Below are 53,827 nucleotides of genomic sequence, written 5' to 3'. Positions count from 1 at the left end.
CGTGTTCGCGGATCGCCTCGGGGGAGACCCCGCCCGCCTTCCAGAGCGCGAAGTCCGCGGGGTGGCGCTTCTCACTTCGCTCCTCGGGGTCGCCCTGGGCTTCGAGGTCCTCGACGCGCTGGTTCGAGAGTTTCCCGTACTTCTCGAACGTGGTGACGTCGAAGTAGACCGAGCCGTCGGCCTCGTAGGCGTGGCCCGACTCGATCAGGCGCTCGACCAGTTCGATGATCTCCGGGATGTGTTCCGAGACTCGGGGGTAGACCGTCGCGCGCTGCAGGTTCAGCCCGCGCATGTCGGCGATCGTCCGCTCGATGAAGCGACGCGCCACCTCGCGTTCGCTCTCGCCGAGGTCGTCCTCGCCGATCCGGGCGGCGATCTTCTCGTTGACGTCTGTGAAGTTCTCGACGTGGCGAACCGGGTGGCCCTCGTGTTCGAGCCAGCGACACATTACGTCGGCGTGGACCCACACCCGGGCGTGGCCGAGGTGTGCGTCGTCCGAGACGGTCAGCCCACAGACGTACACCAACACCTCGTCGCCGGTCGGTCGAAACTCCTCGCGCTCGCCCGAGAGCGTGTTCGTCACGGACAGCATTACCCGATCCATCGCCGGGCGCGCCTTTCAACCCGTCGGTCACGCCCCCTGATCCGGACGGTATCGTCATCTAATCGACCGATTGACAGTCGAATGGGAGCCTCGGAGTCGGCGAGCGGACCGGTTGCCGGCCCCCGACGTGGACGAGACGGTGGCGTTCACGGGCGGGGACCTCGATCGGGGACGGCGGCTTCCGGGAGGGACGCCGACGGGTCGTCGTCACCGTCGTGTTCGAACCGATCCGGGCTGATTCAACCTCGTATATATAAACATCTATTGCGTAGAAGCGTGCATCGTATGGAGATGAAGTCGGTGCGTCCGGAGGAGGGGCCGATCCGCGTGGTACACGTCGACGACGACGAGGCGTTCTTGCGCCTGACGGAGACGTCGCTCTCGGAGATCGATCCCGGCCTCCGGATCGAACAGACGACGGATCCGACGTCGGTGCTCGACCTGATCGCCGACGAGGACGTCGAGTGCGTCGTCAGCGATCACCAGATGCCCCGGCTCACGGGCATCGAACTGCTCAAACGCGTCCGTTCGAGCCATCCCGACCTGCCGTTCGTCCTCTTCACCGGACAGGGCAGCGAGGAGGTCGCGAGCGAGGCCATCTCGGCGGGGGTGACGGACTACGTCTCGAAGGGGGGCGGGCTCGAAGGGTTCGAACTGCTCGCGAACCGCGTCCGCGGGGCGGTCGAGCAACGGCGCGTCGAGCAGTCGCTGGCCGCGACCCGCGAGGGGTACGAGAAGCTCCTCGAAACGGCGCCCGACGCGATCCTCGTCGTCGACGCCGAGACAGGCACCCTCCTAGAGGTGAATCACGCCGCCGAGGAACTGTTCGGCCGCCCGCGCGAGGAGCTTCGAGGGCTCCACCAGACCGACCTCCACCCGTCCGACGACCGCGAGTACTACGAACGGGTCTTCGCGGAACACGCCGGATCGAGCGGGGTGATACACGACAAGCGCGAACTCAGCGTCGTCCACGCCGACGGCCACGAGATCCCCGTCGAGATCAGCGCCGCCTCCCTCGAACTGGGCGACCGACGGCTGGTACAGGGGATCTTTCGCGACCTGCGCGAGCGGTAGCGGGTCGGGATTCCGGCCGACAGTAAGCCCTATGGCCGCGCCGTCGCTAGCGGGGGTATGCAGGCGCTCGTCATCGTCGGCCACGGGTCGCATCTGAATCCCGGCTCCTCGGCCCCGACGTTCTCGCACGCCGATACGATCCGCGAGACGGGGGTCTTCGACGAGGTCCGCGAGGCCTTCTGGAAGGAGGAGCCCTCGTTCCGTGAGGTGCTCCGGACCCTCGAGAGCGACGAGGTCTACGTCGTCCCGCTGTTCATCAGCGAGGGCTACTTCACCGAGCGGGTGATCCCCCGCGAACTCAGACTGGAGGGATGGGACGCCTCGGCGTGGGACTCGCCCGACGGCGTCAGCGCGACCCACGCCACCCTCCGGGCGAGCGACGTCGAGAAGGCGGTCCACTACTGCGGGCCGGTCGGCACCCACGACGCGATGAGCGACGTGATCGTCCGTCGCGCCGAGACCGTCACCGGCGACCCCGAGGTCGGGGAGGGGTTCGGCCTCGCCGTCGTCGGCCACGGCACCGAGCGAAACGCGAACTCGGCGAAGGCGATCGAGTATCACGCCGAACGGCTCCGCGAGGCGGGACGATTCGACGAGGTGCGGGCGCTGTTCATGGACGAGGAACCCGAGGTCGACGACGTGACCGAGCACTTCGAAAGTACGAATATCGTCGTGGTTCCCCTCTTTATCGCCGACGGCTTTCACACACGGGAGGACATCCCCGAGGACATGGGGCTGACCGACGACTACCGCGAGGGGTACGAGGTTCCCACGGAAGTCGACGGCCACCGGATCTGGTACTCGGGGGCGGTCGGCACCGAGGCGCTGATGGCCGACGTCGTCCTCGAACGCGCCGCGGAGGCCGGCGCCGACGTCGGCGAATCGATCGAGCGGATTCGCGCCGGGGACGCGGGGGTGGCGGGCGACTGATGAACGCGCCACAACTCGACGCGCTGGTCGCGAGCGCCCCCGAAGGCGTCGAGTTCGACGACCTCTCCGTCTCGGGGGAGGGGCCGTACACCGTCTCGATCGCCGGTGATTCCCACGAGGTCGACGAGCCGGGGCTCCGGGAGGTCGCGGGCGAGAACCCGTGGTTCGTCTCGAACTGGTACTACTGGACCCGCGTCGTCGGTGCCGGGGGCGCGCGCTACGACTTCCTGCGGTGGGTCGAACGCGCCGACGAGCGCGACGTGAGCGAGCGCTACGAGGCGCTCTCGACGGGCGTCTCTCGCACCTGGGGCCAGTTGCTGATCACCGCCGAACTGGGCGAAGACGGCAAACGCCGATACGCGCTCCGGCACGTCGAGAACGCCGAGGAGTCGGGACTGGAGCCCTACGACGACCCGCTAGACGCCCGCGAACTCGTCAAACACGACGACCGGGGGCGGTACCGACCGCTCTCGACCGCCCCGACCCTTCCGACGGGGTGGGAGTTCCCCGATCTCAGTGGCGAGGACCTCGTTCGAGCGGTCGACTTCGTCTACCCCGCGACGGTCGCGAACTGGCACCGCGAGCGTCAGGGCGAACTGGACGTGACCCACTTTCGCGAGACGGCCGAACGCCAGTCGGGCATCTACGAGATCGTGTCCCAACTCTCCGTCGAGGAACTCGAAGCCGCCGCCGAGGCGTGCTGTGTCGACTCGCAGTGTCTCAAGCGACGCATGTGGGACGAGGACGAGGAGACCGAACTCGACGTGGATCGAGGATCGGGTGAGTTCCCCTGTCGGGAGCCGTGTTCGCTGTTCATCACCGCTGCCCGGAAGTTCGTCACGCTCGGCCGCGAGGAGACCCGGGCCTACGAGTTCGAGTTGACGCCCACTGAGAAGGAGCAGGTCGAGGGGATCGTCGACGCGGTCGCCGAGGGTCGGGTCGAAGAGGTCCGCGAGGCCGACTTAAACGAGGGGGCCAACCGGTATCGGGCGCGGTACCTCCGGGCTCGGCGGATGACCGAGGAAGGGCTGTCGGGAACGCCGACGTATCCCGAGGATCAGGAGCGATAGAGGAGCGCGGCCGCGCCGGCGATCGCCACGAGGACGATCCCGACGCCGAGGATGACCGCTGGATTGCCCGCGATCAGCGCGCCGACGACGACGAACAGGAGGGCCAGAACGACCAGCGCGCCCGCGGCGATCGCCCGCACGGGAACGGCGGGTTCGGACTCGCGGGAGGGCTGGTCCCGCGGGCGCGGCTGTGGCTTCGCGAGGCGCTCGTCGACCTCGATGGGAACCTTCTCCGGGGGCTCTTCGGGCGGGATCAACGAGACGTCGATCACCGCCGTCTCGGCACCGTAGCCGGTGACGATCTTCAGGCGACCGCTGACCGGGCGGCTCCGCTGGTCGACCGTGGCCTCGATCCGGCGGGTTCGCCCGGCCTCGACGAAGTGGTTGCCGCCGTCGAGCGAGATCGCCTCGGCGAGGCCGTCGTCGACGTTGAGGTGGACGTGGGTCGCCGAGCCGTGGTTCGTGAGTTCGATCGCGAAGCTCTCGCTGGTCTCGAACTCCCGGAGTTGGGGCTCGATCGAGTGGACCGACCGGCGGTTGATGTCGACGGGCAGCGTCCGGACCACGGTTCTCTACGCCGTCGCGTCCTCGCGCATGTCCGGCGGCAGGAGGTTCGGGATGCCGTCCTCGATCGGGTAGACCTCGCCACACTCCGTACAAGTCAGCGTTCCCGAGACGATCTCCTCGCCGTCGCGCTCCTCGACGTCGAGTTCGAGATCCGCCTTGTCGATCGGACAGCAGACGATCTCCATCAACGACTCCTTCATCGACCCTCACCTGCGGCGTACATGGCTCGACCGACGGTTGCGGGTGGGAAAAGTATGACGGGTTCGCGCCGAGCGAACTATGTCGCTGCGCGAGAACTCCCGTGTATGCCGGATGGCGTCGTCCTCGCGGGCGGTCGATCGACCCGGTTCGGCGACGAGGACAAGGCGACCGCCGACCTCGCCGGCACGCCGATGATCCGCCGGGTCGGCGACCGCCTCGAAGGCGTGACCGATCGATTGGTCGTGAACTGCCGGGCCGATCAGACCAGGGCCATCGAGTCGGCCTTCGATGGCTACCCGAACCCCGTGACGATCGCCGAGGACCCCGCCCCCGACGAGGGCCCGATGGCGGGGATCATGACCGGCCTCCGGGCCACGGCAAGCGAGTACGCCTTCGTCGCGGCCTGCGACATGCCCTTCGTCGAGCCCGCGCTCGTCTCCTACCTCCTCTCGCGCGCCGAGGGATACGAGGCCGCCGTGCCCCGGGTGGGCGACGGATGGTTCCAGACGACGCACGCAGTCTACCGGGCCGAGTCGATGGCCGCCGCCTGCGAGCGGGCGCTCGCGGCGGGCGAGCGAAAGGTGATCGCGCCGCTGGAGTACTTGGAGTACGTCGTGATCGAGGAGGAAGAGGTGCGGGAACACGCCTCGCTCGACACCTTCGAGAACCTGAACACCCGCGAGGAGTTCGAGCGGGCGGTGGCGCGGTTCAGATGACGTCCACGACCTCGCTCTCGGCCATCCGCGCGAGCACCACCCGCTCGACGTCGGCCCGCTCGTGAATCGAGCGGGCGATCTCGCGGGCGACCGCCTCGTCCTCGCGGTCGTCCACCTTGTTCAACAGCGGGATCGCGGTCGCGTCGGCGGGAACGTCCTTCAGCCCGCCCTCGGGGCTGGCGAGTACCGCCGCCACGGTATCAGTGGTGATCTCCTCGCCGAGGTCGATCCCCGCGATGGCGGCGACGCGTTCGGGCCGGTGGACGACACCCTCCGTGAGGTGCTTGCCGACGGCGTGGACGCTCGCGATCGGGAGCACCGCGTCGGCTCTCTCCGGTACCTGTGGCTCCCGGTCACCGGGTGCCTTGAACTCGCGCATGCGCGCGCCGTCGGCCTTGACGAACAGCGGGACGTCGGTCCGCTCCGCGAGGCCGTCGAGCACCTCGGGGTCGTAGCCCCGATAGCGGTCGTCGCCCTCGCGCTCGGGAACGACGCCGAGGGGCCACTCGGCATTTCGCTCGATCGCGCCCGCGGGGTCGCCGGTGACGACGACGCGAGCCACATGGGGATCGAAGATCGGGATTCTCACCGTCGCGGTGACGACCGCCCGATCGAGCGCGTTCGCGAGCGCGTACAGCGTCGTCTTCTTCCCGCCGGCCCCGACGACGCAGGTGACACCCTCCGTCGGGAGCGCCTCCGTGAGGTCCATACCCGGGGTACTCGGTTCGGTCCGATACCGGTTGTGGTCGCTCACTCCCGGGAACAGAACGCGCTCGGATCGCGGTCGAGGGCCTCGAGCGCCAGCCAGCAGTTCGTCAGCGGGTGGTAGCCCGGTTCGACTTCGGGCCCGTGGTCCGGTTCCGGACGCTCGCCCTCGCGCGTGACCCGCTCGTACCAGTTGCCGTACCGGGGGTTGATCAGATGGGTTGTGGAATACTCCCAGAGCCGGTCGTACCACCGGAGGTACGACGGGTCATGCCGGCTCAACAGCGCGCTCGCGCCGATCGCCTCGGCGTGCGCCCAGCCGTACTTCCCGTCGACGATCGGCTCTCCCGACTCTTCGACCGTGTAGTAGAGCCCCTCGTGCTCCTCGTCCCAGCCGAGGTGGATCGCGGCGTCGAACAGTTCCATCGCGCGCGTGAGGAGCCACTCCTCATCGCGGTACTCGGCGAGCAGGCAGAGCAGTTTCGCCCACTCGGCGTGATGACTCGGCTGGTAGCCCGGCGGGCGGAACTGGTGGTCCGGTTCGTCGGCGTTGTGCGAGAGGTCGTGCTCCCACGACTCGGAGTAGTGCTCCCACAGCAGGCCGCCGGTCTCACTCGCGAGCGCGCGGGCGAACCGCTCGGCGACGTCGTACGCCCGCTCGAAGAAGCGCTCCTCCCCCGTGGCCTCGCCCGCCGCGAGCAGCGCCTCGAGGGCGTGCATGTTCGCGTTCGCGCCCCGGTAGGGCGAGAGTTCCGACCAGTCCGCCGAGGCGCGATCCGCGTACAGCCGGTGTTCGGGTTCGAAGAAGCGCTCCTCGAGGACGGAAAACGCCCTGTCGAGTTCCTCTCGTCCGCCGGAAATCCCCGCCTGGTGTGCCCGCGCGCCCGCGAGCAACGCGAAGGCGTGGCCGTAGCAGTAGCGCGTTCGATCCACGGGGTCGCGCCCGTCGAGCAGCCAGTCGTAGCCTTCCTGTTCGCCGTCCCAGTGAACGGTGGAAAGGAATCGCAGGCCGTGTTCGGCGGACGGGCGACACCACTCGGGACCGTCCGCGAGCACGCCCAAGGAAAAGTTGTTGATCGCGCGGGCGGTCGCGACGAGGTGTTTCGAGCGAGGGTCGTAGACGCTCCCGTCGCGTTCGTCGATCTGGGCGGCGTAGCCACCAGTCCGAACGTCGATGCAGTCGGGATAATAGAAGTTCAGGACGTCTCGAAACGCGTGGCGGAGCCCCTCGCGCGCACGGTAGACGTTCATACCGATAGCCGACCCCCGAGGGACATAGCTGTCGGGGGTCGGAAACCGGAGATGGGAAGCCGAGCCTTCAGTCGTCCGCCGGAGCGCCATCGGCGGGTTCGATGCCGACCTCGATCTCCGCCGCGGCCGCCTTGTACTCGGGGATCTTCGCCCGTTCGTCGAGCACGTCGTTCGTGAGCCGGTTCGCCGAAGCGGCAGCGAAGTGCGGCGTCGTCCAGATCACGCCCTCCTTGGTGTCCTCGGTGACCTGCGCCTCGACGGTGATCTCGCCGCGTCGCGAACGGATCGTCACCTGCTCGCCGTCCTCGATGCCGTAGCGCTCGGCGTCGTTCGGGTGGACGTCGACGAAGTTCTCGGGGTGCTGGCGGTTCAGCGTCGGCGACCGCCGGCTCATCGTCCCCGTGTTGTAGTGCTCCTCGAGCCGGGCGGTGGTGAGCACGAGCGGGTACTCCTCGTCGGGGACCTCCGCCGGCGGGGTGTGCCGGACCCCCTCGATGTGGCCGAGTCCGCTCTCGGTGTCGAAGCGCTCCTCGTAGAGGTACTGGTCGCCCTCGTCGCCCTCCTCGTAGCAGGGCCACTGGATCCCCTCCTCGCCGAGCGCGTCGTAGGTCATGCCGTGGTAGCTCGGACACACCTGCCGAAGCTCCTCGAAGACCTCCTCCGGGTCCGAGAAGTCGAAGCCGTCGTCGAAGAGCCGGGTTCCGATCTCGGAGACGATCTCGAGGTCGTGTTTCGTGTTCTCGTGGACTTTCGCCACTGGCCGCATCCGCTGGACTCTCCTATCGGTGTTGGTGACCGTGCCGCCGCGTTCGGCCCACGTCGTCGCCGGCAGGATCACGTCGGCGTATTTGGCGGTTTCGGTCATGAAGATGTCCTGGGCGACCATGAACTCCAGTTCCTGGATCCGTTCGGCGACCCGGTTCGCGTCGGGCTCGCTCATCACGGGGTTCTCGCCCATGACGTACAGCCCCTTGACCGACTCGCCGAACTCGTGGGAGATCTCGACGTTCGTCAGCCCCGGTTCCGCTGGGATCTCGAAGCCCCAGACCTCCTCGACGCTCTCCCTGGCTTCGTCGTCGTCGACCAGCTGGTAGCCGGGCAGGACGTTCGGCATCGCGCCGACGTCGCAGGTCCCCTGGACGTTGTTCTGGCCGCGAAGGGGGTTGACGCCGGTGCCGGGCCGACCGAGGTTGCCGGTGATCAACGCGAGGTTGATCTCGTTCTGGACGTTGTCGACGCCGCAGGCGTGCTGGCTCATCCCCATCCCCGTGAAGATGGCGGCGCTGTCGGCGCTGGCGTACTTCTCGGCGGCGAGTTCGATGTCCTCGAGTGGAACGCCACACTCCTCGGCGGCGGCCTCCTTATCGAAGCCTTCGAGGGTCTCTTTCAGGTGCTCGAAGCCCTCGGTGCGCTCCTCGATGAACTCCTCGTCGATCCACCCCTCCTCGGGGTTCTCCTCGTGCTTTTCGAGGATCGTCTTGATGACGACGTTGAGGAGCGGGATGTCCGTGCCCGGCTTGACCTGGAGGTGCATGTGGCGGTCGGTCTCGTCGATCTTGAACGACCGCGTCGTCTTGTTGGCGTGCGGGTCGACCTGGATGACCGTCGCGCCCTCGAGCACCGCCTGCCGGAAGTAAACGCTGTTGGCGATCGGGTGCTGTTCGCCGGGGTTGGCCCCGTGGATCCAGAAGACGTCGGCCTCCTCGCGGAGGTCCTGCATGCTGTTGGTCATTGCGCCCGCGCCGAGGCTCGTCCGCAGCGCCCAGACGGTCGAGGCGTGACACATCCGCGTGCAGTTGTCGACGTTGTTCGTGCCGTACCGTCGGGCGAGCTTCTGGAGGAGGTAGTTCTCCTCGTTCATCGTCTTCGACGATCCGTAGAAGCCCATCGCGTCGGGGCCGTACTCCTCACGGATGCGTTCGAGCTCCTCGACGATCCGGCCGTAGGCCTCCTCCCACGTCGCCTCTCGGAACTCGCCGTCCTCCTTGATCAGCGGGTCGGTGAGCCGGTCCTCGTGGTCCACGACCTGTGTCGCCGCGCCGCCCTTGATACAGATCTTTCCCTCGTTGACCGGTGCTTCGCCCCACGGCATGAACTGTACGTCGCCGGGCTCCTCGCCCGGCTTTACCTGGATCCCACAGCCCACGCCGCAGTACGGACAGATCGTCTTGACCGGTTCTGACTCCTCAGTCGCCATCGTCCTTCCTCCCTCGGTGTTCGACCATCTGGCCGTGTAAACGCGTACCATCCACTTAACGCCTGCGCGTGTCCCGTCGGCTGATATGTACCGTGGTCCGGTTACTTCGGTGGAGACCGCGTGTCGACAACCGTCGATGGACGGTCACTGCCGACAGCGCGGGCCTCGGTCAGAGGCGAACGTTGAGGGTGTCTCCCATCGAAACCGAGGGCATGACGCTCACACGCTCGACGATCGAGGAGAAGGCGGAGGAGTACGCAGAGGAGGAACCGCTCTACCCGGTCGAACAGGAGGCGATCGAGACGTATCCGGCGGCGTTCGTCGACGGCGAGTTCGGGTTTCGCGACGCCGAGTGGGTCGTCCAGTGGCACTACAGGCGCTTTCTCGGTGCGTACCCCGACCGTGAACACCGCGAGGGCGAGGCCCGGTTCGGGGAGAACGACCGCGCGGCGGTCCGGGAGGCCGTCGTCGACGCCGCGAACGCCGACGCGCTCGACGTGCGGATCGAGCACCTGACCGAACTGCGAGGCGTCGACCTGTCCGTCGCGAGCGCGTTCCTCCAGTTCATCGATCCCGAACGGTACGTGGCCGTCGACCGCCGGACGTGGGACGCCCTCTGGGAGGCCGGCGAACTCGATGACCCGTACCCCGACTCGCTCTCGGTTGAGGAGTACCGCAGGTTTCTCGATACGTGTCGAGCGGTCGCCGACGAGCACGATGCGGACTGCTGGACGCTCTACCGCGCGCTCTGGCGGCTGGGCAGCGAGGACCGATAGCCGAACCGATCACCGATCAGAACGGGCTCTCGACAACGACCGTCTGTTCGCGGCCGGGACCGACGCCGACGGCGTAGATGGGCGTGTCGAGTTCGTCGCTGATGTACTCGAGATAGGTCCGGGCGTTCTCGGGGATGGCGTCGTAGCCCTCGCTGGCGACGTCGGCCCAGTCGGGTTCGGACCAGCCGTCGAACCCCCGGAGGACCGGTTCGCACTCGCCCCACCGTTCGGTGGTGGTCGGCATCGTCTCGATCTCCTCGCCGTCGAGTTCGTAGGCGTGGCCCACCTGCAGGTCGCCCAGGCCGGCGAGCACGTCGATGTGGTTGATCGCCAACCCGGTGAAGCCGTTCACCTGGGCGGCGTGACGCAGCATTGGCATGTCGAGCCAGCCGATCCGCCGTGGCCGGCCCGTGACGGTGCCGAACTCCCCGCCCTTCTCCCTGATCTCGTCGGCGAGTTCCTCCTCGTCGTCGTCGACCAGTTCGGTCGGAAGCGGCCCGGTGCCGACCCGCGAGAGGTACGCCTTGACGATCCCCACCACCTCGCCCCGCCCGACCGTGGTCGGGCCGACGCCGGTTCCGGTCGCGGCGTAGCCCGCGGTGGGGTTCGAGGAGGTGACGTACGGGAAGATCCCGTGGTCGATGTCGATGGAGGTGCCCTGCGCGCCCTCGAACATCACGTTTTCGTCGGCCTCGATCCGCTCGGTGAGGTACGCCCCGGCGTTGACGGTCATCTCCTCCTCGGCGAGTCGTTCGCCGTATCGGCGGTACTGCTCGTAGAGGCTGGAGATGTCGAACGCCTCGTCGGTGCTGACGCCGTCGGAACTCCCTCCCGACGAGCCTCCGCTCGCGGAGACCCCGAAGACGTCCTCGGCGAGCGCGCGCTTCTGGGGGACGACGTACTCGAGTTTCGACCTGAGCGAATCCGGATCGAGCAGGTCGCCGATCCGGATCCCCCGGCGACCGATCTTGTCCTCGTAGGTCGGGCCGATGCCCCTACCGGTGGTACCGGCGTCGAGTTCCGAGTCCTCCTTCGCCTTCTCCTCGATCCCGTCGAGGACGCGGTGGTACGGCAGGATGACGTGGGCGCGTTCGGCGACTTTCACCCGTGGATCGAGTCCGCGCTCGCGGAGCGCGTCGATCTCCGAGAAGAGCGTCTCGGGATTGACGACACAGCCGTTGCCGAGCACGCCGACCTTCCCGCGGATCGCCCCGCTGGGGACCAGCGAGAGCTTGTACTCGTCCTCGCCGAACACGACGGTGTGGCCGGCGTTGTCGCCGCCCTGATACCGCGCGACGACGTCGACGTCCTCGCCGTAGATGTCGACGACGCCGCCCTTCCCCTCGTCGCCCAACTGGGCACCCACGATCGTTACGGTCATAGCGGGGGGTTTCCGACCGATCGCCATACCGATTACGGTCCGTCCGAACCGATCGCAACTGTTAATCCATCCCACGACAACCGTTCGAACGCTCTCGGCAGTCCCGTTGTGGACAGCAACTTTTAAAAGCACGAACGACAAGTTAACAAATGCCATGATAGACCGGCTTGAGAAAGAAGTCGATATGCTGGAACGACACCTTCAGGTCCTGAAGATGGTCATCGAGAACGAACCGATCGGGATCGTGAAGATGTCGAACGAGACCGGCTACCCGCACCACAAGGTTCGCTACTCGCTTCGCGTCCTCGAGGAGGAGAACCTCATCGAGCCCTCCAGCCAGGGTGCGATCACGACCGAGCGAACCGAGGAGTTCGTCTCCGAACTCGACGGCAAACTCGACGAGACGATCGAGACGCTCGAAGGAATGAAGATCGACGGCGTCGCCGAAGTCGAAAGCTAGAGTTCTGGAACGGTGACGTGAAACGTCCCGTCGTGCATCTCGACCAGGCAGAGGTGATAGCCCGTCCGCCGCGAGATCGTCACGTAGCTCTCGCGCGAGCCGCCACCGAGGAGGCCCGAGCGCGTCGCCTCCGCGGCCGTCGAGAGCGCCCCGGGATCGAAGTAGCTCGTCGTCACGAGCATCGCGCCCGCGAGGTCGGGCGCGACCGCCTTCGTGTCGGTCGCGCCCTCGACGAGCGCGGCCACCCGATCCTCGGTCGTCGCCGTGCGCGTCTCGACACAGTCGACGACGAACAGCGCCTCGCCCATGCGGTCTCGACAGATCACGTCGAACCGTCTCGATCCCTCCTCGGCCTCGATCGTCCCGTGGAACTCGATCCGGTCGATCGCGGGTAGCGCGTCGTAGAGCGCGCCGAGCGAGCTGGCGTGACCCGTCTCGGCGAGTTCGAACGGCAACTCGCCGACGATCCACTCGGCGAACCGGTGTTCGAGGCGGTCGTCCAGAAACGCCTCGAACGGCTCCCCGTCGACCGCCGCGTTCTCGGACTCGAACTCGGTGCGCCGTTCGAGCCGGAGGTTCCCCGCGAGGCTCTCGCGATCGGCCTCGCCCGCGTGGGCGGTTTCGAGGGTTGCGGCCCCCTTCGAGACGTAGCGGACGAAGAGGTTGGTTCCCGAGAGGGCCGTCTCCGGGTCCAGCGACCGCCCCGGCGTCGGTTCCGGTTCGGTCTCGGCCGTCGACGCGCGCTCTTCGGCGGCGAGGCGCTCTTCGAGCCGTTCGACGTCCTCGCGGAGCTCCGTAACTGTGCGTTCCGCGGCCTCGCGGGCCTCCCGCTCCGATTCGAGCGCGTCGAGCGCCCGCGAGAGGACCTCCTCGCTCGGTTCGGGCGTCGTCTCGGTCGCCGCGTCCGCGGCGGCGGCTCCGCCGGTCGAGAGCGCGCTTCGTTCGGGGTCGAGCGACGGGATCCGGGTGGTCTCGCGCCACTGCCGTTCGGCGGCGATCCGGTCCTCGACCGGATCGTCGATCACCGACCCCCAGCGATCCCGGGGGTCGGTCGGCCCGGCCGCTCGGTCAGCCGTCGACGAAGCGCTCGACGCCGATGGCCGGTCGTCGGACGTCACGATTTCGGAACCCCCCTCCGAATCGGTCGGCCTGCGGTCGGCATCGGCGGACGCAGCGGATTCGAGCGGGTCAGCGGATACGGCCGAATCGGGCGGCCCGGCGTCCGGCGAGTCGTCCGCGAACTCGTCCGGTACGGTGCCGTCCTCGGCCGATGCTGATTCGGGGATTGAGGTGGGTTCCGGTTCGCCTGGCGCGCTCTCGCCGGTCTCGGCCGCGTCGATTTCGGTGGCGTCTGCGTCCGTCGTTTCGGTCGTCTCGTTCGTCTCGCTCGTCGGAGCCGTTTCGACGGGACCGGTCGCCCCTCCCGTGTCGGCCGTCGGCTCGGGGATTTCGATCTCGGTGACGTCGACGGCCTCGACCGTGTAGATCCCCACCTCGTCGGCGAGGCGCGACTCGGCCTCCTCGTCCGTGATGAGTCGGTCGGCCGAGCCGACGAATCCGACGCTCATCGAGCGACCCCGGTGGTAGACGACGAAGTAATCGCCGCTGAGGACGTTCTCCGAGAGTTCGACGTAGCCGGTGAAACCACCGGATTCGAGGGTCTCGCGCGTCTCGCTTATCGGCGTGTCGTTCGTGTAGTAGGTCGCGCGCGTCTCGCTTCCCCGTTCCCGCATCGAGAAGAGCAGGGAGAGGGCGGGATGTGGCGCGCTGCGGGCGGTCAGCGGGGCGGCCTCGAAAGAGTCGATGGATCCGTCGGCGAGGCCGATCGCGCGCCCGTTGAGCATGAACAGGGCGGCCCCCGACGCGGTGATCGCGCCCGAGAACCCCGATTCGGCGAGCGCCCGAAGGCCGGCGTAGCCGTCGGCCGCCGACCGGGGCTCCCAGCCGGCGACGTGGGTCTCCGTACGCGGTTGCATGCCCGCCGAGAGACGGCACTAACACATAATTCTTCCGACAGTCAAGATACTAGATTAAATTTTCCGCTCGGCGTCGTCGGCGAGTTCGGCCATGCGCTTGCCGATCCGGCCGGCGCTGGAGAACTCGTCGTTGCTCATGGCGTTCGCGAGCGCGTTGCCGAGGACGAACACGGCGTGTTTGTGCTCGCTCTTGGACTTGTGGACGTGCGAGGGGTCGACGTCGAGCTGGTCGTAGGGCGTAAAGAGGTCCTCGTCGACACCCTCCTGGCGCTTGAAGTACTCCATGATGGTGACCATCTGATCGTGCAGTTCCAGGAGTTCGTCTTTGTGCATTCTAGGTACCGGTATGGCGGTCGGCGTGTTAAGGATTTCCCGCGTCAGTCGGTCCCATGGGCGGTTTTCCGCGCATCCCGTCGCGGTTCCGGCCGAGTTCAGAAGACGTACTCGTCGTCGTGCCCCATCATCCCGTCGTCCTCGAGTGCGGGCTCCTCGTCCATCTGTGGTCCGCTCGTCTTGTAGGCTTTCAGTCCCGCTGAGAGCAGGTCCTCGATCGCCTCCTCGCGGGTCGCGAACTCGCCCTGGTCGACCATCTGTGCGATCTGCATTTCGAGGTGCTCCGGGACGGTGATTTCTACTTTCGGCATCGGAACAGTCGGGGCTTCGATAGAGGCGTATTTAACTCTGGCGGGACAAATCATCTCGAAACCCGAAAGGAAATCCCCGGATCGGAAAACATCGGTTTGCGATCCGAGAGGACGCCGGTAGGCATACGTGTCCCCGCCGACTCTCCCCTCGTATGACGACCGACGTCACCGACCTCTATCGGGAGTTCGGGGAGGATCGACTGCCGCCCGGCCAACGCGAGACCTCGGCGTTCCCCGTCCTCTCGAAGGGATCGGTTCCGGAGTTCGATCCCGATTCCTGGGAGTTCACCGTCACGGGTGCCGTCGAGGACGACCTCGCTCTCTCGTGGGAGGAGTTCAGGGACCTCCCGCGGACGACCCAGAAACAGGACTTTCACTGCGTGACCGGGTGGAGCAAGTTCGACTGTACGTTCACCGGCGTTTCCTTCCCCACGCTCGCAAAACGGGCGGGCGTGAGCGACGAGGTGGTCCACGTCATGTTCTCCGCTCTCGACGGCTACACGACGAACCTCCCGCTCGCGGACTGCATGCGCGAGGAGGTGTTGTTCGCGTGGGAGTTCGGCGGTGAGGCGCTCCCCGAGGAGCACGGCGGGCCGCTCCGCGTGGTGACGCCGCACAAGTACGCCTACAAGGGCGCGAAGTGGGTCGACGGGGTCGAGTTTCTGGTCGAACCCGAGCGGGGGTTCTGGGAGAAACGCGGCTACTCGAACACCGCCGATCCGTGGAACGAGGAACGATACAGTTAGACGAACGATACAATTATATAGACGACGACTCTCGGGTGGATGCCATCGCTTCGTGTCGCCGCTACGTTCCTCGGCGCGTGACGGCGAGACACACACCGGGTTTCCGGTGAAATCCGCCCGAGGGAGGGGGCGAAGCTCCGTAGGTGTGCTTCGATGGTGGCCGCTGCTCGGAAACGGACCACGGAGGATTCCGTATGTTTATATAGCATATGTACGTCACAGTCCATTGGCTGATTCGTCGAACGGAATCAAGGACGATCAGTGATCGTCTTGGCGTCCAGTCGATCCGGTAGAGCCGTCGGCATTTCCGTTGGGGCCGACCGACGTCCCTTTTCCATCGTCCTGGCCGTCAGCTTCCGACCACGCGCCGGCCGATCTCGGCGTCAGAGGCCGGTTGCTCCCGTCCCGCCGTTCGTCACCGTCGACCGCGCGAACCCCCGTTTCGCCTGAACCTCACTCCTCTCCCGACCCGTTTCACCGGAAACCCGGTGTGTGTGTCCCGGCCGAAACGCAAGCGCTATTTCACCGGAAACGTGGTGTGGGTGTATGGTCGAGACGGACGAGTTGTTCATTCGCGACGACCCCATCTTCGTCAACAAGGAGCTTCTGGAGATCAACCACCTCCCCGACGAGGGGCGGATCGTCGGGCGAGACGAGGAGATCAAGCTGCTCGCGAACGCCGTGAACCCGGCGATCTTCGGACAGAGTCCGAGCAACATCCTCATCTACGGCAAGACCGGCACCGGGAAGTCCCTGTGTGCGAAACACGTCTCCGGACGGCTCGTCGACGCCGCCAGGAGCGAGGGCGTGACCGCCGCCTTCGCCTACGTCGACTGCGCACAGGACACCACCGAGACGCAGGCGGTCCAGACGATCGCCAGTAGCTTCAACCGAGCCGACGAGACCGGGATCAACGTCCCCGACAAGGGGATCAGCACCGCGACCTACTACAAGCGCCTCTGGCGCATCCTCGACGCGAGCTACGACGTCGTCCTCATCATCCTCGACGAGATCGACAAACTCGCGGACGACGCGATCCTCATGCAACTATCCCGGGCGGGCGAGGCGGGAAAGCTCACCGACTGCAAGATCGGCGTGGTGGGGATCAGCAACAAGATCCGGTACAAGGACCGCATGGACGAGCGCGTCAAATCGAGCCTCTGCGAGCGCGAGTTCGTCTTTCCCCCCTACGACGCCTCCCAACTCGGCGAGATCATGGAGGCCCGGCGCGACGCCTTCCGCGAGGGCGTCCTCGACGGGGGCGTGATCCCGCGGGCGGCGGCGCTGGCCGCGCGCGAACACGGCGACGCCCGAAAGGCGATCGACATCCTCAGATACGCCGGCGAGATCGCCCAGTCAACCGGGGCGGAACGGGTTCGAGAGGGGTTCGTCACCGACGCCAGAAAGCGAGCCGAGACCGACCGGTTTCGCGAACTCATCCGGGGGTCGACCCCCCACTCGCGGTACGTGCTCCACGCGCTGACGATCCTCTCGCTGAACGACGCCGGTAGCGAGGGCTTTCGCACCACCGCGATCTACGACGTCTACGAGGAGATCTGCAGGCAGGAAGGGGCGGAGACCCTCTCGTTGCGCCGGGTCCGAGACCTCCTGAAGGAACACGCCTTTCTCGACATCATCGAACAGTCCCGCCACAGCGGCGGGAGCGCCGAGGGCAGTTACACGAGACACCGACTTCTGGAGGACCCGACCGTGGTTCGGGACGTCCTCGTCGACGGGGAGTGACGGTCCCGTTTTCCGATCCGCCGTTCACCGGAAATCCGGTGTATTTCACCGGAAACGAGGTGTCCCTCGGGGATAGATACGCTGAAGGGGCCGGGACCCCGAGGACGGGTAATGACCGTCCCGCACCGTGACGGCTCGGTGGTCGCGCCCCTCGAAGGCGAGGGCGCCACCCTCGTCAGCCGGGCCCGTGAGCTAGCGGACCTCTCCTATCGCTCGTTTCTCGCCGGTCGTTCGCCCCCGCGGGTATACTGGGCCGCTCCCGACGGGCTCGAGATCGTCGGCGGCGGCGCGGCCGTCCGGCTCCGTGCGGGGGGACCGGACCGGTTCGAGACCCTCCGCGAGGACGCCGGTCGGCTCTTCTCGACGCTCGATACCGCGCTCGCGTCCGGCGGCGACCTCCCCGCGCCCGCCCGTCCGCGGGCCTTCGGCGGCTTTTCCTTTCACGCCGGTCACGGCCCCACCCCGCCCTGGGCGGGCTTTCCCGCCGCCGAGTTCGTCGTCCCCCGTGTTCAGCTCACGCGAACCGACGAGACGACGTGGCTCACGGTCTCCGAGTACGGCCCCGACGCCGAAGCGGACGGGGTCGAGACCGAACTCGACCGCGTCCGATCCGAACTCGCCGCCCACCCCGCGATGCAGCCCAGCGGCCGGTCGCCGGGCATCGCCGCGACCCGGCTCACCACCCCCCGCGATGAGTGGTGCCGCCAGGTGAGCGAGGCGACCGACCGGATCGCCGCAACCGACCTGCGAAAGGTCGTCCTCGCCCAGTCGCTCGAGGTCGATCTCGAGACCGATATCGAGATCCCCGACGTGCTCGAACGCCTTCGACGGACCTATCCCGAGTGCTACCGGTTCCTGATCGAACCCACGGAGACGGCGGGCTTTTTCGGCGCGCCGCCCGAACGGCTGGTCTCGCTCTCGGGGCGGCGCGTCGAGACCGAGGCGCTCGCGGGGTCGGCCGCGCGCGGCGGGACGCCCGAGGAGGACCACGCGCTGATGACCTCGCTGCTCGAAAGCGAGAAGATCCAGCACGAACAGGGCGTGGTCGTCGACACCATCCGCGAGCAACTCGAACCGCTCGGCGAGGTGCGCGTCGCGGACCAGACCGTCAAGCGCCTCGCGACGATCCAACACCTCCGAACCCCCATCAGAGCGGATCTCGCGGCCGACGACCACGTCCTCTCGATCGTCGAGGCGCTCCATCCCACGCCGGCGGTCGGCGGCCTCCCGCCCGAGGCGGCGTGGGCGACGATCCGCGAGACCGAGACGTTCGAGCGGGGCTGGTACGCCGCCCCCGTCGGGTGGTTCGACGCCGCCGGCGACGGCGAGTTCGCCGTGGCGATCCGCTCGGGCGTCGCGAGCGACGAGACGGTCACGCTGTTCGCGGGCAACGGGATCGTCGCCGACAGCGACCCCGACGAGGAGTGGGAGGAGGTACAGCTGAAATACCGCCCCATCCTGGACGCGCTCGGCGAATGACCGCGCCCAACCGCGCGACCCTCTGGGGGCGGGTCGTCGCCGACGAACTCGTCGAATCTGGCGTCGAGGACGTCTGTATCGCGCCCGGCAGCCGCTCGACTCCCCTCACAGTCGCCTTCGCTACCCACGAATCCATTACGGTTCACTCGCACCTCGACGAGCGCTCGGCGGCCTTCTACGCGCTCGGGCGCGCGAAGCGTACCGGCGAGCCGACGCCGCTGGTCTGTACCTCCGGAACCGCCGCCGCGAACTTCCACCCCGCGGTGATCGAGGCCTCCCAGTCGCGGGTCCCCATGCTCGTCCTCACCGCCGACCGCCCGACCGAACTGCGCGAGTCGGGCGCGAACCAGACGATCGACCAGACGAAGCTCTACGGCGATTCGGTCCGGTGGTACCGCGAACTCCCCGAACCCGCGCCCGAGGCCCGACGGCTCCGCTCACTTCGAACCACCGTCTGCCGGGCGCTCGCCGAGACCACGGGGATCCCTGCGGGACCGGTCCACCTGAACGCCCCCTTTGCAAAGCCCCTCGAACCCATCGAGGTCGAGGACGACGTGCCCGCGGACCTCGCGGAGCGCCACCCGCTGGCCGTCGAGGGGCGCGACGGACCGTTCGTCTCGGTCACGCCGTGCCGCCCGACGCTCTCCGAGAGCGACCGCCGGACGCTCTCGGCGGCCATCGAGAACGCCCACAGAGGCCTGATCGTCGCCGGTCCCTCCGACCGTCTCGACGGCGAGGCGATCCGAGCGCTCGCCGGCGCGACCGGGTTTCCGGTCCTCGCCGATCCCCTCTCGGGAACGCGCTTCGGGTCCGGCGACGACGAAGCGACCGTGATCGGCGGCTACGACTCGTGGCTCGCGAGCGTCGACTGGCCCGTCCCCGACCTCGTCCTCCGGTTCGGGGCCTCGCCCACCTCCAAAACGCTCCGCGAGTACCTTCGAGACGCCGACGTCCGCCAGTTCGTCGTCGACCCTGCAGGGGAGTGGCGCGAGGCGACGTTCACGGCGACGGACCTCGTCGTCGCCGACGGAACCGAACTCGCCGAAGCGCTCGCCGCGGATCTCGACCCCTCCCCGAACCAGGGATGGCGCGAGCGGTTCGCGGAGGCCGAAGCGCGCTACTGGAACCTGATCGACGAGGAGACCGAGCGCCTGTTTGAGGGCGCGGTCCTCGAACGCGTTTTCTCTGGGGCACCCGACCCCGCGACCGTCTTCGTCTCGAACTCGATGCCGGTCCGGGACGCAGACAGGTTCGCCCGACCCCGGGGGGCCGACCTCACCGTCCTCGGCAATCGGGGTGCCAGCGGGATCGACGGGATCACCTCGACGGCGCTGGGCGCCGGGAGCGCCACCGACGACCCGCTCGTGCTCGTCACCGGGGATCTGGCGTACTACCACGACATGAACGGCCTGCTCGCGCTCTCGCGGTGCGGCGTCGACGCCACGGTCGTCCTGCTCAACAACGACGGCGGCGGCATCTTCCACATGCTCCCCATCGAGGGCTTCGACCCGCCGTTTACCGGCCAGTTCAAGACGCCCCACGGGCTGGACTTCGCGCCGACGGCCGACCTCTACGGCTTCGAGTTCGTCCGCACGGACTCGCTTTCGGGCTTCGAGGACGCGTATTCGGCCTCGTGTTCGAGTCCCGGTACGCAGGTGATCGAGATTCGTGTCGACGGCGAGGCGAGCCACCGAACTCGAGAGGAAATCCACGAGCGAGTGTGTGAGCGCCTCGGATGAACCAACGTTTTTGCGCTCTCCCGCGTAGCGCCGCGCATGGTTTCGGACCTCTTCGATCCCGACCGCTGGGAACCCGTCGACAACGACTTCGACGATATCACGTATCATCGCGCGCGCGAGGTCGGCGCGGTCCGCATCGCCTTCGACCGGCCGAATCTGCGTAACGCCTTCCGGCCCGGGACGGTCGACGAACTGTACCGCGCGCTGGATCACGCGCGCAAGCAGACCGATGTCGGCTGCGTCCTCCTGACCGGGAACGGCCCCTCGCCGAAGGACGGCGGGTGGGCGTTCTGTTCGGGAGGGGATCAGTCCGTTCGTGGCGGCTCGGGCTACGAGTACCGTGGCGACGACGAGGCCGGCGATGAGGATTCGGCGGCCGTCCGCGAGGCGAAAGCCGGTCGGCTCCACATCCTCGAAGTCCAGCGCCTGATCCGCTTCATGCCCAAGCCCGTCGTCGCCGTCGTGCCGGGCTGGGCGGTCGGCGGCGGCCACTCGCTGCACGTGATCTGTGACATGACGCTGGCCTCGGAAGAACACGCCAAATTCCTCCAGACCGATCCCGACGTGGCGAGCTTCGACGCGGGCTTCGGCTCGGCCTATCTCGCCCGGCAGGTCGGCCAGAAGAAGGCCAGAGAGATTTTCTTCCTCGGGAAGACCTACTCGGCCCAGGAAGCGGTGGAGATGGGGATGGCAAACGAGGCGGTCGCCCACGCGGACCTAGAAGAGGTCGCCCTCGAATGGGCCGAGGCGATCGACGGAAAGAGCCCGACCGCCATTCGAATGCTGAAGTTCGGGTTCAACGCCGTCGACGACGGGATGGTCGGCCAGCAGGTGTTCGCGGGCGAGGCCACCAGGCTGGGCTACATGACCGACGAGGCTCGAGAGGGCCGGGACGCCTTCCTCGAGAAACGCGACCCCGACTTCAACGAGTACCCCTGGCACTACTGACCGGCGATATCCGCTTCCCGCTGCCCGCCGTTCCCGCGACCGATCGGTGGTTCCGCTCCTCTCGGTGTGGGAATACGGACCACACTTTTCATCTCTCCCGCCGTTACGGACGGTATGAGTGACAGCACGCCCGTCGAGATGGACGACGACGAGCGGGACGCCTTCCTCGGGACCGGCGGCATCGGCGTCATGGCGTTCCCGACGGCGGACGGCGATCCGCCACACGCGATCCCGGTCTCGTACGGGTACGACGCGACGGAGACGACCTTCTACTTCCGCCTCGCGGTGGGCGACGATCGGGAGAAGGGGGACGTCGCGGGCGAGACCGTCGCGTTCGTGACCTACGGACGGGAGGGGAGCGCGTGGGAGAGCGTCATCGCCACCGGCCGCCTCGAGGAGACGACCGCGGAGCCGATCGCCACGGAGACCCTGCAGGGTCTCGAACGGGTCCACATCCCGCTGGTCGACGTCTTCGGCGAGCCGCCGCGAACGGTCTCGTTCGGCTACTTTCGGCTCGTACCCGAGCGATTGACCAGCCGGAAGGAATCGAGAACCGAGGTCTGAGCCGCGGACCGCCGTATCGACGCCCCTCGGAGCCGACCTGCGGTGGGAGACGCCGACTACTCGTCCGGCTCCCAGCCGACGAACTCCTCCTCCAACTCGACGCCGAGCGCGTCGATGATCCCGCCGAGGGCGGCGTACCCCTCCGCGAGCGCCGCGATGCCGACCACCGCCGACTCGTCGTAGCGCTCGGTGATCGCGTCGTGGTCCCGGTCCCCGACCTCGCCGCGGACGACCGCGAGCGCGTACCGGAGCAGGGTCGCCTCCTCGTCGTCGAACGCGTCGAACTCCCCCCTCGAAACCGCGGCGATGGTGTCGTCGTCGATTCCGACCCCGCGGGCGATGTTGACGTGCTGGTGCCACTCGTACTCGTTTCCGATCTCGTTCGTGACCGCGAGGATCACGAGTTCGCGCCGCCGGTCGCTGAGTCCGCTGTCGCTCCAGAGCGACCCGAGGAAGCCACGCAGACCGGCGAGCACCGCGGGGTTGTTGCCGAGCGCGCGGTAGACGTGTAGCGGTCGGTCCTGTAGCGAGGAGACGAGCAGGTCGCGGTGCCGTTCGGGGACGTCCTCGCTTTCGACGTAGGGAACGCGGGCCATGCGACCGGAACGACGCGACCCGGGTTAGCTGTACGTGCTTCGGTAGCACTGACCGGATCCGGTTCCGCGCTCACCTGCCTTGCAGCCAGGAGCGAACGCCGAGGATAACGGCGAGAGCGGCAAAAGCGGCCCCGAGCAGCCACTCCGGCGATCCGACCGGCGCGCCCCACGAGCCGTCCGAGAACGCGACCGCGAACACGAACACCGCCAGACCCAGCAGGAACACCGCCAGCGCTACCGGCGACGACCGCGCCTCCGAGAGCGTGTGTTTCACACGCGGTATCTGTTTTCACACATCAAGAAACTTCCCCGAAACCGGACGGAACCACAGCCGCTATGCGGTACCGTCGACAACCCCCACCGAATGAGTACGGTCGACGTCTCCCGGCGGAAAGCGTGGCTGATGGCCGCCCGCCCGCAGACGCTCCCGGTGGCCGCGGCCCCGATCCTCGTCGGGGTCGGACTCGCCTTCGAGGACGGCGTTCTCTCGCCCCTGCCGGCGCTCGCGGCGTTCGTTGGCGCGACGCTGATCCAGATCGGGACGAACTTCGCGAACGACTACTACGACGCGATCAAGGGCGCCGACACCGAGGATCGGGAGGGCTTTACTCGAGTGACTCAGTCGGGCCTGATCGACCCCGAGGAGGTCAGGCGCGCGATGGTCCTCACCTTCGCGCTCGCGATCCTCGTCGGGGTCTACCTCGTCTACGTCGGCGGCGTCCCGATCCTCGTCGTCGGCCTCGCGAGCGTCGCCTCGGGGATCGCCTACACCGGCGGACCGTACCCCTACGGCTACCGCGGGCTCGGCGACCTCTTCGTGTTCGTCTTCTTCGGGCTGGTCGCCGTCACCGGAACCTACTACGTGCAGGCCGCCGCCGCCCTCGCCGGGCCGTTCCCGCCGTGGATGCCCCCCGGGACGATCACCGTCGAGGCGGTCGTCGCCAGCCTGCCGATCGCCGCGCTCGCGACGGCCGTGCTGGTCGTCAACAACGTCCGGGACCTCGAGACCGACCGCGAGACCGGCAAGCGCACCCTCGCGGTGATGCTCGGCTACCGCTTCAGCAGGGCCGAGTACGCCGCGCTGTTCGCGCTCGCGTACGCCACCCCGCTGTGGTTCCTCCTCTCGGGCTTCGGCCTTCCGGTCCTCCTGCCGTACCTCTCCCTCCCCTACGCCGTGCTGTTGGTCCGGACGCTGCTCACGGAGACCTCGGGCGAGGCGCTCAACCCGGCGCTCGAACGCACCGGCAAGCTGCTCGCGGCCTTCGCCGCGCTCTTCGCGGTCGGGCTGGTGGTCGGATGAGGGTCGAGGAGTTCTCCCTGGCCCTCGAAACGCCGCTCTCGACCGCCGCGGGCGAGATAGTTCGTCGGGAGGGGGTCGCCGTCCGTATCGGAGGCGGCGTCGGCGAGGCCACCCCGCTCCCGGGTTGGACCGAATCGCTCGAGGAGTGCCGGGAGGCCCTGTCGGGGATCGACGACCCCGAAGCCGCCCTTGCGGACCTCGACGACCGTCCGGCGACGCGCCACGCCCTCTCGCTCGCGCTCATGGATCGAGACGCCCGCGAGAAGGGGGTGTCGCTCTCCAGCCATCTCGGCGGGAGCAGTGACTCGGGCGAAACGGTCCCGGTCAACGCGACGGTCGGCGACGCCTCCCCCGAGGAGACCGCCGAGGCCGCCCGCGAGGCCGTCGAGAACGGGTTCGGGACGGTCAAGTGCAAGGTCGGCGCGCGGCCCGTAGACGAAGACATCGAACGGGTTCGCGCGATCCGCGAGGCGGTCGGCCCCGACCCCGCGCTCCGCCTCGACGCGAACGGCGGGTGGAGCCGCGAGGGGGCCGCACACGCGCTCGGCGAACTGGCCGACATCGGAATCGAGTACGTCGAACAGCCCCTCGCGGCCGACGACGTCGCCGGCCACCGCGACCTCCCCTCGACCGTGCCGATCGCGCTCGACGAGTCGCTCGCCGGACGCACGGTCGAGGGGATCGAGGGACTGGCCGACGCCGCCGACGTCTTCGTCCTGAAGCCGATGGCGCTCGGCGGGATCGATCGGGTCGTCGAACTGGGCCGGCGACTCGGGGACGTGGTCGTCACGACGACGATCGACGCCGTGATCGCCCGCACGGCGGCGGTCCACGCCGCCGCGGCGCTCGGGGTCGAGCGCGCCTGCGGGCTCGCGACCGCGGACCTCCTCGAACGGGACCTCGCGCCCGATCCCGCGCCCGTCCGCGACGGGGCGATTTCGGTCCCGACGGGGCCGGGACTCGGGACCGACGGCCCGTGGAATGGGGGTGGGGCGGATGCGTGATCCCGTCAGCTACCAGCGCCACGCCGCGCCCGATTCCGCGGCGCTGCTCGACGCCGAAACCGGCGAGGAGTGGACCTACGACGACCTCGACCGGGCGGTCGAGCGGCGTGCGGGTCGGCTGTGGTCACTCGGTCTGCGGCCGGGCGATCAACTCGGCGTGCTCGCGGACACCGCCCCCGAGTTCGCCCGCCTCGTCCACGCGGCGTGGCGGATCGGCGCGGTGTTCGCCCCGCTCAACACCCGGCTTCCCGAGGCGGAGCTTCGTGCACAGGTCGAACGCCTCTCCCTCGCGGCGCTCGTGACCGACGAGCCGTACACGGACCGGGCCCGGGCGGTCGCCGACGCCCCCGTCATCTCGTTTCCGGCGCTCGCCGAGGCGGCGCCCGCCGAGTTCGTCGCCGAGGACCCGCCGCTTGGATCCCCGCGGACCATGCTCTTCACCTCGGGAACGACAGGCGAGCCGAAGGCGGTCGTCCTCACCGGCCGGAACCTGCTCGCGAGCGCCGTCGCCTCGGCGTTCCGCCTCGGGGTGCTCCCCGACGACCGCTGGTACGATCCGCTTTCGGGCTACCACATGGGCGGGCTCGCGCCGATCGTCCGCTCGGCGCTCTACGGGACCTGTGTCGTGCTCCCGGGCGAGTTCGACGCCGAGGACGCGCGCTCGCACCTCCACGAGCACGGGATCACGGGCGTCTCGCTCGTTCCGACGATGCTCTCCCGGCTGCTCGACATGGGCGAGTTCCCCGACTCGCTGCGGTTCGTCCTGACGGGTGGCGCACCGACGACTCCCGAACTGATCGCCCGCTGCGAGCGCCGCGGGGTGCCGATCCACCCCACCTACGGCATGACCGAGACGGCCTCGCAGGTCGCGACCGCCCGGCCCACGGAGGCCTTCGCGAATCCGAAGCGCGCCGGCCGTCCCCTCGCGTTCACCCGCGTTCGGGCGCTCGACGGGAACGAACCGCTTCCGACGAGTGAACCCGGCGAACTCGTCGTTTCGGGCCCCGCGGTGATGACGGGCTACTACGACGATCCCGAGGCAAACGAGCGGGTTTTCGGCCCGCACGGCTTCCGAACCGGCGACCTCGGCGTCGTCGAGGAGGACGGCTCGATCCGCGTGCTCGGGCGGGTCGACGACGCGGTCATCACCGGCGGCGAGAACGTCCACCCCGCCGAGGTCGCCCGCGTTCTGCGTTCTCATCCCCGGGTCGCCGAGTGTGCGGTCGTCGGCCTGCCCGACCCCGAGTGGGGCGAGCGCGTCTGTGCGCTGGTCGTCGGCGAGGCGAGCGAAGGGGAGATCAGGGGGTTCCTCGAGGGACGGCTCGCGGGCTACAAGCGTCCCAAGACGATCGCCTTTTCCGACTCGCTACCCCGAACCGCCTCGGGCACGGTCGACCGCGGGGCCGTCCGCGAGACCCTCTCCGCTCGCTCAGAGCGCCTCGAGTAGCGCGTCGACGTCCGCCTCGGTGTTGATCGCGTGAACCGACGCGCGGATCGCCTCCGGGCCGGGGAGCGTCCGAACCCGAATCCCGCTCTCGGCGAGTCGTTCGACCGTCCCCTCGGGATGCTCGTCGGCGAACGTCACCAGCCCGCTCTCGTACTCGCGGGGGCTCAGCAGGCGTTCCTCGCCCAGCCCCGCCTTGAGCCGGTCGGTCAACTCGGCGATCCGGGACTCGATCCGGTCGTAGCCCACCGCATCCATCGTGCGGATCGCCTCTGCGAGCGCGGCATACGGGGCCGGATTGGTCGTACCGATCTCGAGCCGGCGCGCGCCCTCGTGGAAGGCGTATTCGTCGGCGTCGGGTTCGGCCACGCTGCGATAGCCCACCGACCGCGGTTCGAGATCCGCGAGGAAGTCGGGCGAAACGGCGAGAAAGCCCGCGCCCCACGTTCCGAGTAGCCACTTGTGGCCCGCCGCCGCGACCGCGTCCGCACCCCACTCCTCGACGTCGAGTGCGACCTGACCCGGTGCTTGAACGGCGTCGACGAGCACCCGTGCGCCGGCGTCGTGGGCGATCTCGACCAGTTTTCGTACTGGTAGTCGCGTCCCGTGGGTCCACGTGATCGCGCTGAAACAGACCAATCGAGCATCACTGATCGCCTCGGCGTACTCCTCGGGGTCGACCCGTCCCCCGTGGGTCTCGAGGACTCGAACCTCGAGGTCGTGGAGGTCCGCGAGACGCTGCCACGGCAGGATTCCCGCCGAGTGTTCGAGGTCCGTCCGCACGACGACGTCCCCGGGCTCGAAGTCGATCGCGCTCGCGATTCGGTTGATCCCGTCGGTCGTGCTCTGGGTCAGTGCCACCCGCCGCTCGTCGGTGTTCAGCAGGTCCGCGACCGCCTCGCGGGCGTCCGTGTAGACCGCGTCCGCGGTGGCGTACATCCCCTCGCCGGCGGGCGAGTCGTACTCGTGGCGTTCGAGACAGCCGGTCGCGGCCTCGACCACGCGGCGCGGACTGGGGCCGCTCGCGCCCGTGTTGAGGTAGGTACAGTTCTCGAAGCCCGGCGTCTCGGCTCGAAGCTCCTCGGGGGTCATGGTCGGGCCTACACGGAGGCGACTCATGACGCTCCCGGTCGCGGACGGTCAACGTTAAAGGCGTCGGGCGGCGTTGTTCGGGTATGAGCGTCGCCGAACTCGAAGCCGAACTGTCGGAGGACGAACGGGCCGGACTCGAACTCGTCCGCCGGAGCGGTGGGATCCACCAGAGCGACTTCTGGAAGGAACTCGACGTCTCCTCACGAAAGGGCAGTCGGATCGTCGAGAAACTCGCACAAGCGGAGCTGATCGAGCGCCACGACACCGTCTACAACGGCCACAACACCTACCTGCTCACGCCCGCGGCCCGCGATCTCGACTTCTCGTTGCTGATGGCCGGGGACATGCTCTCGCCCTTCATCGGCGAGGAGGAGATCGACGCCCGGAGCGACGCCTTCTCCCAGTGGATCATGAACCTCGCGTACGAGGGCTGACGAACATTTATCATTTGTCGTGTCGAACCGTCACCGTCCCTGTAACCACGGGACGACCCGTATGAACACCACAGAATCCGTTCTCGACCACCACCTAGAGACGTTCGGCGAACAGGACATCGAGGGGATCATGGAGGACTACACCGACGAGTCGGTCGTCGTCACCAACATGGGGACCTTCCGCGGCCTCGAGGAGATCGAGGGGCTGTTCGAGAACCTGTTCTCGGAGTTCTCGGCCCCCGAGGCCTCGATCACGATGGATCAGCAACTCGTCGAGGGAGAGTTCGGCTACATCGTCTGGCACGCCGAGACGCCCGAGAACGTCTACGAGTTCGCGACCGATACGTTCTACATCCCCGACGAGGCGATCGAGTTCCAGACCTTCGCGGGGAAGCTCTCCCCGAAGGCCTGATCATTCGAGCGCGCTTCCGGCGCGGATGATCCGCCTCTCGCCGAACGCCGGCCCGATGAGTTGCACTCCCACGGGCAGGCCGTCGGTCTCGCCCGCCGGAACGGAGATCGCCGGCAGATTCGCGAGGTTCACGGGGACGGTGTTGGCGTCCGAGAGGTACATCTGGAGGGGGTCCTCCAAGCTCTCGCCGACCTCGAAGGGCGGGACCGGCATCGTCGGGCTGGCGAGCACGTCCGCCTCCGAGAACGCCCCCTCGAAGTCCCGCTCGACCCACGCGCGGGCGTCCTGTGCCTTCTTGTAGTACTTTTCGTGGTAGCCCGCCGAGAGGGCGTAGGTCCCCAACAGGACCCGGCGTTTGACCTCCTCGCCGAAGCCCCGCTCGCGCACCTCCGCGAAGACCTCGTTCCAATCGCCCTCGCGCTCGGTCGCGGGGCCGTAGCGCACCCCGTCGAAGCGCGCGAGGTTCGAGGAGGCCTCCGACATCGCGATCACGTAGTAGGCGGCGACGGCGTGCTCGATCGAGGGGAGGCTCACCTCGTGGTAGCTCGCGCCCTCCGATTCGAGGTCGGCGATCGCGTCCCAGAACGTCTCCCTGACGCCCTCGTCGGCCCCCTCGACGAGTTCGGTCGGGATCCCGATCGAGAGCCCCTCGACGTCGCCGTCAGCGGCGCTCGCGTAGTCGCTATCAGCGCCCTCCTCGCGGGCCTCACGGGCGTCGCCCGTTCGACGTTCCGAGGCCCGTGGCGCCTCGCGGGTGGTCGCGTCCCGTTCGTCGGGGCCCGCGATGACGTCGAGCAGGCGAGCGGCGCCCTCGACGGTGGGTGCGAGCGGCCCGATCTGTTCCAAGGAATTGGCGTAGGCGACCAGCCCGTAGCGCGAGACCAGCCCGTAGGTGGGCTTGATCCCGACGACGCCACAGAATGCCGCCGGGTTTCTAACTGAGCCGCCCGTGTCCGTCCCGAGCGCGAGATCCGCATCGCCGGCGGCGACCGCCGCGGCGCTCCCGCCGGAGGATCCTCCCGGAACGCGCCCCTCGGCGGCGGGGTTCGGGGCCGGCCCGAACGCCGAGGTCTCGGTCGTGCTGCCCATCCCGAACTCGTCCATGTTCGTCTTGCCGACGATCGTCGCGCCCGCTTCCTTCAGGCGCTCGACGACCGTCGCGTCGTAGGGCGGGACGTACTCCGCGAGCATCTCGGACCCGCAGGTCGTGCGCACTCCCTCGGTACTGATGTTGTCCTTGACGGCGACCGTCTCGCCCGCGAGGGGTCCCTCGTCCCCGCCCTCGATTCGCTCCTCGGTGATGAAGATCCGACTCATGAGACGCTCGGACCCTTGAAATAGCCGTCCTCGGTTTCGGGGGCGTTCCGTAGCGCCTCCTCCTGACCGAGGCTTTCGCGCACCTCGTCGACCCGCATCACGTTCTCGAGGTCGTCCTCGCGCTCGATCTCGGGCACCTCGTCGAGCGTCTCGAAGGCGTCGAGGATCTCGCCGAACTGCTCGGAGAACGCCTCGACCTCCGCCTCATCGAGGTCGACCCGCGCGAGGGCGGCGACGTGGCGCACCTCCTCGGCGTCGACGGACTGGTCGCTCATACACGGGAGGACCCGCGGACGGGGAGTAAGGGTTTCGGATCACGCGACCCGTGCCCAGACCACCAGCGCCGAGGGGAGGACGAGGATCGACGCGAGGTAGGCGTAGAGGATCGAGATCGAGAGCAGCAGGCCGAACTGCCCGAGGATCGGCGTGATCGCGAGCACCAACACGCCCATCCCGGCCACGGTGGTGAGCATGCTCCCCGTGAGCGCGCCGCCGGTCCCCCGAATCGTCCGGTCGAGCGCCGCGAGGGCATCCACGCCGGTATCGAGTTCGTCGACGAACCGGTGGACGACGTGGACGGTGTAGTCGACGCCCAGCCCGATCGACACCGAGAGGATGGTCGCGGTCAGGGCGTTGAAGGGGATCCCCGCGTAGCGCATCGTCCCCGCGAGCGCACAGATCGCGACGGCGATCGGGAGGAGGTTGACGACGCCCAGCGACGGCCGGCGGGCGACGACCCAGTAGCCCGCGACCAGAAACGCCCCCGTCGCCGCGAGCGCGAGCGCGAGGCTGCGGACGGCCGACTCGAAGATCACGTCCGCGACCGCGTCGAAGACGACGACCTCGCCGGTCGCGGTCGCCGCGAGTCGGTGGCGCTCCTCGAGTTCGCGGGCGTCCCCGGTGACCTCCTCCTGGGCGGCGTCGCCCTCGACGGCGTACTCGACCTGCGCCGCGCGGTAGTCCTCGGTGATGTACTGGCGGGCCTGCTCCTCGAAGGGCGAGGCGTAGAGTTCGTCGTAGACGAGTTCGAGGTTCTGGTCGGGCACGCCGTTGCCGTCGCGGTCGTTTCGCTCGACCAGCGCGGCGAACTCCTCGTTCCGGGCGGCGTAGCGGTCGATGACGGTGAGTATGCTCTCGGAATCGGCGGAACGCCCCTCGCGGATGACGGTCGGGGGCGGGTCCTCGCCCGCGCGGTGGATCGACTCCAAGGCGTGGTTCTCCCGGAGTTGGCCCTCGAGGTAGACGATCACCGTCCCCTCCTGGCCCTGCGGGAACGTCTCCTCGAGGTAGTTCATCGTGCCCGTGACCTGCGGTTCGGCGGGCCGGAGTTCGGCGGGGAGGTACTCGACGTAGCCCGGTTGCTCCTCGGGCGGGAGGAAGTCGTCGTCGTCGAAGGAGGTGTCGACCTCCGACCCGTAGACGCCGAGCGCGCCGGCAGAGACGACGACCACCACCAGGAACGCGAGCGGGGCCCGCCTCGCGATGCCGACGCCGACCGGCAGCACGCGCCCGAGGGCCGAGCCCTCCTCGCCCAGCGGATCGGAACTGAACGCCGGGATCGGTCGTTCCGCACGCCACCGGTCGGTGAGCACCTTCAGCGCGGGCATGAACACCCCGAAGATGAGGAACGTGAAGGCGATCCCCAGCGCCGCCACCAGTCCGAAGTCGCGGATGGGCTGGAGCGAACTCGTGTAGTTCGCGCCGAAGCCCACTACTGTGGTGCCGATCACGAGCACGAACGCGACCAGCAGCTGGTCGGTGGTCCGCTCCATCGCCGCCGTGACGGAGGCCGTCGTGGTCCGTTCCTCGCGATAGCGGTTGATGACGTGGATCCCGAAGTCGATCCCGACCGCCAGCAACAACACGGGAACCGAGATCAGCATCTGCGTGAAGGGGATCCCCGCGAGCCCCATGAACCCGAACGTCCAGACGACGGTCATGGCGAGCGCGAGCAGGCCGATCGCCAGGTCGATCGGGTCGCGGTAGGCGACGATCAGGAAGACCAACAGCAGGATCACTGCTGCAGGCACGACGATGGCCAGCGAGTCCTCGATGATCGTCTGGAACTTGCCGGCGACGATCCCGCTGCCGAAGACCTGGATCTCGCCGGGAGTTCGCTCGGCCATCGTCTCGACCTCCACCTGGATCGGCGTCATCGGGCTGTCGGCGTCGTTGCCGGTCGTCTCCGAGACGCCGCCGGGCAGTTCGTGGGTGAGGGTTCCGATCGTCGCCGAGGCGGTCGCCGACTCCGCGTTGAAGTCCTCGCTCAGTTGTCCAGTAAAGGCGGGGTTGTCGGCGTTCTCCCGCACCGCCTCGCGTACCTCGCGGTCGCTCGCGCCCTCTATGGTCGCGCGTTGTTCGGCGGTCGTGTCGGCCTCGGGGTCGATCGTCCGGGCGACGATCGCCGCGGCGCTGTCCGCCTCGGTCGCGTACAGTTTCTCCCTATCGAGGACCCGTTCCTGCAGCGCAAGCATGCGTAACAGCTCCTCGCGAACGAGGACGTTCTCGCCGCGCTGGATGAGCTGCGTCGATCCGGTGTCGGCGAGTTCGATCCGCGGGCCGAACCGGCTCTCGACGTCGTCGAGGGCCCGCTCGGCGGGGACGTCCTCGGTGAACTGGCCGGTCCCGGCCTCCGTTCCCGTCCCCCCGAGTCCGCTCGCGAAGAGGAGCGTGACCGCCAGAAAGACGAGCACGACGGTGCCCGGCCGCTCCGTGATCAGGCCGCCCAGCCGCGAGACGAGGCGTTCGTGGCGCGCCATCTACGCCAACCGGCGGATTCCGATCGCTATCCCGACGATCACGAGGACGACCCCGACCGCGCCGGCGGCCCAGCTAGCGATTCCGTCGTCCGCGGGTTCGACCACCTTGATCGCGACCTGATACCGATCGGAGAGACGCGTCTCGCTGCTCTCGTCCTCGTAGCTGAAGTCGACGTCGAGCGGGTACTGCTTGGCCATCGCGCCGTCCTCGGCGCTCACCTCGAAGGCGAGGACGACCGACTCGCCGGGCGCGATCTCGTCGGCGTAGGCCTCGTCGTCCTCGGTGGAGAGCGGGCTGTCGGCGAACAGCTGTGCGTTCACGTTGCTCACGGGGTCGTCGCGCTCGTTGGTAACCTCGAGTTCAACCGTCCGGGTCGCCCCGCTCTCGACCGTGGCGTCGACCGGCGAGACGCCGAACTCCTCGGGTTCGGGGCCGACGCTCACCCGCGCGTTCGTCGTCGCCTCCCGCTCGTTCCCCTGTTCGTCCCGGTAGACGACGACGAAGTCCAGTTGGCGCTCCCCCTCGCTGGCCTCCGCGCTCACGTCGGCGTCGAACGCGAACTCTGCGCTCTCGCCGGCGTCGACGTCGCCCAGCGCGTACTCCCTGTCCGCGAAGCCGAGGGTACCCTCCTCGCCCGCGATCCGGAGGACGGCGTCCTCGGCGTCCTCGCTGCCGACGTTCTCGATCGAACCGGTCACCTCGCCGTCGCTCCCGACCGCGAGGTCGCTTTCGGTATCCTCAACCTCGAAGCGCGCGGTCTCCTCGATCTCTATCGGTACCTCCTCGGTGAGCGTCTCCTCGACGACCGTCTCCTCGCCGTTCTCGATCTCGCTCGTGTAGACGTACTCGACGGTCACCGAGAGCTGGTAGGTGCTCGCCGGGGCGTCCTCGTTGACCGACAGCGTGATCGGGATCGGTCCGCTGGTCCCCTCCGGGAGGTTGCCGACGGGCACCGTCGAGGTCTCGACCTCGAACGGCGGGCCGTCGGCCTCGGCCTCGACGGTCACGTCGCGCGCCGTCTGGACGCGCTGTCGGTCGCCCTGCTGGGTGATGACCTCGATCCCCTGGCTGCCCTCCTCGATCGTCCCGTTGTTCATCAGTTCGAGTTCGATCTGCGTCGTCTCGCCGGGCGAGACGGTGTTCTCCGGCGCGAAGACGCTCACGTTCGGCTGGCCCTGTATCCCGGCGGCGACGCCGGTGGCGAGGACCACGAGCAGTGCGAGTCCGATCACGGCCGCCCCCCGGCGGCCCGGCCACAGCCTCCCCCGTCCGACCATACCCGTTCGACGCCTCTCGCCGGTTAATTGTTGTCGCTTTCCTACACACAATCCAACCACAGCTTCAAATCGGGCGCGTCCCTACCTCCCGTAATGGGAAACGCAGCGCTCAGGGACCTCGCCGTCATCGAGGCGGTCCCGTTCGACGAACTGTCGGGGGCGGTCGTCGCGATCGACGCCCACAACTGGCTCTACCGGTACCTGACGACGACGGTCAAGTGGACCGCGAGCGACGTCTACACCACCGCCGACGGCACCGAGGTGGCCAACTTGGTGGGGGTCGTCCAGGGGCTGCCGAAGTTCTTCGAGAACGACATCACCCCCGTGTTCGTCTTCGACGGCGTCGTCACCGACCTCAAGGAGGGCGAGATCGACGAACGGCGCGCCGCCAAGGAGCGCGCCGCGGCGAAGGCACGGGCCGCCCGCGACCGGGGCGACGGGATCGAGGCCGCTCGCCTCGAGGCGCGCACCCAGCGTCTGACCGACGCCATCCAGCGGACCACGCGGGAACTGCTCGACCTGCTCGACGTTCCGTACGTCGAGGCCCCCGCGGAGGGCGAGGCCCAGGCCGCCCACATGGCCAAGTCGGGCGACGTCGACTACGCCGGCACCGAGGACTACGACGCGCTGCTGTTCGGCTCGCCGCTGACGCTCCGGCAACTCACGAGCAAGGGCGAGCCAGAGTGTATGGACCTGGAGGCGACCCTCGCGGCCCACGACCTCACCTACGAGCAGTTGGTCGACGTGGGGATCCTCTGTGGGACCGACTTCAACGAGGGCGTCCACGGGATGGGGCCGAAAACCGCGGTCAAGGCGATCCGCGAACACGGCGACCTCGCGGGCGTTCTCGACGCCCGGGGCGCCGCGATCGGGAGTATGGACGCCGTCCGCGAGCTGTTTTTGAACCCGGACGTGACCGACGATTACGGGTTCGACGCGGCCCTCTCGCCGGACGTCGAGGCCGCCCGCGAGTACGTCGCCGACTGGGGGATCCCCGACGCGGAGGTCGCGAGGGGGTTCGAGCGCATCGAGGAGTCGGTCACGCAGACCGGGCTGGATCAGTGGACCTGATGCCGACGGTCATACCGCCGTGACTCGCCAGGAGCCACGGCCGACGGTATGAAACCGTTTTGGGCCTCGGGGACGCAGTCGGGGTATGGACGCCACAGAGGTCGAGCGGTTGATCGAAGAGGGGGTCGAAAACGCAGAGGCGACGGTCACCCACCCGCGCGGAACGCACGACGAGGACCACCTCGCGGCGGTCGTCGTCTCGCCCGCGTTCGAGGGCAAACCCCTCGTCCAACAGCACCAACTGGTCTACGACGCGCTCGGCGAGCACATGACCACCGACATCCACGCCCTCGAACTGAAGACCTACACGCCCGCGGAGTACGAGGATCGGTAGCCTCGCCCCGCTTCGAGGCCGGGTCTCCGCAACCGATCGCCTTTTGAACGCACCGGTCGAACCGCGGGTGTGCTCTCGGTCGAACTCCACGCACACTCCGCCCTCTCGCACGACGGCCGCGATCCCGTGGATCTCCTCCTCGAACAGGCGGCCGCCGTCGGCCTCGACGCGCTCGCGATCACGGATCACGACGAGATCGAGGCGAGCCTCGAGGCCGCCGAACTCGCCCCCGAGTACGGACTCGTGGGGATCCCCGGCATCGAGATCACGAGTTCGGCCGGCCACGTCCTCGGGATCGGCGTCGACCACCGGGTGGAGGCCGGTCTCCCCTACGGGGAGACGATCGAGCGGATCCGCGAGGCGGGCGGGATCGCCGTCGTCCCCCACCCGTTTCAGACCTCCCGCCACGGCGTCGGCGCGAAGGTCTCCCGGGACGAACTCGCGCGGGCGGACGCGATCGAGATCTACAACTCGCGGCTCCTCACCGGCAGAGCCAACCGGAAGGCCGAGCGGTTCGCCCGCTCGCGGGGCCTCCCGATGACCGCGGGCAGCGACGCCCACATCGGCGAGATGGTCGGACAGGCCGTCACGCGCGTCGAGACCGGCGGCGAGCGGAGCGTCGAGGCGATCCTAGATGGCGTCCGCGAGGGGCGCACGGCGGTCGATGGCAAGCGCACCCCGTGGCGGATCAGTTTCCGACAGGCCGGCGGCGGGGCCAAACGACGCGTGAAGCGCCGCTTCGGTTCCCTGTTGGAATGATCCACGGGGCCGACCCCGCGCTCGTCGAGCGGGCGATCGCGGATCGGGAACCGCTGCCCGGAACGCGGGGGTTCGCGGGCGAGCGTTCGGACGAGCGGCTCGTTCGGGACGTCCTCGGGCGCTACCCGCTGTTCGTCGAGCGCTCGGGCGAGGGATGGGCGTTCTCGCCGACGGCTCTCGACGAACCCGTTTCCTTCCCCGCGGGCTCCGTCGGCGACGAGCGCGTGTGGACGCTCCCCGACCCGCCGGTGTTCGAAACCGAACGCGAGGCGGTCGAGCGCGTCACGGCGGCTCTTGAGGAAAGTCTCGCGATCGATCCCGAGGGCGTGGCGATCGCCTTCTCCGGCGGCGTCGACTCGGCGGTCGTCGCGAGTCGTCTCGACGCCCCGCTGTACGTCGTCGGGTTCGAGGGCAGTCACGACCTCGATGCGGCCCGCGAGGGCGCCCGCGCGATGGGGCGCCCTCTCACGGAAATCGAGTGTACCCACGCCGACATCGAGCGGGCGGTCCCGGCCGTGGCGCGCGCGACGGGCCGGACCAACGCGATGGACGTCGGGATCGCGCTGTCGCTCTTTCTCGTCGCCGAACGGGCGGTCGCCGACGGCTACGACCGACTCGCGGTCGGACAGGGGGCGGACGAACTGTTCGGGGGCTACGAGAAGGTCCTCAGGACCGACCACCGCGTCGACGCGGAGACGGTCCGGGGCGCGACCCGCGAGGTGATCGCCTCGCTGCCCGACCAACTCGAACGCGACGTGCTGGCGATCCGCGCCGCCGGGGCCGAACCGGTCGCGCCCCTTCTGGACGACCGGGTGGTGCGGTCGGCGCTCCGTCTCGACGGACCGTTGCTCGCGGCCGGCGGGGAGCGAAAACGGGCGTTTCGGCGGGCGGCCCGCGAGTTCGTTCCCCGCGAAATCGCGGAGAGGGAGAAGAAGGCGGTCCAGTACGGCAGCCTGATCGCGCGCGAACTCGACCGACTCGCCCGGCAGGCGGGGTTCAAGCGCCGGATGGACGACCACGTCACGCGCTACGTCGAGTCGCTACTCCAGTAGGAGATCGCCTCGCGTCCCAGCCGCGTCACGTCGGCGTCGAACCGCTTCTCGTCCAGTTGCTCCGACGGAACCCACTCCCACGCCTCTGCGGACTGCTCCCCGTCGTCGGGAGCGAGGTCGCGTTCGTCCGCGCGGCCGTAGTAGACGAAGTCGACGTGCTGGTGGCCCACGCCCTCCTCGTGGACGTCGATGTCCTCGAGAAGCAGGTGGGCGGGTTCGGGCAGCGATCGAACGGTCGGCGAGGTCACGTCGCCGTGTTCCCGCAGGAGCGCCACGTCGAGGCCGGTCTCCTCGCGCGTCTCGCGGCGGGCGGCCTCGTGCGGGAGTTCGTCGCGGTCGACGTGGCCGCCCGGCGGGAGCCACAATCCCAACTTCTCGTGTTCGTGCAGCAGGGTCGCGCCGTCGTTGACGACGTAGACGGTCGCGACGAAGTGACGCGTCGTCTCCATACCCCCTCGAACCACGGCGGCGGTTTGGCCGTTTCTATCCGCCCCGCCCGTTCGGCGGGTCGGCACCGCGTTTCCGGTCGAGGAACGCCCGCTCCGACTCTCCGAGGTCGCGCTCGCGGAAGGCGTCGTGTCCCTCCTGATAGTGCTCCCGTTCGGCGCTGGCGGGCGCTTCGAGGACGAGTTCCGCGAGGCCGGTCTCCCGGCCGGTGTACGAGAAGCCCGCTCGGTAGCACGCCTCGTAGGCGAAGGGGTTGTTGACGGCGATCCGGACCCGCCCGTACCCTCGCTCGCGCGCGCGATCCAGTACGAACGCCAGCAGACGGGGCCCGAGTCCCTCACCCCGGTGGTCGACGTGGGTCGTGATGTACCGGATCCACAGCGTCGAGTCGTCGGTCCGGTCCTCGTTGAACGCCGCCGCCGCACGGATCTCGCCCCCGTCGCGGATCACGGCCTTGCCCGTGGTGGTCATGACGAACTTCCCGGCGTAGCTGAAGGTCCGATAGTCGAGTTCGAGTTGCGGCCCGTCGGGCGGCCAGCCGAGGAGTTCCGGCTCCATACCGGTCGTTCGATCCCTGGCGTGTTGAGCGATGTGGAAACCGGGGGACACATACCTCGTCCGGTCGAACGCCCGCCATGGCCGACCCCACACGGTTCGACCGCTCGGCGGTGACGGCCCTGCTGCTGGTCGTCGATCTGGCGATCATCATCGCCCAACTCTCCTACGGACTGGTCGTCCACGGCACCGATCCGCTCGCCGTCCCCCTCTACACGGCCGAGACCGTCGCCCCGTTCCTGCTGGGCTGGTTGCTGGTCGCGCCCGTCCTCGGCGTCTACAGCGCCCGCGTCCGTGGATCGCTCGTCGAGACGACCCTCGCGGTCGGGATCGCGTGGATCGTCGCCGCGCTGATCGGCGTCGGTCTTCGAGCGACCCCGTGGCTCGTCGGGGACGCACCCCTCGCGTTCGTCCTCGTCACCGTCGGAACGGGGCTCGCGACCCTGCTCCCGTGGCGATTGGCGGTGAGCGTGCTCGCTCGAACCCGTTCGTAGCCGACCTGTCAGCCGCGACGCCCCGACCGATCGGGTCGCCCGACCCGTTTTCCCGCCGCCCCTGATACCGACACAGCCGGGCGATGTGGCGCCGCTACGCCACGTAGCCATGAATAACTTATACAAAACACTCTCAAAGGCTAAGAAAATTTAGTCGGGTTGTTATCGGAAGAAGATACAACTGATAGACAAAACAGTTATAGGGGTATGGTCCGTATATTGAAATACATCATGACTAACTACTACGATTTGATACTCGGTCTCATTCCGCTCGCATTGCTGGGCATCGGCGGAACGCTGACGGTCCTCGGCGTTTCGCTGGCCGTGGCCATCCCGGCGGCCGCCTCGGTCGCCATCGGTCTGATCGCACACGCGCTGTTCGTGAACCAGCCCGAAGCGCCCGCGACGGGGGCGACCCCGGCCTCGTCCAAGGCGTCGTCGGAGTAGACCTGCAACCGTTTTCTCGCTGGCGCTCGAACGCCGGTTCATGACCGAGGCGCTGTTTCTCACGAGCGACGACCTGACCGACCTCGCGGAGCCCGCAGACTACGTCGAGGCCGTCCGCGAGGGCTACCGACAGCACGGAGCGGGCGCTCCCGCCGAACCCAGAACGAAGCTCGTCAACGCCGAGCCGCCGGGGATGCTCACGGGGTATCTGGCGATCCTTCCCGAGACGGGCGTGATGGGCGGATACACCTACGGAGCGGGCTTCGGGGAGCGCGACGCGTGGTTCGTTACTCCCGTATTCGACGCCGAGTCGGGCGAGCCGCTCGCGGTCCTCGACGGCGCGTACCTGAACCCCTTCAAGACCGGCGCGGCGGGCGCGGTCGGCGTCGACGCGCTCGCCAGGGAGGACGCGAACACGCTGGGACTGATCGGCAGCGGCGCGCAGGCCCGCGGTCAGCTCCGGGCGGTCGTCACCGTCCGCGAGTTCGACGCCGTGCGGGTGTACTCGCCGACACGCGAGAACCGCGAGCGCTTCGCTCGCGAGATGGCGGCCGACCTCGATCTGGAGGTCGAGCCGGTCGAATCGAGCGCCGAGGCGGTGTCGGGCGCGGACGTCGTGATCACGGCGACGAACGCCGCCGAACCCGTCTTCGACGGCGACCTATTGGAGCCGGGCACCCACGTCACCGCGATGGGGCGGTACGACCCCGAGAAACACGAACTCGACGCGACGACCGTCTCGCGCGCGACGTACGTCCTCGATCTCGAGGCGCGAGCCGACCGTGACGCCGGGTCGTTGCTGGCCGCCGTCGAGGCGGGAGCCGTCGGACCGGATCACGTTCACGGCGAACTCGGCGAGGTGCTCGTCGGGGCGGTTCCGGGCCGCGAGCACAGGGATGAAATCACGGTCTTCGACAGCGGCGGAACGGGAATCGAGACGGTCGCGGCCGCCCACATGCTCTACGAGCGCGCCCGCGAGGCGGGCCTCGGGACGGAAATCGAGTTCGCACCGGCCAGCGAGGCGATGGACGGCTGAATCGGACGCCGAAACGGACGAGGCCGGCCCGCGAGCGGCGACATCCCGTCGGATAGCGGGTCCGCGTTCGGCCCGGACGGCGGCTATCTTGCTTCAACGCGACGATTTAACCCGGTCGGGACGCGTCGTTCGTGTCGATGTCGCACGTGGGACGGATCTACTACGGCTGGGTCGTCGTCGCCGCCTGCTTTCTGGGCTCGTTCGTCGTCTTCGGCCTCTCCTACTCCTTCGGCGTGTTCTTCGAGCCGATCCTCGAGGAGTTCGGCCGCTCGCGGGGCGTCACATCGGTCGCGTTCGGCGTCCAGTCGCTGATGCTCTATCTCGGCGCGGTCGCCATCGGCGTGCTGGTCGACCGGTACGGGACCCGCCGGATGCTCGCGGTCGGGACCGTCGTCCTCGGACTCGGACTGGCCGGGACCAGCCAGGCCCGGTCGCTCCCCGCCCTCGTGTTCACCTACGGGGTCGTGACCGGGCTCGGGATGAGCGTCCTGTTCGTCGTCTCCTACGCGACCGTCCCCCGGTGGTTCGACCGCCGCCAGGGGCTCGCCGGCGGGTTGGCCTCCGCCGGCCTCGGGATGGGAATGGTCGTCGTCGCGCCCGCCGCGGACGCGCTCATCGTTCGGTTGGGCTGGCGGTCCGCGCTGCTGGTGCTCGCCGCCTGTTCGGTGGCGTTGCTGGTGGTCGCCACCGCCGCCATCCGCGACGAACCCGCGCCCGAGCAGGTCCCCGACCGCGAGTTCGCCGGCGGGTTCGACGCGAGTCCGCGCGTCGACCTCCACGAACGGCTCGCCGAGGTGCGAACGATCGCCCGTTCTCCCGCCTTCCTCGCGCAGTTCGTCGGCTGGTTGCTGATCTACACGACGCTCTACGTCGTCCTCTCGCACCTCGTCGTCCACATCGTGGACCTCGGCCTCTCGCGGACGGTCGGGGCGACGGCCGTGGCGCTCATCGGCGGGGCGAGCGTCGTGGGTCGGGTGGCGATCGGCCACGCCGCAGACCGGGTCGGCCGGGTGTCGACGTTCGTCGTCTGCTCGACGGTGATGGGCGCCGCGACGATCACGCTACCCGCCCTCGACACTGCGGCGACGCTCCTCGCCTTCGCGGGCGTCTACGGCCTCGCCTACGGGGGCAACGGCGCGCTGCTCGCGCCGCTCACCGCCGACCTGTTCGGCCGGTCGAACATCAACGCCGTCTTCGGGCTGGTGTCGGTCTCCCTCGGCGTCTCGGGGCTCGTCTCGCCGTACGTCGCCGGCGCGGGCCACGACGCGATCGGGACCTACTCCCCGGCGTTCGTCGCCGCGGGACTCCTCGCGCTGGTCGGCGCCGGCGCGATCGCCGTCGCGGGTCGTCTCAGTGCGTGACGCTACAGTCCGATCGCCTGCGTGAGCGTCAGCCCGCTCGCGAGCGCACCCAGGAGATAGCCCGCGATGGTCCCGCCGTTGAGCAGCGGGAGCCCGGCGTGAGCCCGCCCTTGAAGCACCATCCACAGCAGGACGAGCAGGCCGGCGAGCATTCCGACAATCCCGCCGAGCGCGGGGAGGGTGAGCGCGACTCCCGGTACCTCGAGAGAGGGCGCCGGAACGAAGAAGGCGGCGCTGGCGATCAGGATCGTCGGGATCACCGCGTCTCCGAGGCCGATGAAGAAGGCGTCCCGACCCTCGCCGTCGTCCCCATCCGTCGAGCCGTCGCTCGCCTCGCTCTCGCCCTCGTCGAGAAACGAGTAGTCCGGCGAGACGGGGACGATCAGGAGGACGGGCACCTTGATCTCCATGACGCCGTCGGCCAGCGAGAGCATGTGTTTCGTGCCGTAGACGCTGATGGCGTCGTAGACCGCCAGGACGACCAGGAGCACGAGCGCGGGGAGGATCCCGAAGGTGATCCCGAACAGCCCCGCCGCGCCCGCGCCCATCACCACGCCCGCGGCGTCGATGACGTACCACTCGGGGTGGACGGCGAGGCCGGCCCCGATGGCGAGCGCCCCGAGGGCGGCCAGCAGGTGGACGTCGCCGACCGTGAGCACCGGCGGGACGACGACCACGAGCACGTACCACGAGAGGAGGACGCTCGCGAGGATGACCATCCCCCGAATGAGCCACTGCAGATCGAACTTGAACGCCGCGAGCATCAGCCCCGTGGCGACGAGGATCGCGCCGATGTACAGAAAGGAGTTGGTCGGGTCCTCGGGGTTCTCGACGGCCTGCAGGCCCGCCGACTGGAACGGCTCGACCAGCGCGAGCGCGCCGAACTGGATCGTAAGAAAGAGCGCGACCGTTCCGGCGACGGCGACGATCAGACGACGCTGCTCCATACCTCCGGCTTTCGCTCGCGGGCCTTGGCCGTTTCCGTTCGCCCCGATTCCGCACCTACCGCGCGTAGAGCTTCGCACCGAGCAGTTTCGGTAGCGTCGCCCGGTCGTCCGGGGTGACGGCGACGTACGGTCTGGGGACGGGACCGAACACGTCGACGACCCGGCCGACCTCCGAGAGCCCCTCGTCGATCACGACGGTGCCGATCTCGGGCTCCGCGCCCTCGAGACAGCGCACGATCGCGAGCCCCTGTGCCGTCCGGACGACCTCGCCGACGCGTTTCATTCCCGGAGCGCCGTCACGTAGGCGGCGATCGCCTGCACGAGGTCGTTCTTCGAGGCGTCGTCGGCGTCCTTGACGAGCACCCGCCCCCTCGGTTCGTACTCGCGGGGGTAGGTCCGATCGCGCTCGATGACGGCGTCGTAACCCACCTGCTGGGCGGCGGCGGCGATCTCGTCGACCGTCGGCTCCGGGACCGCGAGGTCCTGCGGGACCCGCCGCCCCTTCGAGCGGGACACCGCCGCGTCGAGGTAGGCGGGCCAGATCACGTTTTCGACCATACCACCTCTCGCTTTCCGGGAGGTAAAACGCCTTGCGACCTATCGCCGCCGGAAGAGGAGCACGCCGGCGGCGACGAGCGCCGCGAGGGCGGCGACGACGCCGAAGCCGGGCTGGTCCTCGCCGGCATCGGTGTCGGCCGGTTGTTCGCCGTCACCCTCCCCCGTCGACGCACCGTCCCCCGCGGTCGCGTAGGCGTCCGGGTGGAACGTCTCCGCGAGGGTTCCGATCGCGTAGACGACCTGCGGGCCGGGCTGGTTCAGCCGGTTGGAGTCGACCTGCACCACCTGATCTTCCTGTCCCGCGGTCGTGCTCTCTATGACCTGCTCGCTCACGGGCGGCTCCTCGAAGTTGTCGGGGTAGACGATCCAGTCGGGGTCCTCCGAGACGACGACCTCCTCGCTGATCTGGCCGTAGAACTCGATTCCGGCCTCGCTACCGAGGTTCTCGCCGCCCGCGGTCTCGACGACGTCCGCGATGAACGTCCCCTCGCCGGCGGTGAAGCCGTCACCCATCGCGTACAGCACCGTGGGCCGCTGCTCGCCCTCGGCGGCCTCCTCGATCGCCCCGATCTCCTCGTTCATCCAGTCGACCGTCTCTGCCGCGCCCGCACACTCGCCGGTGAGCTGGCCGACCGTCTCGGTGTTCGCCTTCACGTCGTCGATCGAGGTGGCGTCCTGCGTCTGGTAGACCGTCAGGCCGGCCTCGCGGAGCTGTCGGACCTGCTCCTCGTCGGCGACCGCCGAGGCGAGCACGAGATCGGGTTCGAGGTCGATCACGCGCTCGGTGCTGACGGTGATCCCGTCGTCCTCGGAGATGTCCGCCGGCTCGTCGTGGCCCTCCAGATAGTCGGTGTACTGGCCGACGGGCATCCCGACGACCTTCTCCCGGGCACCGATCTCCCAGAGGATCTGGGCGTCGCTGGGCTGCATCGCGACGATCCGCTCGGGTTCCTCCTCGACGGTGATCTCCTCGCCGGTCGCGTCGGTCACCGTGGTCGGGAACTCACACTCGGGTTGTGCGGCCGCGACGCCCCCGTGAGTGCCGACGACCCCCATCCCCAGACTCGACGTGAGCACCAACAGCGTCACGACGACCGTAGCTACTGTACGCATGGGACCGACTGCGCACTTGTTCAATAAGTATTTACCTAAAGCAACTCCAGTTGCTATCGTGAGTCGGCGTCTCGAAACGGGCGTATGGTCGGCGGGGCTCTGCGTTCTCCTCGTCTGTGTGATCCTCATCAGCGCGGCGCTCGGTCCCGTCCGCGTCGACCCGGTCGTCGTGGCGAAGGTCCTCCTCAACGCGGTGGCGCTCCCGGTCGGGATCGGCCCGACGATTCCTATCGGGGCGGGCCCGCTCTCGATCCCGGTTCCTCGAATCGAGTGGGCGTCGGCCTTCGACTTCCGGGTGCCACAGACCCACGAGACGATCGTAACACGGATCAGACTCCCGCGGGTGGTGCTGGCGGCCGTCGTCGGCTTCGCGCTCGCCGCGGCGGGGACGGTGATGCAGGGCTTCTTCAGGAACCCGATGGCCGACCCCTCGATCATCGGCGTCTCCTCGGGGGCGGCGCTGGGCGCGGTCGCCTCGATCGTCCTCCCGCTCTCGCTGGGGCTTCGCCCGATGGCCTTCATCTGTGCGATCGTCACCGCCTTCGCGGTCTACCTGATCGCGAGCGAGGGCGGCCGAACGCCCGTCGCGACCCTGCTGCTCGCGGGCGTCGCCGTCCAGACCTTCCTGGGTGCGATGATCTCGTATCTCCAGCTCAGCGCCGGCGAGAGCTTAGAGCAGGTGGTCTACTGGTTGATGGGCCACCTCCACGCCAGTACGTGGACGGACGTGCGCCTCGCGCTCCCGGTGGTGATCCCGGTCTTCGTCCTCCTCCTCCTGTACGCGGGCGACCTCAACGTCCTCCTGCTGGGCGAGGAGGACGCCCGGAGCCTCGGAATCGAGGTCGAGCGAACCAAACGACTTCTGCTGGCGGCCGCGAGCGTCATCACCGCCGCCGGGGTCGCGGTCTCGGGCGTGATCGGGTTCGTGGGGCTGATCGTCCCGCACATGATGCGGCTTCTGGTCGGCCCCGACCACCGGATCCTGCTCCCGACGAGCGCGCTCGCGGGGAGCGTCTTCCTGGTCGCGACCGATACGCTCGCGCGGGCCGGTCCCGCCGAGGTGCCGGTCGGCATTGTAACTGCCGCGCTCGGCGCGCCCTTCTTCCTCTACCTCCTCCGGACCCGGGAGGTGCACGCGCTGTGATCGACGTCCGCGACCTCGACGTCCGATTGGGGGGGATGGCGGTCCTCGATTCCATCAGCACCCACATCGGGGAGGGGCGGTTCGTCGGCCTCGTCGGTCCGAACGGCGCGGGCAAATCCACCCTGTTGCGGGCGATCGGGGCCGTGTTGAAGCCCGACGCCGGGACCGTGCTGCTCGACGGCGAGGCGGTTCACGACCTGCCCTCGCGCGCGGCGAGCAGGCGGGTCGCGACCGTCCCCCAGGACACCCACCTCTCGTTCGACTTCGACGTGCGCGAGGTGGTCGCGATGGGGCGGACCCCCTACCGGTCGCGGTTTCGCACCTCGGATCCGGCGGGCGACGAAAGCGTCGAGCGGGCGCTCTCCCGGACCGAAACCGAGGAGTTCGCCGATCGCTCGATCGGCGCCGTGAGCGGCGGCGAGCGCCAGCGGGTCGTCCTCGCGCGGGCGCTCGCCCAGGACACTCCGATACTCTTACTCGACGAACCGACTGCGAGCCTCGACATCAACCACCAGATCCGGACGCTCGAACTCGTCCGCGACCTCGCCGACGAGGGCAAGACGGTGATCGCGGCGATCCACGACCTGAACCTCGCGGCCCACTACTGTGACGACCTCCTCCTGCTCTCGGAGGGACGGATCGTCGAGAGCGGCCCCCCCGAGAGCGTCCTGACCGAGTCGAATCTGACGAACGCGTTCGACGCCCGGGCGGTCGTGAGCCGCCACCCGGTCACGGGATCGGTCTACGTCACCGCCCTTCCCGAACGGGGTGGCGACCGCGAGGGACGGGTCCACGTGATCGGCGGCGGTGGCACGGTCTCTAGACTGTTGTACGTGCTCTCGGCGGCGGGGTACGAGGTCTCGGTGGGAGCGCTGGGCGAGGGCGACTCGGACCTCGAAACCGCCCGCCTGCTCGGCCTCGATGCCGTGACCGTCGAGCCGTTCGCGCCGATCGACGCCGAAACGCGCGAACGTGCGTCCGAGCGGATCGCTCGGGCCGACGTGACGGTCGTCGGCGACGTCGAGGTGGGTGCGGGCAACCTCGCGAACCTCGAGTGTGCGCGCGCCAGCGACGCGCTGATCGTCGTCGAGGACCGGCCGTTCGAGGAACGGAACTACGCAGGCGAGGACGCACGGGCGCTCTACGACGCGCTTCGTGAACGCGCGACGGTCGTGCGGGGCAGCGAGGTGCTCGGGACCGTCGCCGACGCGATGGAGCGAAACGCGTGATTCGATGGGGCCCTAACCCCCGGTATGGTCCCGAAGTGGCGCGAACTCCTGTCGCACTATCCGGCGATGTTCGGGACCTACCTCGTCCTCGTACCGCTCGTCGCCGTGATCACCGGACGGTCGGACTTCTGGATCTCGATGGGTGTCGCGGCCGTGGTCGCGCTGGGCTATCCGCCCGCAGTCAGACGGTTCGATCGAGCGCCACCCTCGTGGAGCTAAGGGGTAGAAAGCGAGCGCCAGACCTCGTCCAGTTTGTTCTTCACGTCCGCCCGACCCGCGACGTTCACCGTGTAGTTCCCGTCATCGAAGTTCACGACGATGCGATCGACCGTCCGCCGGTAGACGCTCACCCGGCGGCGCTCCTCGGAGAGCACGCGCCCCTGGTGTTCGAGGAGGTCGGCCTCCTCTAGCTCCTCGATCCGTCGATAACAGGTCGCGATCGGGATGTCGAGTTCGTCGCTGAGCGCCTGTGCGGAGCGGGGTTCGTCGGTCGCTCCCAGGATCTCGGCGTTGTACTCGTTTCCGAGCACGAGGAGGACGTCTCCGGAATACATTTACTGAATTGTATGTGATTTACGATAATAATAAAGATAGCGACTAGTGGGAGAAATGCGAATAGCTCCCGTCCAACTGGTAATTACGGCCGGTGGGACGTTGGTGGCGGACGGCATCGCGGGCAGATCCGGTTTCTCACCGGTTAGAACCGCCCTACCGGCGTCCGTGGCGCCCTTCGCGAGTCGTCTCCCTTTGCTCAATGTTCGATCTGGAAAATCATATATGATATTAAGACACTCATTTTTATAAACATAACAATTCCGATATGTGATAGGGTTCGTCCAAGCGGCGGAACCTCGAAACAACCATGTTCGAAATACAGACAGAAGACAGAGGTCAGGTCGGGATCGGCACCCTCATCGTGTTCATCGCGATGGTCCTCGTCGCGGCGATCGCGGCGGGCGTACTGATCAACACGGCCGGCTTCCTCCAGACGCAGGCTGAAGACACGGGCGTAGAGAGTACCCAGCAGGTTTCCGATCGCGTGCAGGTCGCATCGTCGGTCGGAAGTGTGAACGATACTGTTGGTGAGAATGATATCACCAGTATCAATCTCACAGTACACAAAGCACCCGGCGCTGGTGTAATCGATCTCTCTGATATCACTATTCAATGGATCTCCGGAGATGCAGAAAACTTCGTTCACGCTGATGTCGGTGGCGATTCTACCTTTACTACGACCGCCATCGTTGGCGATGATGACAACGTTCTAATCGATAGTACAGACCGACACGAACTTACTATGGTGCCACCGGATACGTTCAATCCGGGTGACACCGCTCAAGTGACGATTACGACTGGCTCGGGTGCTCAAACCAGTCTCACGCTCAACGTACCGGACTCAATCAACGACGACGAAAGCGCGGTCAGCCTTTGAGGAGTAACTATGGAAATCTTTAACAACGAAAACAGAGGTCAGGTTGGAATCGGCACCCTCATCGTGTTCATCGCGATGGTCCTCGTCGCGGCGATCGCGGCCGGCGTACTGATCAATACGGCCGGCTTCCTCCAGACGCAGGCCGAAGATACTGGTGTGGAAAGCACAGAGCAAGTCTCGAACAATCTCAATGTGTTGAGTGAGATCGGGACCGTCGGTACCGACAACGAATCGGTTAGCACCGTTACGCTCTCGGTCCAGCGAGCTCCGGGAGCGGGCGACATCAATCTGGAGGATCTAACCATCCAGTATATCGGTACAAGTGGTGCTGAGAACATCGTCTTTGGTGATGGGGACGCAACTGCGGGATACACCGTTGACCCCATCACGGCCGAGAACGTGGACGATAGTGTTCTCTCCGCGAACGGCGATCGGTATGAGATCACGCTTGACCTCAACTCAATGAGCGGAGGTACTACGTATGATTCCGTTGCCGTTCTCGCGGAGGGTGACGACGCAGAAATGACGATCACGACCGCATCCGGTTCCCAGCGCATCGTCACGCTGAACGTTCCGGACTCGCTCGCCGACAAGGGCGACGGCGACGCGGTCCGTCTCTGAGAATCGCTCACTAACCACACCTATCGACCGGTCGGCGTCGTGACGCCGTGTCGGCTTTCAGTACACGAAACACATACCAAATGGGCTTCAGCGTAAGCGGATCCACGGTGGTCATCCTGATCGGCTGTCTGATCGCGTTCAGCGCGGCGTTCACCGTCGCGACCGACAGCTTCGACCGCGTGACGACCGCACAGGACGAGCGCGCTGATCGCCTCCTCGACAGACAGAACACGGCGATCGAGATCGGCGTGACAAGCGAGGACAACGGCACCGTCACCGTCCCCGTCACGAACACCGGTTCGACCGTCCTCTCGATCGATCGCACGGATCTGCTGGTCGACGGCGAGTACAGGAACGCGGAGCCGACGGTCCTCGACGGAAGCGACGAGCCGAAGGAGGAAACGGACCTGTGGCTGCCGGGCGAGACCCTCGAATACGGGATCGAACCCGGTGGAGAGAGCGTGAAGATCGTGACGCAAAACGGCGTCGCTGCGACGGCGATACTGGAGGCTGCGTAGTGGGCTCCGTCTCGATCTCCCACCTGATTATCTTCATCGCGAGCCTGCTGGTCGCCGCGAGCGTCGCGGGCACGCTGATCGCGGGCGTCGAACAGGTCAGTAGCTCGGTCGACCGACAGAGCGAAGACCTCACCCGACAGATCGATACCGACGTCGCGATCATCAGCGACCCTGCCGGTGGCTCGATCTACGATGGAAGCAACCGGACGCTCACCCTGCTCGTCAAGAACACAGGCCGCGCTCAACTGGAAACCGACGGGTCGAACCTCGACGTGCTGCTCGATGGGCAGTACCGATCCGACCCCTCCATCGAAGTCGTCTCCGGGGGCGAGCGGTGGTCTTCGGGGGCGGTCGCCGAGGTGACCGTCTCGCTCGGGGACGAACTCGCTCCCGGCGACCACCGCGCGACGGTGATCGTCCACGGCAGTCGGGCGACGTTCGACTTCTATTACTGATCAACAGGTATTTATCGCACGCTGACATCTATCGGGTATGGCGGACGAGCGACCCGACCAGTCCGACGACGGCGTGCTCTCACCGTCGGATCTCGACATCGCCGACAGCGAGCACGTCGCCGAGATCGGGGAGGGACGCTACGTCGTCTCGACCGGCGACGGTCCCCCCGAGCCGATCCACGAGGAGCCGACTCGTCCGGCGTTCGACCCTGATGCGGCCCGCTACGGTCTCGACGTCGAGGTGAACGTCGACGGGCGCGTTTCGAGCTATCGCACCCGGTCGAACGACGTCGTCGCGGTCTTCTCCGAACTCGCTAGCTGGTACGCCGAGCAGGTCGACGCCGACCTCGATCCCGCGAGGGTCCTCCGGATCCTCATCGCCGAGTCGGACCTGGCGATCGGCCCGCGGGCGACCGTCGAAACGACGATGGAGCGCTACGACCTCACGAGCGAGGACGCCATCGCCGACCTCCTCGCCGCCCTCCCGGACACACCCCACCGGTAGTCCCGAACACCTGCGGCTGTAGCCCGTTCGATTCTCGCTCCCGTTCGTCGCGACGAGACGATACTCGGTCCGCGATCTCAGCGCTGATAGTCGGGCCGGAAGATTAAATAATAATATGAGTTTTTCTAGATGTAATGACTGAAACGACAACCCTGATCGACGAGCCCAGAGTGATGGAGCGATTGGCGTGAGCCTGTTCGATCGCTTTCAGGGAGAGGGCGACGAGGAGACCGACGCCTCGGCGGCGACCGACGGCGGCGATCCATTCGCTACGGAACTCGACGAGGGCGACGACCCGTTCTCCGACGACGCGGAGGACGCCGACGACGCGGAACCGTTCTCCGAGAAGCCGGATGAGTACGCAGTCGAGGAACTGGAACGTCGGATCGACGATATCGAGGCGGAGTTTGCGAGGCTCTCGTCGACGGTCGGCACCATCAAAAGCGAGAACGAGGAGATCGGCGAGACCGTCGACACCGTCGAGGAGAACGTCCGGAAACTGCTCGACGTCTACGAGATGGTGACACAGGGGATCAACCCCTTCGTCGACGAGATCGATCCCGCCCACGCGTACGACGAAAGCGGTTCGCTCGGCCTGTTCGGGGTCGGTGCCGACGACGGAAACGAACCGATTACGGACGCCGACGGGACCTCGTTCGACGACCTCAAGGCGGAGTACGAATCCGACGGGGCCGAAGCCGAGGGTTCGGAAGGTACTGCCCCTGCGGCCGAGGGACTGGCCGACGGCGGGATGGACGCCGACCTCCAGTTCGCCCAACGGACACTGAGCGACGATCCGAACGCGGAGAAACCCTATCTGCGGGGACTACCCGATGGTTACGTCGCGGACCTGCTTATCCTCGAATGGCTCGAATACCTCGTCGATGCTGCCGGCCACGCCGAGGCCGAGGGTGCGATCGACTACTACGAGACCATCGAGTGGATCGACGAGACGGGTGCCGATCAGTTGCGGGCGTTCATCGCCGGCTTCGGTGGCGACTCCGAGGAGGGCGCGCAACTGACGACCGCCCACCACACCCAGAGCCTGCGGTACATCTGCCGGCTTTCGAGTAGCGACTCGGCACCCGTCGTCCTGGACGGGTGGACGGACGGCTCCTCGGAGCACTGTCGATGAGCGCGAACCGTACCCTCCTGTCGCTCGGCCTCGACGATCACGACCGCCTCGACGCGGAACTCGGCGGCGGGCTCCCAAGAGGGAGCATCGTCCTCGTGGAGGGCGATTACGGGGCCGGAAAGAGCGCGCTGTCCCAGCGGTTCAGCTACGGGTTCTGCGAGACCGGCTACACGGTTACGTACCTCTCGACCGAACTCGCCGTCGGCGGGTTCGTCGAGCAGATGCACTCACTCTCGTACGACGTGGTCTCGCACCTGCTCGACGAACGCCTCCTGTTCTTGCACGCCAACCTCGACACCGGAGATTCTTTCTCCAACGAGAACGGGAGGGGACGCCGACGCGAACTGCTCACCCAGTTGATGGCGGCCGACACGATGTGGGAGTCGGACGTGATCGTCCTCGATACGTTCGACGCCATCCTCCGGAACGACCCCACATTCGAGGCGCTCGTCAGGCAGAACGACCAGCGCCAGGCCGCACTCGATATCATCTCGTTCTTCCGCGACCTCACCTCTTGTGGGAAGGTCGTCGTCCTGACGGTCGACCCCTCGACTGTCGACGACGAGGCGATCGGCCCTTTTCGGTCGATCGCGGACGTGTTCCTCGAACTCCAGATGATCCAGGTCGGCAACGACGTCCGCCGTCAGATCTCGGTCAAGCGCTTCGCGGGGATGGGCGAGCAGGTCGGCGACACGGTCGGCTACTCCGTCCGTTCGGGCACCGGCATCGTGATCGAGAGCCGCAGCATCGCCTGAGATGAGCGATCAGGGAACCACCAGACCCTCCAAGGCGGTGCGCGAACTCGCCACGCGACACCCCCACCTGCGCGAACACCTGGTAGCGCACAAACGTGAGAGCGGCGAGTTCCCCCAGGTCATCGAGGCGGCCGACGGCGAGTACGAGACGACCTATCCAAACGTCATCTATCCGATCGACGGTCCGATCCACTGTCACATCTACGGCGACGTGGGTCGGGACACGACCTACCACGTCGTCGAGCCGACCCTCTCGGAGGAGGAACACGACCTCTACGAGAACGTCACGACCGAACTCCTGCGAAAGAGCGTCGATCACGCCGCCCCCGAGGACGACGCGGAGTACGTCGACCGAATCGAACAACTGCTGGCGGCGACGGCCTACACCGACGACCGACCGCCGGGGTGGAAGGAGACGCTCGGACGGGCGCTCTCGATCGGTCGGTACCGCGTCTCTCCGCGAACGTACGAGAACCTTCGCTACCGCCTCGTCCGCGACATCGTCGGTCTGGGGCCGCTCGAGGGCGTTCTCCGTGATCCGGCGAACGAGGACGTCCACGTCATCGGGCCCCACGAGTGTTACGTCGATCACGGCGTCTACGGCATGCTGAAGACGACGGTCGATTTCGGTCCTCCCGAGCGGTTCCAGCAGTGGATCCGCAACCTGGGCGAGCGGATCGGCGACCCCGTGAGCGACGCCGATCCGATCGTCGACTCGACGCTCCCCGACGGGTCGCGGCTCAACCTCATCTACTCCGACGATGTGAGTCTCAAGGGCCCCAGCCTGACGATCCGACAGGGCCAAGAGGTCCCCCTGTCGGTCGCACAGATCACCGAGTGGGGGACGCTCTCGCCCGAACTCGCCGCCTACCTGTGGCTCTGTCTGGAGAACGAACAGACGGTCTTCGTTGTCGGCGAGACCGCGAGCGGGAAGACGACCACGCTGAACTCCATCATGTCCTTTATCCCCCGCGACTCGAAGATCTACACCGCTGAGGACACCGCCGAGGTGCTGCCGCCCCACGACACCTGGCAGCAGCTGCTCACCCGCGAGGGCGGCGGCGGTGACAGCAAGGACGTCGACATGTTCGACCTCGTGGCCGCCGCCCTGCGCTCGCGCCCGGACTACATCGTCGTCGGCGAGGTCCGTGGCGAGGAGGGCCGCATGGCGTTTCAGGCCGCCCAGACCGGCCACCCGGTCATGCTCACCTTCCACGCCTCGGACATCGTCTCGATGATCCAGCGGTTCACCGGCGACCCCATTCGCGTCCCGGAGACGTTCATGGACAACGCCGACGTCGCGATCTTCCAGAACCGCGTCAAACAGGGCGAGAACGTCCTCAGACGGGTCACGAGCGTTCAGGAGATAGAGGGCTACTCCAAGGAGATGGACGGTGTCGTCACCCGCGAGGTGTTCTACTGGGACCCCGTCGCGGACGAGATCGTCTTTCAGGGTATGAACAACTCCTACGTACTCGAAGAACAGATCGCGACCCTGCTGGGCTACGCCGACACGCGCGAGATATACACCGACCTCGAGTTCCGTGCCACGGTAATCGAGCGGCTGATCGATGACGGGATCACGGGGTATCACGAGGTGAACGAGGCGATCTCGGCGTTGCAGCGCGACGGGATCGAGGGACTGCCGTTCGACATCCACCGGTTGACGAGGCGATAATGGCGACGAATCCACGACGAGGATCGCTCTCGACCTCGCTCGCGGCGTTCGTGACGGAGATTGCACGGTCCTATCGGTATATGGAGGTGCCGATCGGGCGGTACGTTCTCACCGTCCTGTTGCCGTCGTCGGTGGTGTTCGTCCTCTCGGTCGCCGGCGCGCTCGCGTTGCCGGTGCCGCTGGCCGTCAGACTCCCGATCCCGCTGCTCGGGCTGTTGTGTCTCGGTGCCGCGGTCATCTACCCGAAACTGCTCGCCAGCCGACGGAAGATCGAGATCGAGAACCAGTTCCACCTGCTCGTCACCCACATGACGATCCTCGCAACGACGAACATCGATCGTATGGAGGTGTTTCGGACGCTCTCCCGCGAGGAGGAGTACGGCGAACTCGCCCGCGAGATGGGATGCATCGTCCGGATCGTCGATACGTGGAACCAGAGCCTCGACGACGCGTGTCGACGCCGCGCCGCGGTCGTTCCGAGCGACGCGCTCGCGGACTTCCTCGACCGCCTGGCCTACACGCTGGGGGCTGGCCAGGAACTGAGCGATTTCCTGCTGTCCGAACAGGACGTGATGATCGGCCAGTACGTGACCGTCTACGAGAGCACGATGGGCAACATCGAGGTGATGAAGGACCTCTACATGTCGATGATCCTCTCGATGACGTTCGCGCTGGTGTTCGCCATCGTCCTTCCGATCCTCACCGGCACCGACCCCACCTTGACCGTGGCGGCCGTGCTCGCGATGTTCGTCTTCGTCCAGTTCGGCTTTTACC

At 67.7% G+C, this 53,827-nt stretch carries 61 protein-coding genes (2 of these 61 running past the window's edge); 37 read left to right on the top strand and 24 right to left on the bottom strand.

The window, feature by feature from the left end:
* A protein-coding gene (gene cysS, locus QRT08_RS04065) for a cysteine--tRNA ligase (protein ID WP_286044631.1) crosses the window boundary here: on the bottom strand, positions 1 to 592 show its beginning. 878 nt of this gene lie to the left of the window's left edge; only the first 592 of its 1,470 coding nucleotides appear in the window; the start codon lies at positions 590 to 592; its stop codon lies off the left edge, out of view.
* A 303-nt stretch (positions 593 to 895) separates the two neighbouring features.
* Between cysS and QRT08_RS04060 the strand changes: the two genes are divergently transcribed.
* From QRT08_RS04060 to QRT08_RS04050, 3 genes are read left to right on the top strand one after another with little or no spacing between them, the layout of a single operon-like run.
* A complete protein-coding gene (locus QRT08_RS04060; protein ID WP_286044630.1) occupies positions 896 to 1,678 on the top strand; it encodes a PAS domain S-box protein in 783 nt (260 codons plus the stop codon).
* A gap of 57 nt (positions 1,679 to 1,735) precedes the next feature.
* Complete coding sequence (locus QRT08_RS04055; RefSeq protein WP_286044629.1) at positions 1,736 to 2,608, top strand: CbiX/SirB N-terminal domain-containing protein; 873 nt, start codon at positions 1,736 to 1,738, stop codon at positions 2,606 to 2,608.
* Entirely contained in the window at positions 2,608 to 3,678 is a 1,071-nt protein-coding gene (locus tag QRT08_RS04050; RefSeq protein ID WP_286044628.1) for a DR2241 family protein, read from the top strand. The genes QRT08_RS04055 and QRT08_RS04050 overlap by 1 nt, the downstream gene beginning before the upstream one ends.
* On the opposite strand, the gene QRT08_RS04045 is transcribed toward QRT08_RS04050, so the two are convergent.
* Complete coding sequence (locus QRT08_RS04045) at positions 3,666 to 4,244, bottom strand: DUF7524 family protein (protein ID WP_286044627.1); 579 nt, start codon at positions 4,242 to 4,244, stop codon at positions 3,666 to 3,668. The two genes, QRT08_RS04050 and QRT08_RS04045, sit on opposite strands and share 13 nt — an antisense overlap.
* Before the next feature lie 6 nt (positions 4,245 to 4,250).
* Complete coding sequence (locus tag QRT08_RS04040) at positions 4,251 to 4,445, bottom strand: methytransferase partner Trm112 (protein WP_066381831.1); 195 nt, start codon at positions 4,443 to 4,445, stop codon at positions 4,251 to 4,253.
* A gap of 105 nt (positions 4,446 to 4,550) precedes the next feature.
* Here QRT08_RS04040 and QRT08_RS04035 point away from each other — a divergent pair, with 105 nt between their 5' ends.
* The gene (locus QRT08_RS04035; protein ID WP_286044626.1) at positions 4,551 to 5,162 is read left to right on the top strand and encodes a molybdenum cofactor guanylyltransferase; all 612 of its coding nucleotides are present in this window, start codon (positions 4,551 to 4,553) and stop codon (positions 5,160 to 5,162) included.
* Here the strand turns inward: QRT08_RS04035 and yqeC are convergent.
* The 3 genes from yqeC to fdhF all read right to left on the bottom strand — a co-directional run bounded on the left by yqeC (position 5,155) and on the right by fdhF (position 9,315).
* On the bottom strand, positions 5,155 to 5,871 hold the full coding sequence (gene yqeC, locus QRT08_RS04030) for a selenium cofactor biosynthesis protein YqeC (protein WP_286044625.1): 717 nt from the start codon (positions 5,869 to 5,871) through the stop codon (positions 5,155 to 5,157). The genes QRT08_RS04035 and yqeC overlap by 8 nt on opposite strands.
* Positions 5,872 to 5,912: 41 nt before the next feature.
* The gene (locus QRT08_RS04025) at positions 5,913 to 7,118 is read right to left on the bottom strand and encodes an AGE family epimerase/isomerase (RefSeq protein ID WP_303650183.1); all 1,206 of its coding nucleotides are present in this window, start codon (positions 7,116 to 7,118) and stop codon (positions 5,913 to 5,915) included.
* Positions 7,119 to 7,185: 67 nt separating this feature from the next.
* Entirely contained in the window at positions 7,186 to 9,315 is a 2,130-nt protein-coding gene (gene fdhF / locus QRT08_RS04020) for a formate dehydrogenase subunit alpha (protein ID WP_286044624.1), read from the bottom strand.
* A 212-nt stretch (positions 9,316 to 9,527) separates the two neighbouring features.
* Between fdhF and QRT08_RS04015 the strand changes: the two genes are divergently transcribed.
* Positions 9,528 to 10,091, top strand: coding sequence for a hypothetical protein (locus QRT08_RS04015; RefSeq protein ID WP_286044623.1), 564 nt, complete (start codon positions 9,528 to 9,530; stop codon positions 10,089 to 10,091).
* A gap of 16 nt (positions 10,092 to 10,107) precedes the next feature.
* Here the strand turns inward: QRT08_RS04015 and QRT08_RS04010 are convergent, their stop codons facing one another.
* A complete protein-coding gene (locus tag QRT08_RS04010) occupies positions 10,108 to 11,472 on the bottom strand; it encodes an adenylosuccinate synthase (RefSeq protein ID WP_286044622.1) in 1,365 nt (454 codons plus the stop codon).
* A gap of 154 nt (positions 11,473 to 11,626) precedes the next feature.
* On the opposite strand from QRT08_RS04010, the gene QRT08_RS04005 reads away from it, so the two are divergent.
* A complete protein-coding gene (locus tag QRT08_RS04005; RefSeq protein ID WP_286044621.1) occupies positions 11,627 to 11,932 on the top strand; it encodes a hypothetical protein in 306 nt (101 codons plus the stop codon).
* On the opposite strand, the gene QRT08_RS04000 is transcribed toward QRT08_RS04005, so the two are convergent.
* The 3 genes from QRT08_RS04000 to QRT08_RS03990 form a co-directional block, all read right to left on the bottom strand.
* Positions 11,929 to 13,908, bottom strand: coding sequence for a DUF7527 domain-containing protein (locus tag QRT08_RS04000; protein ID WP_286044620.1), 1,980 nt, complete (start codon positions 13,906 to 13,908; stop codon positions 11,929 to 11,931). The two genes, QRT08_RS04005 and QRT08_RS04000, sit on opposite strands and share 4 nt — an antisense overlap.
* 54 nt (positions 13,909 to 13,962) lie before the next feature.
* On the bottom strand, positions 13,963 to 14,241 hold the full coding sequence (locus QRT08_RS03995; protein WP_286044619.1) for a UPF0058 family protein: 279 nt from the start codon (positions 14,239 to 14,241) through the stop codon (positions 13,963 to 13,965).
* A 98-nt stretch (positions 14,242 to 14,339) separates the two neighbouring features.
* Complete coding sequence (locus tag QRT08_RS03990; RefSeq protein ID WP_286044618.1) at positions 14,340 to 14,552, bottom strand: ribbon-helix-helix domain-containing protein; 213 nt, start codon at positions 14,550 to 14,552, stop codon at positions 14,340 to 14,342.
* Positions 14,553 to 14,704: 152 nt separating this feature from the next.
* On the opposite strand from QRT08_RS03990, the gene QRT08_RS03985 reads away from it, so the two are divergent.
* The 6 genes from QRT08_RS03985 to QRT08_RS03960 all read left to right on the top strand — a co-directional run bounded on the left by QRT08_RS03985 (position 14,705) and on the right by QRT08_RS03960 (position 21,771).
* A complete protein-coding gene (locus tag QRT08_RS03985; RefSeq protein WP_286044617.1) occupies positions 14,705 to 15,298 on the top strand; it encodes a sulfite oxidase-like oxidoreductase in 594 nt (197 codons plus the stop codon).
* A gap of 546 nt (positions 15,299 to 15,844) precedes the next feature.
* The gene (locus tag QRT08_RS03980; protein ID WP_286044616.1) at positions 15,845 to 17,041 is read left to right on the top strand and encodes a Cdc6/Cdc18 family protein; all 1,197 of its coding nucleotides are present in this window, start codon (positions 15,845 to 15,847) and stop codon (positions 17,039 to 17,041) included.
* A gap of 111 nt (positions 17,042 to 17,152) precedes the next feature.
* A complete protein-coding gene (locus QRT08_RS03975; RefSeq protein WP_286044615.1) occupies positions 17,153 to 18,520 on the top strand; it encodes an isochorismate synthase in 1,368 nt (455 codons plus the stop codon).
* Positions 18,517 to 20,259 (top strand): 2-succinyl-5-enolpyruvyl-6-hydroxy-3-cyclohexene-1-carboxylic-acid synthase, encoded by a 1,743-nt coding sequence (menD, locus tag QRT08_RS03970; RefSeq protein ID WP_286044614.1) that lies wholly within the window; start codon positions 18,517 to 18,519, stop codon positions 20,257 to 20,259. Before QRT08_RS03975 ends, menD begins: the two co-directional genes overlap by 4 nt.
* Positions 20,260 to 20,295: 36 nt before the next feature.
* On the top strand, positions 20,296 to 21,207 hold the full coding sequence (locus tag QRT08_RS03965; protein WP_286044613.1) for a 1,4-dihydroxy-2-naphthoyl-CoA synthase: 912 nt from the start codon (positions 20,296 to 20,298) through the stop codon (positions 21,205 to 21,207).
* Positions 21,208 to 21,321: 114 nt separating this feature from the next.
* Positions 21,322 to 21,771 (top strand): pyridoxamine 5'-phosphate oxidase family protein, encoded by a 450-nt coding sequence (locus tag QRT08_RS03960; RefSeq protein WP_286044612.1) that lies wholly within the window; start codon positions 21,322 to 21,324, stop codon positions 21,769 to 21,771.
* A 56-nt stretch (positions 21,772 to 21,827) separates the two neighbouring features.
* On the opposite strand, the gene QRT08_RS03955 is transcribed toward QRT08_RS03960, so the two are convergent.
* The gene (locus tag QRT08_RS03955) at positions 21,828 to 22,367 is read right to left on the bottom strand and encodes a carboxymuconolactone decarboxylase family protein (protein WP_286044611.1); all 540 of its coding nucleotides are present in this window, start codon (positions 22,365 to 22,367) and stop codon (positions 21,828 to 21,830) included.
* Between the two features lie 70 nt (positions 22,368 to 22,437).
* Positions 22,438 to 22,641: a hypothetical protein gene (locus tag QRT08_RS03950; protein WP_286044610.1), complete on the bottom strand. Its 204-nt coding sequence runs from the start codon at positions 22,639 to 22,641 to the stop codon at positions 22,438 to 22,440.
* Positions 22,642 to 22,731: 90 nt separating this feature from the next.
* Here QRT08_RS03950 and QRT08_RS03945 point away from each other — a divergent pair, with 90 nt between their 5' ends.
* From QRT08_RS03945 to QRT08_RS03935, 3 genes are read left to right on the top strand one after another with little or no spacing between them, the layout of a single operon-like run.
* Positions 22,732 to 23,667 carry a 1,4-dihydroxy-2-naphthoate polyprenyltransferase gene (locus QRT08_RS03945; RefSeq protein ID WP_286044609.1) on the top strand — a complete coding sequence of 312 codons (936 nt, stop codon included), beginning with the start codon at positions 22,732 to 22,734 and terminating at the stop codon, positions 23,665 to 23,667.
* A complete protein-coding gene (locus QRT08_RS03940; protein WP_286044608.1) occupies positions 23,664 to 24,671 on the top strand; it encodes a mandelate racemase/muconate lactonizing enzyme family protein in 1,008 nt (335 codons plus the stop codon). Before QRT08_RS03945 ends, QRT08_RS03940 begins: the two co-directional genes overlap by 4 nt.
* A complete protein-coding gene (locus tag QRT08_RS03935; protein ID WP_286044607.1) occupies positions 24,664 to 26,118 on the top strand; it encodes a class I adenylate-forming enzyme family protein in 1,455 nt (484 codons plus the stop codon). Before QRT08_RS03940 ends, QRT08_RS03935 begins: the two co-directional genes overlap by 8 nt.
* Here QRT08_RS03935 and QRT08_RS03930 read toward each other — a convergent pair.
* Positions 26,101 to 27,207, bottom strand: a complete 1,107-nt coding sequence (locus QRT08_RS03930; protein ID WP_286044606.1) for an aminotransferase class V-fold PLP-dependent enzyme — start codon at positions 27,205 to 27,207, stop codon at positions 26,101 to 26,103. The genes QRT08_RS03935 and QRT08_RS03930 overlap by 18 nt on opposite strands.
* Before the next feature lie 83 nt (positions 27,208 to 27,290).
* Between QRT08_RS03930 and QRT08_RS03925 the strand changes: the two genes are divergently transcribed.
* A complete protein-coding gene (locus QRT08_RS03925) occupies positions 27,291 to 27,641 on the top strand; it encodes a helix-turn-helix transcriptional regulator (RefSeq protein WP_286044605.1) in 351 nt (116 codons plus the stop codon).
* A gap of 61 nt (positions 27,642 to 27,702) precedes the next feature.
* On the top strand, positions 27,703 to 28,053 hold the full coding sequence (locus tag QRT08_RS03920; protein WP_286044604.1) for a nuclear transport factor 2 family protein: 351 nt from the start codon (positions 27,703 to 27,705) through the stop codon (positions 28,051 to 28,053).
* On the opposite strand, the gene gatA is transcribed toward QRT08_RS03920, so the two are convergent.
* From gatA to QRT08_RS03900, 4 genes are read right to left on the bottom strand one after another with little or no spacing between them, the layout of a single operon-like run.
* Positions 28,054 to 29,370, bottom strand: a complete 1,317-nt coding sequence (gatA, locus tag QRT08_RS03915; RefSeq protein WP_286044603.1) for an Asp-tRNA(Asn)/Glu-tRNA(Gln) amidotransferase subunit GatA — start codon at positions 29,368 to 29,370, stop codon at positions 28,054 to 28,056.
* Entirely contained in the window at positions 29,367 to 29,645 is a 279-nt protein-coding gene (gene gatC / locus QRT08_RS03910) for an Asp-tRNA(Asn)/Glu-tRNA(Gln) amidotransferase subunit GatC (RefSeq protein WP_286044602.1), read from the bottom strand. The genes gatA and gatC overlap by 4 nt, the downstream gene beginning before the upstream one ends.
* A 39-nt stretch (positions 29,646 to 29,684) precedes the next feature.
* Positions 29,685 to 32,129 carry an efflux RND transporter permease subunit gene (locus tag QRT08_RS03905; RefSeq protein ID WP_286044601.1) on the bottom strand — a complete coding sequence of 815 codons (2,445 nt, stop codon included), beginning with the start codon at positions 32,127 to 32,129 and terminating at the stop codon, positions 29,685 to 29,687.
* The gene (locus QRT08_RS03900; RefSeq protein ID WP_286044600.1) at positions 32,130 to 33,407 is read right to left on the bottom strand and encodes a COG1361 S-layer family protein; all 1,278 of its coding nucleotides are present in this window, start codon (positions 33,405 to 33,407) and stop codon (positions 32,130 to 32,132) included.
* A gap of 93 nt (positions 33,408 to 33,500) precedes the next feature.
* Between QRT08_RS03900 and fen the strand changes: the two genes are divergently transcribed.
* The 4 genes from fen (at position 33,501) to QRT08_RS03880 (ending at position 36,623) form a co-directional block, all read left to right on the top strand.
* Positions 33,501 to 34,478, top strand: coding sequence for a flap endonuclease-1 (gene fen, locus QRT08_RS03895; RefSeq protein WP_286044599.1), 978 nt, complete (start codon positions 33,501 to 33,503; stop codon positions 34,476 to 34,478).
* An 85-nt stretch (positions 34,479 to 34,563) separates the two neighbouring features.
* Positions 34,564 to 34,812, top strand: a complete 249-nt coding sequence (locus QRT08_RS03890) for a BolA family protein (RefSeq protein ID WP_286044598.1) — start codon at positions 34,564 to 34,566, stop codon at positions 34,810 to 34,812.
* 69 nt (positions 34,813 to 34,881) lie between these two features.
* Complete coding sequence (locus QRT08_RS03885; RefSeq protein WP_286044597.1) at positions 34,882 to 35,571, top strand: CehA/McbA family metallohydrolase; 690 nt, start codon at positions 34,882 to 34,884, stop codon at positions 35,569 to 35,571.
* Entirely contained in the window at positions 35,568 to 36,623 is a 1,056-nt protein-coding gene (locus QRT08_RS03880) for an asparagine synthase C-terminal domain-containing protein (protein ID WP_286044596.1), read from the top strand. The genes QRT08_RS03885 and QRT08_RS03880 overlap by 4 nt, the downstream gene beginning before the upstream one ends.
* On the opposite strand, the gene QRT08_RS03875 is transcribed toward QRT08_RS03880, so the two are convergent.
* Positions 36,599 to 37,072, bottom strand: a complete 474-nt coding sequence (locus QRT08_RS03875) for an NUDIX hydrolase (protein ID WP_286044595.1) — start codon at positions 37,070 to 37,072, stop codon at positions 36,599 to 36,601. The two genes, QRT08_RS03880 and QRT08_RS03875, sit on opposite strands and share 25 nt — an antisense overlap.
* A 34-nt stretch (positions 37,073 to 37,106) precedes the next feature.
* On the bottom strand, positions 37,107 to 37,628 hold the full coding sequence (locus QRT08_RS03870) for a GNAT family N-acetyltransferase (protein WP_286044594.1): 522 nt from the start codon (positions 37,626 to 37,628) through the stop codon (positions 37,107 to 37,109).
* Between the two features lie 77 nt (positions 37,629 to 37,705).
* Between QRT08_RS03870 and QRT08_RS03865 the strand changes: the two genes are divergently transcribed.
* The 4 genes from QRT08_RS03865 (at position 37,706) to QRT08_RS03850 (ending at position 40,963) form a co-directional block, all read left to right on the top strand.
* Positions 37,706 to 38,119 carry a DUF3054 domain-containing protein gene (locus tag QRT08_RS03865; protein ID WP_286044593.1) on the top strand — a complete coding sequence of 138 codons (414 nt, stop codon included), beginning with the start codon at positions 37,706 to 37,708 and terminating at the stop codon, positions 38,117 to 38,119.
* A gap of 231 nt (positions 38,120 to 38,350) precedes the next feature.
* Positions 38,351 to 38,566: a DUF8015 family protein gene (locus QRT08_RS03860; RefSeq protein ID WP_286044592.1), complete on the top strand. Its 216-nt coding sequence runs from the start codon at positions 38,351 to 38,353 to the stop codon at positions 38,564 to 38,566.
* Between the two features lie 40 nt (positions 38,567 to 38,606).
* Positions 38,607 to 39,602, top strand: coding sequence for an ornithine cyclodeaminase family protein (locus QRT08_RS03855; protein ID WP_286044591.1), 996 nt, complete (start codon positions 38,607 to 38,609; stop codon positions 39,600 to 39,602).
* A 137-nt stretch (positions 39,603 to 39,739) separates the two neighbouring features.
* Positions 39,740 to 40,963, top strand: coding sequence for an MFS transporter (locus QRT08_RS03850; protein WP_286044590.1), 1,224 nt, complete (start codon positions 39,740 to 39,742; stop codon positions 40,961 to 40,963).
* A gap of 2 nt (positions 40,964 to 40,965) precedes the next feature.
* Here QRT08_RS03850 and QRT08_RS03845 read toward each other — a convergent pair whose 3' ends face one another.
* From QRT08_RS03845 to QRT08_RS03830, 4 genes are read right to left on the bottom strand one after another with little or no spacing between them, the layout of a single operon-like run.
* A complete protein-coding gene (locus tag QRT08_RS03845) occupies positions 40,966 to 41,910 on the bottom strand; it encodes a presenilin family intramembrane aspartyl protease PSH (RefSeq protein WP_286044588.1) in 945 nt (314 codons plus the stop codon).
* 55 nt (positions 41,911 to 41,965) lie between these two features.
* Positions 41,966 to 42,193, bottom strand: coding sequence for an H/ACA ribonucleoprotein complex subunit GAR1 (locus QRT08_RS03840; RefSeq protein WP_286044586.1), 228 nt, complete (start codon positions 42,191 to 42,193; stop codon positions 41,966 to 41,968).
* Complete coding sequence (srp19, locus tag QRT08_RS03835; protein WP_286044584.1) at positions 42,190 to 42,468, bottom strand: signal recognition particle subunit SRP19; 279 nt, start codon at positions 42,466 to 42,468, stop codon at positions 42,190 to 42,192. Before srp19 ends, QRT08_RS03840 begins: the two co-directional genes overlap by 4 nt.
* A gap of 39 nt (positions 42,469 to 42,507) precedes the next feature.
* Positions 42,508 to 43,581, bottom strand: coding sequence for a PGF-CTERM-anchored ABC transporter substrate-binding protein (locus tag QRT08_RS03830; RefSeq protein ID WP_286044582.1), 1,074 nt, complete (start codon positions 43,579 to 43,581; stop codon positions 42,508 to 42,510).
* A 58-nt stretch (positions 43,582 to 43,639) separates the two neighbouring features.
* Between QRT08_RS03830 and btuC the strand changes: the two genes are divergently transcribed.
* The 3 genes from btuC to QRT08_RS03815 are packed head-to-tail and all read left to right on the top strand — an operon-like array spanning position 43,640 to position 46,173.
* A complete protein-coding gene (gene btuC, locus QRT08_RS03825) occupies positions 43,640 to 44,725 on the top strand; it encodes a vitamin B12 ABC transporter permease BtuC (protein ID WP_483299925.1) in 1,086 nt (361 codons plus the stop codon).
* On the top strand, positions 44,722 to 45,954 hold the full coding sequence (locus QRT08_RS03820) for a heme ABC transporter ATP-binding protein (protein ID WP_286044580.1): 1,233 nt from the start codon (positions 44,722 to 44,724) through the stop codon (positions 45,952 to 45,954). Before btuC ends, QRT08_RS03820 begins: the two co-directional genes overlap by 4 nt.
* A 24-nt stretch (positions 45,955 to 45,978) precedes the next feature.
* Entirely contained in the window at positions 45,979 to 46,173 is a 195-nt protein-coding gene (locus tag QRT08_RS03815) for a hypothetical protein (protein ID WP_286044579.1), read from the top strand.
* On the opposite strand, the gene QRT08_RS03810 is transcribed toward QRT08_RS03815, so the two are convergent.
* Positions 46,170 to 46,508, bottom strand: a complete 339-nt coding sequence (locus QRT08_RS03810; protein WP_286044578.1) for a helix-turn-helix domain-containing protein — start codon at positions 46,506 to 46,508, stop codon at positions 46,170 to 46,172. The two genes, QRT08_RS03815 and QRT08_RS03810, sit on opposite strands and share 4 nt — an antisense overlap.
* Before the next feature lie 308 nt (positions 46,509 to 46,816).
* Here QRT08_RS03810 and QRT08_RS03805 point away from each other — a divergent pair, with 308 nt between their 5' ends.
* The 9 genes from QRT08_RS03805 to flaJ all read left to right on the top strand — a co-directional run.
* Positions 46,817 to 47,386, top strand: a complete 570-nt coding sequence (locus tag QRT08_RS03805; RefSeq protein ID WP_286044577.1) for an archaellin/type IV pilin N-terminal domain-containing protein — start codon at positions 46,817 to 46,819, stop codon at positions 47,384 to 47,386.
* A 9-nt stretch (positions 47,387 to 47,395) separates the two neighbouring features.
* A complete protein-coding gene (locus QRT08_RS03800; RefSeq protein ID WP_286044575.1) occupies positions 47,396 to 48,007 on the top strand; it encodes an archaellin/type IV pilin N-terminal domain-containing protein in 612 nt (203 codons plus the stop codon).
* A gap of 80 nt (positions 48,008 to 48,087) precedes the next feature.
* Positions 48,088 to 48,525 (top strand): archaellum stator protein ArlF, encoded by a 438-nt coding sequence (gene arlF, locus QRT08_RS03795; protein ID WP_303650181.1) that lies wholly within the window; start codon positions 48,088 to 48,090, stop codon positions 48,523 to 48,525.
* On the top strand, positions 48,525 to 48,980 hold the full coding sequence (gene arlG, locus QRT08_RS03790) for an archaellum stator protein ArlG (RefSeq protein ID WP_286044572.1): 456 nt from the start codon (positions 48,525 to 48,527) through the stop codon (positions 48,978 to 48,980). Before arlF ends, arlG begins: the two co-directional genes overlap by 1 nt.
* Positions 48,981 to 49,017: 37 nt before the next feature.
* On the top strand, positions 49,018 to 49,485 hold the full coding sequence (locus tag QRT08_RS03785) for a DUF7500 family protein (protein WP_286044571.1): 468 nt from the start codon (positions 49,018 to 49,020) through the stop codon (positions 49,483 to 49,485).
* A 187-nt stretch (positions 49,486 to 49,672) separates the two neighbouring features.
* Positions 49,673 to 50,620, top strand: a complete 948-nt coding sequence (locus QRT08_RS03780; RefSeq protein ID WP_286044570.1) for a FlaD/FlaE family flagellar protein — start codon at positions 49,673 to 49,675, stop codon at positions 50,618 to 50,620.
* Positions 50,617 to 51,375, top strand: a complete 759-nt coding sequence (arlH, locus tag QRT08_RS03775) for an archaellum protein ArlH (RefSeq protein WP_286044569.1) — start codon at positions 50,617 to 50,619, stop codon at positions 51,373 to 51,375. The genes QRT08_RS03780 and arlH overlap by 4 nt, the downstream gene beginning before the upstream one ends.
* A gap of 1 nt (position 51,376) precedes the next feature.
* Positions 51,377 to 53,053: a type II/IV secretion system ATPase subunit gene (locus QRT08_RS03770; protein WP_286044568.1), complete on the top strand. Its 1,677-nt coding sequence runs from the start codon at positions 51,377 to 51,379 to the stop codon at positions 53,051 to 53,053.
* Positions 53,053 to 53,827, top strand: partial view of an archaellar assembly protein FlaJ gene (flaJ, locus tag QRT08_RS03765; protein WP_286044567.1) — the 5' end (the start) only. It continues 971 nt past the right edge of the window; the window shows 775 of its 1,746 coding nt (coding positions 1–775); it begins with the start codon at positions 53,053 to 53,055; its stop codon lies beyond the right edge, outside the window. Before QRT08_RS03770 ends, flaJ begins: the two co-directional genes overlap by 1 nt.

The sequence above is a fragment of the Halalkalicoccus sp. NIPERK01 genome (assembly GCF_030287405.1).
Taxonomy (GTDB): domain Archaea; phylum Halobacteriota; class Halobacteria; order Halobacteriales; family Halalkalicoccaceae; genus Halalkalicoccus.
The sequence above is the reverse complement of the archived record's forward strand: the minus strand, read 5'-3'. Positions and strand labels throughout refer to the sequence as shown.

Bases quoted from the DNA above. Each gene is read 5' to 3' on its own strand.
- QRT08_RS03830 (WP_286044582.1), bottom strand. From the start codon at position 43,581: ATGCGTACAGTAGCTACGGTCGTCGTGACGCTGTTGGTGCTCACGTCG.
- QRT08_RS03995 (WP_286044619.1), bottom strand. From the start codon at position 14,241: ATGCACAAAGACGAACTCCTGGAACTGCACGATCAGATGGTCACCATC.
- srp19 (WP_286044584.1), bottom strand. From the start codon at position 42,468: ATGGTCGAAAACGTGATCTGGCCCGCCTACCTCGACGCGGCGGTGTCC.
- QRT08_RS04060 (WP_286044630.1), top strand. From the start codon at position 896: ATGAAGTCGGTGCGTCCGGAGGAGGGGCCGATCCGCGTGGTACACGTC.
- QRT08_RS03815 (WP_286044579.1), top strand. From the start codon at position 45,979: ATGGTCCCGAAGTGGCGCGAACTCCTGTCGCACTATCCGGCGATGTTC.
- fdhF (WP_286044624.1), bottom strand. From the start codon at position 9,315: ATGGCGACTGAGGAGTCAGAACCGGTCAAGACGATCTGTCCGTACTGC.
- yqeC (WP_286044625.1), bottom strand. From the start codon at position 5,871: ATGGACCTCACGGAGGCGCTCCCGACGGAGGGTGTCACCTGCGTCGTC.
- QRT08_RS03945 (WP_286044609.1), top strand. From the start codon at position 22,732: ATGAGTACGGTCGACGTCTCCCGGCGGAAAGCGTGGCTGATGGCCGCC.
- QRT08_RS03880 (WP_286044596.1), top strand. From the start codon at position 35,568: ATGATCCACGGGGCCGACCCCGCGCTCGTCGAGCGGGCGATCGCGGAT.
- QRT08_RS04055 (WP_286044629.1), top strand. From the start codon at position 1,736: ATGCAGGCGCTCGTCATCGTCGGCCACGGGTCGCATCTGAATCCCGGC.
- QRT08_RS03850 (WP_286044590.1), top strand. From the start codon at position 39,740: ATGTCGCACGTGGGACGGATCTACTACGGCTGGGTCGTCGTCGCCGCC.
- QRT08_RS03845 (WP_286044588.1), bottom strand. From the start codon at position 41,910: ATGGAGCAGCGTCGTCTGATCGTCGCCGTCGCCGGAACGGTCGCGCTC.
- QRT08_RS04050 (WP_286044628.1), top strand. From the start codon at position 2,608: ATGAACGCGCCACAACTCGACGCGCTGGTCGCGAGCGCCCCCGAAGGC.
- QRT08_RS03920 (WP_286044604.1), top strand. From the start codon at position 27,703: ATGAACACCACAGAATCCGTTCTCGACCACCACCTAGAGACGTTCGGC.
- QRT08_RS03955 (WP_286044611.1), bottom strand. From the start codon at position 22,367: ATGGCCCGCGTTCCCTACGTCGAAAGCGAGGACGTCCCCGAACGGCAC.
- QRT08_RS03785 (WP_286044571.1), top strand. From the start codon at position 49,018: ATGGCGGACGAGCGACCCGACCAGTCCGACGACGGCGTGCTCTCACCG.
- QRT08_RS03800 (WP_286044575.1), top strand. From the start codon at position 47,396: ATGGAAATCTTTAACAACGAAAACAGAGGTCAGGTTGGAATCGGCACC.
- gatC (WP_286044602.1), bottom strand. From the start codon at position 29,645: ATGAGCGACCAGTCCGTCGACGCCGAGGAGGTGCGCCACGTCGCCGCC.
- QRT08_RS03900 (WP_286044600.1), bottom strand. From the start codon at position 33,407: ATGGTCGGACGGGGGAGGCTGTGGCCGGGCCGCCGGGGGGCGGCCGTG.
- QRT08_RS03980 (WP_286044616.1), top strand. From the start codon at position 15,845: ATGGTCGAGACGGACGAGTTGTTCATTCGCGACGACCCCATCTTCGTC.
- fen (WP_286044599.1), top strand. From the start codon at position 33,501: ATGGGAAACGCAGCGCTCAGGGACCTCGCCGTCATCGAGGCGGTCCCG.
- QRT08_RS04035 (WP_286044626.1), top strand. From the start codon at position 4,551: ATGCCGGATGGCGTCGTCCTCGCGGGCGGTCGATCGACCCGGTTCGGC.
- QRT08_RS04015 (WP_286044623.1), top strand. From the start codon at position 9,528: ATGACGCTCACACGCTCGACGATCGAGGAGAAGGCGGAGGAGTACGCA.
- QRT08_RS03960 (WP_286044612.1), top strand. From the start codon at position 21,322: ATGAGTGACAGCACGCCCGTCGAGATGGACGACGACGAGCGGGACGCC.
- menD (WP_286044614.1), top strand. From the start codon at position 18,517: ATGACCGCGCCCAACCGCGCGACCCTCTGGGGGCGGGTCGTCGCCGAC.
- QRT08_RS03865 (WP_286044593.1), top strand. From the start codon at position 37,706: ATGGCCGACCCCACACGGTTCGACCGCTCGGCGGTGACGGCCCTGCTG.
- QRT08_RS03965 (WP_286044613.1), top strand. From the start codon at position 20,296: ATGGTTTCGGACCTCTTCGATCCCGACCGCTGGGAACCCGTCGACAAC.
- QRT08_RS04040 (WP_066381831.1), bottom strand. From the start codon at position 4,445: ATGAAGGAGTCGTTGATGGAGATCGTCTGCTGTCCGATCGACAAGGCG.
- arlF (WP_303650181.1), top strand. From the start codon at position 48,088: ATGGGCTTCAGCGTAAGCGGATCCACGGTGGTCATCCTGATCGGCTGT.
- QRT08_RS03985 (WP_286044617.1), top strand. From the start codon at position 14,705: ATGACGACCGACGTCACCGACCTCTATCGGGAGTTCGGGGAGGATCGA.
- QRT08_RS04005 (WP_286044621.1), top strand. From the start codon at position 11,627: ATGATAGACCGGCTTGAGAAAGAAGTCGATATGCTGGAACGACACCTT.
- QRT08_RS03770 (WP_286044568.1), top strand. From the start codon at position 51,377: ATGAGCGATCAGGGAACCACCAGACCCTCCAAGGCGGTGCGCGAACTC.
- QRT08_RS04025 (WP_303650183.1), bottom strand. From the start codon at position 7,118: ATGAACGTCTACCGTGCGCGCGAGGGGCTCCGCCACGCGTTTCGAGAC.
- gatA (WP_286044603.1), bottom strand. From the start codon at position 29,370: ATGAGTCGGATCTTCATCACCGAGGAGCGAATCGAGGGCGGGGACGAG.
- QRT08_RS03805 (WP_286044577.1), top strand. From the start codon at position 46,817: ATGTTCGAAATACAGACAGAAGACAGAGGTCAGGTCGGGATCGGCACC.
- QRT08_RS03925 (WP_286044605.1), top strand. From the start codon at position 27,291: ATGAGCGTCGCCGAACTCGAAGCCGAACTGTCGGAGGACGAACGGGCC.
- QRT08_RS03890 (WP_286044598.1), top strand. From the start codon at position 34,564: ATGGACGCCACAGAGGTCGAGCGGTTGATCGAAGAGGGGGTCGAAAAC.
- QRT08_RS03860 (WP_286044592.1), top strand. From the start codon at position 38,351: ATGACTAACTACTACGATTTGATACTCGGTCTCATTCCGCTCGCATTG.
- QRT08_RS03810 (WP_286044578.1), bottom strand. From the start codon at position 46,508: ATGTATTCCGGAGACGTCCTCCTCGTGCTCGGAAACGAGTACAACGCC.
- QRT08_RS03870 (WP_286044594.1), bottom strand. From the start codon at position 37,628: ATGGAGCCGGAACTCCTCGGCTGGCCGCCCGACGGGCCGCAACTCGAA.
- QRT08_RS04010 (WP_286044622.1), bottom strand. From the start codon at position 11,472: ATGACCGTAACGATCGTGGGTGCCCAGTTGGGCGACGAGGGGAAGGGC.
- QRT08_RS03930 (WP_286044606.1), bottom strand. From the start codon at position 27,207: ATGACCCCCGAGGAGCTTCGAGCCGAGACGCCGGGCTTCGAGAACTGT.
- QRT08_RS03990 (WP_286044618.1), bottom strand. From the start codon at position 14,552: ATGCCGAAAGTAGAAATCACCGTCCCGGAGCACCTCGAAATGCAGATC.
- QRT08_RS04000 (WP_286044620.1), bottom strand. From the start codon at position 13,908: ATGCAACCGCGTACGGAGACCCACGTCGCCGGCTGGGAGCCCCGGTCG.
- QRT08_RS03875 (WP_286044595.1), bottom strand. From the start codon at position 37,072: ATGGAGACGACGCGTCACTTCGTCGCGACCGTCTACGTCGTCAACGAC.
- QRT08_RS03975 (WP_286044615.1), top strand. From the start codon at position 17,153: ATGACCGTCCCGCACCGTGACGGCTCGGTGGTCGCGCCCCTCGAAGGC.
- QRT08_RS03905 (WP_286044601.1), bottom strand. From the start codon at position 32,129: ATGGCGCGCCACGAACGCCTCGTCTCGCGGCTGGGCGGCCTGATCACG.
- arlH (WP_286044569.1), top strand. From the start codon at position 50,617: ATGAGCGCGAACCGTACCCTCCTGTCGCTCGGCCTCGACGATCACGAC.
- QRT08_RS03840 (WP_286044586.1), bottom strand. From the start codon at position 42,193: ATGAAACGCGTCGGCGAGGTCGTCCGGACGGCACAGGGGCTCGCGATC.
- QRT08_RS03935 (WP_286044607.1), top strand. From the start codon at position 24,664: ATGCGTGATCCCGTCAGCTACCAGCGCCACGCCGCGCCCGATTCCGCG.
- QRT08_RS03940 (WP_286044608.1), top strand. From the start codon at position 23,664: ATGAGGGTCGAGGAGTTCTCCCTGGCCCTCGAAACGCCGCTCTCGACC.
- QRT08_RS03855 (WP_286044591.1), top strand. From the start codon at position 38,607: ATGACCGAGGCGCTGTTTCTCACGAGCGACGACCTGACCGACCTCGCG.